Source organism: Sporolactobacillus sp. CQH2019 (genome assembly GCF_028765345.1).
In the GTDB taxonomy this organism is placed as follows: domain Bacteria; phylum Bacillota; class Bacilli; order Bacillales; family Sporolactobacillaceae; genus Sporolactobacillus.
The window spans coordinates 287198-344049 of the sequence record NZ_JARAJZ010000005.1 but is presented as its reverse complement, the minus strand read 5'-3'; the positions used below and the strand labels follow the sequence as shown (position 1 = coordinate 344049).

Below are 56852 nucleotides of genomic sequence, written 5' to 3'. Positions count from 1 at the left end.
GTCCTTTTCATTATATAAAAAGAGGCGATTTTTTTCTGTGATCTTTCAAGGATGAGCGAAAAACGAGAGGGAAAAAATGTCCCTCTCGTTTTTCACTACAGACTGACCTTTTGAGACAGCCTCTTTTATTATGCCCGAATTTAAGCTCAATTTCCCCGATTTTTATTTATTAATGAACGGATGACGGAGGAAGCTGCAGATTGAAACACTAGAAAATCGAGAAGTGGTTTTCTTTGTTTTTGACCAGATCCAGACACCATCATCTCTAATATTGTCTGAAAATTGATGACCTGACCGGCCAAGTTCCCTTTTCGCAGGATCAGCCGGCTCTCTCAATGGCGTTCCATTAATAAAGTGTGCCTCCGTAAGGTTTTGAAGCAGTATATAATCCTTCGTTAAACAAATATTTTTCAGTTAAAAAAAGACACGGAGTATATTTTAAAAAAGAATAATGATTATGTTTGAAATAATGAAACTGCACGGTGTGGACAATAGTCTGCAGAAATGATTGATGAGGAGTGTTAAAGACAGTGACTTGATCGAGATTATTAAAGAAAGGCCAACATGATCACATGTATTGTTGCAAATGCAACGGAATTAAACTATATTTAATATATGCCTTTTTGATGCATTTGCAATAAAAATAATGGAAGACATTTCTTCATGGAATCGGCAACGGCAAGGGAATTGTTATTCTGCAGAATTTAAAGTTTACTGACCGGCACTATAGTATCTTGAACGAATTTTAAAGTCGAGGAGGCATTTTTAAATGAAAAAGTTTGTTATCGAAGATCAATTCTGGAGTACATTTCCGGATGCAAGAATTGGTACTGTTATTTGCAACGGCATTGATAACTCTATAAAGGATAAAAATAAATATCAGGATATCATCTATAATTCGGAAAGGGAAGCCTTGCACTATCTGGAGCATGCGGAAGAATTCAGCAGTATTGAAGCAGTTAAAGTATGGAGAGAGGCATTTCGAAAGTTTAAAACCAAAAAAGGTGCAAGATCCTCTGTTGAGGCACTATTAAAACGAGTGTATAAAGGGAAACATTTGGGAACGATTAATCCATTGGTCGATATATATAATTCTATTTCTTTGAGATATGCGTTGCCTTGCGGCGGTGAAGATATAGATACCTTTGCGGGTAATATCAGATTGACTAAAGCAGCGGGAAATGAAAACTTTGTTACATTAGGAACGGATAAAAACGAACCGCCCTATGAGGGTGAGATCGTATACAAAGATGATGGCGGAGCCATTTGCAGGTGCTGGAATTGGCGCGAATCCGTGAGAACGATGCTTACGGAAAAGACAGAGAATGCTTTTTTGTGTATTGAGTTAGTTGATGAAAGAAGATTGAATACGTTGGAAAATGCTTTAAAAGACCTGGCGGCATCGGTTCAGGATAATTTAGGGGGAACATGCGTCATTTCAATTCTTGATATTAACAATAAAGAAGTATCAATTGAGGCGAAGCGATGAGAACCGGCGCCTTCCACTGAGTATAAGTCTCTGAACGGAATCATAACGAGATCCGTTTAGAGGCGGACTATTTTTATTATGCTTACGTGTTTTGCCGCTTTTTGGCAAACAGCACCAGGTCGTCTGTTTTATGAATGATGCGATGAAGGTATTGGATCTTGCTTAGATAATGATATGCAGCAACTATCCTTACTTTTCTTGTTCCGATTTCATCGTTCTTTTACCCCTTTTGGATTAAGTCATCATGAATGATGACTCCCTATAACCTGGATCAATTTTTGCCGCGAATGCAAACATCATAGTTAAAGTAATCTTTATTTGCAACTAAAATGATGTTAAGGAGTTCATTATGAAGGAAATTCTTCGTGAAATCGGAATGATAGCCAGGGCGTTAGATTCCATAAGCAATATAGAATTTAAAGAATATGATCTTACAAAAGGGCAGTATTTGTACCTTGTGCGGATATGTGAAAACCCGGGGATCATTCAGGAAAAGTTAGCAGGGATGATAAAAGTGGACCGGACAACAGCGGCTCATGCTGTAAAAAAACTTGAATTGAATGATTTTATTGAAAAGAAGGACGATAAGCATAACAAGAAGATAAAAAAACTCTTTGCGACAGAGAAGGGGCAAAAGATTTATCCTTTTATAAAACGAGAAAATGACTATTCTAATCTCGTTGCATTGGCCGGATTTTCCGAAAAAGAAGCAGAAGCTATTTCCAATCTTCTTCAGAGGGTAAGAAAAAATGTTGAAAAGGATTGGGAATTTGTCAAGAAGGGGAACAAAAGAAATTATTGAGAATATAGAAGGGTCGCGGAAATGGCTGTAAAAATAAAGAAATGCACATTTGAAGACTTACTCATACTTCAAAGAATGAGTCATGAAACATTTAATGAAACATTTGTGCATCAGAATTCACCCGAAAACATAAATGCCTATTTGGAGAAGGCGTTTAACTTAAAACGCTTGGGAAAAGAGTTATCCGATATTTCCTCGCAATTCTTTTTTGTTTATTTGGATAATGAAATTGCCGGGTATTTAAAAGTCAACATCAATAATGCCCAGTCTGAAGAAATGGGTGATGAAGCACTTGAAATCGTGAGAATCTATATAAAAAATGAATTTCAAAAACATGGACTTGGCAGATATCTGTTAAATGAGGCTGTAAAGTTTGCGATGGAACGCAATAAAAAGAAAATCTGGCTGGGCGTATGGGAAAAAAATGAAAAGGCTCTTGCCTTTTATCAGAAAATGGGGTTTATTCAAACGGGAGCCCACTTTTTTTATATGGGCGATGAAGAACAAAAGGATTTTATAATGACCCGAATACTCCTATGACTTTTTTGAGAGGCGGATTATAATGTATATTCCAAAATGTTTTAAGGTCACAAATGTTGATGAAATCTGGAATTTTGTTCAAAAAAACTCCTTTGGCACGATTATCACAACGGAACAGGGGAAGCCGATAGCGACACATATGCCCTTTGGGTTCACTAAAAAAGGCGATGACTTCTATATTAGCGGTCATATGGCTTATGGAAATCCTCAGTGGAGAACATTTGAAGCGTGTAATGATGTGCTTGTGATGTTTCAGGGACCGGACGCTTACATCTCTTCTTCATGGTATGGGCATGAAGAAGTTCCGACATGGAATTACCAGGCCGTCCATGTATATGGCAAAGCAAGCATTTTAGAGAAAAATGAATTAATCGAAGAATTAACAAAAATGATGGAACATTATGAGCAAAATCGGGAACATCCTGTTCTATGGGATAAACTTTCTCCTGAACTCTTAGAAAGTGAACTGAAAGGAATCGTTGGATTTAAAATTAAAGTAAAAGAGATTCAGGCCGCTTATAAATTAAGCCAGAACCGAAGTGAGACGGATTATATTAATATCATTGAAAAACTGCAAAATGAAGGGAGTCCAAATTCAAAACAAATAGCGGAGCTGATGAATAAGGAATTAAAAAATCGCATATAAACCCGCTTTATTCAGCCCTCGGGCATACTGAAAACTATACTTAAACATTGTAAAAGATTGTGCTTAAAGTATTATTGAAGACTTTAAGCAAAAATGATTAAAAACTGAACACCAATCTGTTTAATCTGTTAAAGACGCATTTATTTAGGAACAATTTCTTTCAAAACGTCTGATCTTTATCGTAAAATGCTATTTATGAAAGCGTTCTTGAACAAACTTTCGTTGAAAGCAATGTTTGAAAACTCTCTAAAAAGTATAAGTCGATGTCCCTGCCGCGATTCTTATGACATCTGTCTGCCCTCCGGCGTCAAGCTCTGAAAGTGCCAGATAATCCGGACGGGTGGCGCCGGGCATCAGAAAGGCGGAAATCTCGGCGCCTCTTCTTCGATATTTGTTCAGTTCCGCAATGATCTGTTCGGCGGGAAGAATGCCGATGCCGTGGCCGAAGTAGAGATGGTTCGACAGATCGACCGCATTCTCGCCCTGCCACTGCGGTGTCTGGGGATTGACCTCGGGATTTTTAAAGTAACGAATGTCTCCGGGAATTCCGGATCCGACGTGATTTATGTTTCTCAAAGGGAAAAAAGGATGATTCTGCCAATCCCAAAGATAGAGATGCTGAAAGACGGCATTGAAGCGCTCTTCCCGTACAGTCTCAATCAGCGCTTTATAAAAGACAATCATCATGGCAGTCGCGCATTCAAAGGCGTAGGCGTCTCCGTTTCTAAAAATGTCGCGTATAGCTTCCGAAGGCTGCCGTCCGGGTCTCAGTTCGAAACCTCCTTCACCGGTCAGAGACCAGAAAAGCTCATTGCATGCCGAGTAGTAAAAGGTTGCGAATGCTGCCCGGCTGTTCTGAAGCGCGCGCGCCGCGGCAATCGTTTCAGAACGGAATTTGATTTCAAAAGTCAGTTCGCGGCGGGATGGGTAAACAAACATTTCTGATGAATCGCTCATGGCCTGAAAAATTTTCGAGGCATTTGCTCCGATCGCACTGAAGCTCCCCGCTGCATCTGCCGTAAGCGTCTGACCTTCCACAATAATCATGCGCCTTCCTCCCCGTAACGGCGTTCCTTGAGAGTGCCGATCTGCTGATTCAGAGGCTGTGCGATCCAGAATCGCCAATTTCCCGGCTGCTGCTTCCGCAGTTGGCCGGAAAAGCGGGAAAGGGCGATTTGTGTTTTGCGGGGCAATTTTAAAAAAGCCAGGTAATTTCTTTTTTCTTCCGGCAAAAGTGTCTGCATAGGCTCTCCGGTCCGGGGAATGACCGCTTTTCCAAGATACTTAGCACTGTAATGGATCCGGTAAGGCCTGGCGCCGGGGGCGGCGTCGTTCGTCTCTCCCGTATACACCAGATAGTGCCCGTTTTCTTCGTACCAGGCTTCAAAGACAAAAAAAGCGGCCCGGCAATCCAGTGCGTGACGCACTTCCGGAATGAAAGAGAGCATGCGCCGGGCGTAATCGCTTTCCACAGTCTGCTCCGAGAGAAGATAATTGGCAAGATAAACGAGACAAACAGGGTTTGCGGTTTCCAGCAAGGCGCTGATTAAATAATGGCGCTGGCTTTTATTTTTATAACGGTAGAAAATCAGATCGATCATTTCTTTTATCCAATCATGATGGTACGTGTGCAGAATATGAATCGCCGTCTGATCGATCACCTGGGTATAATCGGTAGAAAGGATATTCTTCCATCCGGTGCGAAGAACCCAGAGGAGCGATCCGACGACAAGATCATGTTGATCCGGGAAGGGGGCATTCAGGTCAATCCCAAGATCGGCACCCTGAAGTACATTGCGGATGTGGGCGAGGACAATGCGATTGCGTGCACTCAGACCCTCTCCGCGCTTCTCTAAATGTTCTCTCAGGGTAAACAAAGCCGGAAATTCAAGCTTCGGATCGTTAATCAGCTTAAGTGCGCTTTTCATGTCTGTCTGACAGAGCTGTGTCCATTCTTCCTGCAAGGCGCCGGGATGCTCGCGGCGCAGACGATTCAGAGGATTGCCCTGCTGCGTGTCGGCATTCATAGCTTTCTCCTCCCATTTAGCGGTGCTTGTAACATGACTATGCATGGCTGCGGATGATTATGATTTTGTTAACGCGGTTCCGGCAGATATGTCGGGCCCGGTCGGATTATGATACTATAGAGAGCAGAGAGACACGAGGGGTGATGGAATCATGAAACAGTATTTGGATTTGTGCCGAAAGGTTCTGGAAGAAGGCCACCGGAAATCGGACCGGACCGGGACCGGAACGATCAGCCTCTTCGGCTATCAGATGCGCTTCGATCTTCAAAAGGGTTTTCCGCTGCTGACGACAAAGAAACTGCACTATAAATCAATTATTTATGAACTGCTTTGGTTCCTGAAGGGCGATACCAATGTAAAATATCTTCAGGATCACGGCGTCCGTATCTGGAACGAATGGGCGGATGAGAACGGGAATCTCGGTCCGGTCTACGGCCGCCAGTGGCGCTCATGGCCCGGCAAAAACGGCGGAACCGTTGATCAGATTTCAAATGTGATAGACCAGATTATACACCACCCGGACTCCCGCCGCCTGGTTGTTACTGCATGGAATCCGGCGGATATTCCGGACATGGCGCTGCCTCCGTGCCACTGCCTGTTTCAGTTTTATGTCAACGACGGCAGGCTGAGCTGCCAGCTTTATCAGCGCAGCGCCGATATTTTTCTCGGGGTGCCGTTTAATATTGCTTCCTATGCACTGCTGACGGAAATGATCGCTCATGTAACCGGGCTGGAACCGGGAGAGTTTATACATACACTGGGCGATGCTCATATTTACCTGAATCACATTAGTCAGGTCAAAGAACAATTATCGCGGACGCCCCGCCCGCTGCCGGAGCTGAAAATTTTGCGCGACGTGCCGTCTGTTTTCGACTTTGATTATGACGATTTCAGCATCGAGGGCTATCATCCTTATCCGCACATCAAAGGTGAGGTGTCCGTATGATTTCATTTCTTGTGGCGATGGACCGAAACCGGCTGATCGGCCGCGGCAATGATTTGCCGTGGCATCTGCCGGCCGATCTCCGCTATTTTAAAAAAATAACGACCGGCCATCCGGTCATTATGGGCAGGAAAACGTTCGAGTCGATCGGGAAACCGCTTCCGGGAAGAAAGAATATAGTACTGACGCGTGATTCGGAGTTTCGATATGAAAATGTTGCTGTCTTCCATTCTGCAGAAGATTTCCTGAAGAGCGGGATTTCTTTTGGCAAAGAATGTTTTGTTATCGGCGGCGCCCAGATTTTTGAGACATTCATCGCTTATGCCGACCGCCTGTATATCACTTGTATTGATGCTGAATTTGAAGGAGATACCTATTTCACAGCTTTTGATGAAGAAAAGTGGCGGCCTGTCTCTGAAATACAAGGGACGCTTGATCGAAAGAATGTTTTCCCGCACACTTTTTTTGTCTATGAACGGGCGTGAACGTGCCATTACAGGTTTTTGACGGTTCGCAAAGCCGGCGTTTTGTCTTCTCTGTTTCACCCCTTTACGGCCGCTGCATAAACTGTTAAAAAGGGTGACGGAGTTGATATGAATGATAATATACGCTCTGCAGCTTCTCCTCTGTTATGGAATAATCGGATTGATAACGGGATGGATGCTGGGTGTGCTGCCGTTTTGGCAAATGTGGAAAAAAAGGCACGTTGCCGCTTTTTTCTTTCTGATCATCGCCTGGCTGCCGGTCGCTATCCTGGCCATCTTCGCGGCTCCGTTTGTTAATTTGACACAAATTGAACAGGAAACCGAACTTTAAAAAGGAGCTCTGATCCATGAGCCCCTTTACTTTTTCGCCGGCACTGCCGCCTGCCAGTACAGAGATGAGGCGGCAGCGGGCGAAGCGTGATAAAGCCGGATTCCGCAAAGAGGAAGATACATAGGCCGGGAGCGGATCAATCATTGTTTCGATCGGCTGAATAGGTTGACCGGAGACGGTTACAGGGCATTTTCGCACGGATGATGATTGGCCGTCATTCGTTCACTCCCGGCCGGCTGCAGAAGGACCGGCGGGAAGAAAATCTTCAGGGGGAGCACTGTTCGGTTGGGCAGATCCTTTTGGGGTAGCCGCGTCGGGAATATTATTCTTCTTGGACGGACTAGCTGCCGTTTTATTAAATGAATATTCGGAACATTATTATAAAATAAATTATGTATTGTGATTTGAATCACAATGAAATTATATTTCTTTACAATACTGTGAATTTGCTTTAAACCAGGATGCTAAAAGGGTAAGATTTATTCGAATTAAATTTTTTTGTTAATGTTTATCTATTTCCATCAAAGCATAACGGTGGATAAAAATAAATTTTCATGTAATAATGCGTATGATGATATTGAACTATTTTTCTAAAATTTTTAAATGAAGAGAAAATAATTGTCAATGCGCAGATTCGAATTGGCAAATAAAGGAGAAATGAAAGGGTATGGCTTCAAATGTTTCAGAGTTGACCACCTACAAGGCTTATTTAGGCGGAAAATGGGAAGAGAGTTCTTCCGGTCAGACGATCGCCATAAAGTCTCCTTATCTTCGTGAAACGATTGGTTTTGTCCAGGCGGTGACACAGGAAGAAGTGGATGCGGCTATTCGTGCAGCCCATCAGGCCCAGAAAAAATGGGCGGCGCTGTCATTGAACGAACGCGGTGCCGTTCTGGATCGCTGGGCCGATGAACTTATTAAAAATGAAAAAGAAATCGCCGGAACGGTGATGCACGAAGTCGGCAAGGGCGATCGCGATTCAAGGAAAGAAGTGGTGAGGACCGCCGATCTGATCAGATACACTGTCCAGGAGGCGCTGCACATGCACGGTGAAAGCCTGAGGGGCGACGGCTTCCCGGGGGGATCGCAGAAAAAACTGGGCATTGTTGAGAGAGAGCCGCTAGGTGTCGTGCTGGCGATTTCGCCGTTTAATTATCCGGTTAATCTAGCCGCTTCCAAGATTGCTCCGGCGCTGATGGCAGGAAACGGAGTCATTTTTAAACCGGCGACTCAAGGGTCGATCAGCGGGATTAAGATGATTGAGGCGCTGGATAAGGCCGGCCTTCCCAAAGGGGTGCTCAGTCTGACGACCGGACGCGGCTCGGTGATCGGCGACTATCTGGTTGAGCACAAGGGAATCAACATGATCAGTTTTACCGGCGGGACGAATACCGGCCGCCGCTTGTCAAAACAATCGACGATGATTCCGCTCGTCCTTGAACTTGGCGGAAAAGATCCGGCGCTTGTCTGTGAAGACGCCGATCTGGATGTTACGGTCAAGAGCATCATAAACGGGGCGTTCTCTTATTCCGGTCAGCGCTGCACGGCAATCAAGCGTGTGATCGTCAATGAAAAGATTGCAGACAGACTGGTTGCAAGGCTTAAAAACGAGGTTGAAAACTTGTCCGTCGGATCCCCGGAAGAGGACAGCACGATTGTGCCGCTGATCGACGATCCATCGGCAGACTTCGTCCAGAGGCTGATCGACGATGCACTTGCCCGAAATGCGACGCTCATTGCCGGCAACCGGCGCAGGGATAATCTTATTTATCCGACACTGCTTGACAATGTGACGAAAGATATGGATGTTGCCTGGATTGAACCGTTCGGACCCGTCCTTCCTGTTATCCGGGTAAAATCGGATCGGGAAGCCGTTGAAATAGCCAACCAGTCGGAATTTGGCCTGCAGGCCAGCATCTTTACTCAGGATATTGACCGGGCACTTGCCGTTGCCAGACAGGTTGAGGCCGGTACGGTGCAGATTAACGGACGTACGGAGCGCGGGCCGGATCATTTCCCGTTTCTCGGCGTCAAAGCGTCCGGAATGGGCGTTCAGGGAATACACAACAGTCTGCTCTCGATGTCCCGCCAGAAAGTGACCGTTTTGAATTTGAAATAATCATAAAGAGAGGAACGAAAAGGAGGCCGCTGAAAAACACATGCTTTTCAGCGGCCTCGCGGAAAGTTTCTCTTTTTTTTTGACTTTTTCTGGCCGGGGCTTAGAAAACGAAGGAGCATTCACAGGCATTCCTGTGTTGGTCGACCGGCACGGGACCCGATTCCCTTCCATCCCGTTGATTAGTAATAGTAAGGTCCCGGTCCATAGTATCCGCCATAAGGTCCGTAATAAGGCCCCGGTCCGTACGGAGAGACCGGGCCGCCGTAAGGGTAAGGCCTGACGCCGATGACCGAGCCGAGGCCAACACCGAGCAGCCCTCCCGCAAAGCCTCCTAAAAAGGGAAGGCCAAAGAAAAAGACTCCGGGATTGCGGCTCTCCGACTCGGGAACAGATGTGTCAAACGGCTTCAGGTACACCTTCTCCTGATCGACGGAATCGATGATGCCGTAGTGGACGGTGCCGTCATCGCATTTAATTTCAACGGGCTGGTTAATAAAAGCGCGGCATTTTTCGTAATATTCGTTAGACGACATGAACATTTACCTCCCTGATGCCGGAATTTTGCAACTTCATTGGGTTCCGGCTGTTTAAACAGAATTCCATGTTGGCCTATTCTTAATCTATGTCGGGAAAGGGAGAAAGAGCGGGCGTCTGTCCGTAGGTATCAGCGGATTTAAAATCGAGACACGTCCGGCTCCTTTTTGTTTCCGAATGGATTGTCCGGATATTCGGCCGACAGATTCAAGAATTAATACTCAATGATTCAAAGCTGCCGCCCCTATAGGTTTAAACTGAAATCGGAAGGAAAACTGTGTGTTATGCTATCTATGAAACGATCTGCCAAAAGGATTGTTGAGGGGGACGTTCAAAATGGAGAAGGGAAAGCAGCTTCAGGACAAACGGACGGAATTTTCTGTACGGCCGATCATTAAGGAAGATCAGCAGCAGATTAGGATGCTGGCGCTGCAGCATTGGGGCGAAACAGCAATGGTCGTGCATGGGGAAAAGTATAACATGACCGAACTGCCCGGATATCTTGCTTTTGACACAATGAGGGTACTCGGTTTTGTCACGTTTACAATTACCGACGGAGCGATGGAAATCATCTCGTTGGACAGCTTCGCAGAAAACCGCGGAGTCGGTTCGAAACTGCTGACCGCGGTCATTCACCTGGCTGTAAAAAGAAAATTGCAGCGGCTGCATCTGACAACAACCAATGATAATATCAGGGCTCTTGAATTTTATCAGAAGAGGGGCTTTTCGCTGGCACAGCTCTGTGTCGGCGCAGTAAATGATGCACGAAAACTAAAACCGTCCATACCCGTTTACAGCCCGGACGGCATTCGGATCGAACATGAGCTTGTGCTTGATTATCGCCGTCTTCTTTAATAAAGGGCGGCCGGTCCATCAGACTGATTTCATTCATTTCTGGAGGGGAGAGAGCCCGCCCTAGATACAGAGGCAGGCACTTTGTGCCAAAATGGAAGGCAAAACCGGCATTCGAGCCGGTTTCAGCAGGCGAAGTTAGACCGATTGCTTTATGCCTGGTGAAATTCTGATTTTCAATCGTTATCCGGATATTTCATAAAAAAAGCCGAAAAAGATCCGGGAAAAGCAAGACACTTTTCCCGGAAACCGGATGTTAAAGAGCTGGACCCATTCTTTGTCTTTTTTTTGCTTTGTGTCATGGCTGCCGATTAAACAGCCTGTTTTTCAAAATAATTGTAGTTTCTCGGCGGCCTTTTTTCTTCGAAATCAGTAATGACCGTGACACCCTTTCCTGAGAATGTTGTCATGTCGTGGAACGCATCATCTATGCTTTCCAGTGAGATGGTTTTGGTCACCAGTTTTCCAGGCTGAAGACGTTTCTTTTCGACCATCTGCAGCATCCCCGCATATTCTGAAATCGGCATGCCGAATGAACCGCTGAAACGGATCTCCTTATCGACGATATCGTTGATTGGCAGCTTCAGCATGCCTTCTTTTCCGAATGATGTCATGCCGATCTGAACATGTCTGCCGCGTTTATTAAGGCTGAGGACCGAGTTAAGCATCGTTTCCTGAATGCCGAGCGCATCAATTGATACGTTCGCTCCGCCCCTGGTGATCTCGCGGATGGCTTCAGGTGCATTCTCTTTCTTGCTGTTCACTGTAGCAACCGCACCTACCTTTTTGGCAAAATCCAGTTTATCATCTGAGATGTCGACGGCAATGACATTTGCTCCAATTGCAGTGGCGATCTGAGTAGCCGATAAGCCGACGCCGCCGGCACCGTATACGGCAACCCATTCACCGGGCCTGATTTTGCCGACACTTGTGACTCCATGAAAAGCAGTCATGAACCGACAGCCCATCGCGCTGGCATCGAGATAATGGACGCCGTCGGGCAGGCGTTTCAGATTATGATCGGCTTTCGGAATCTGCATAAACTGAGCAAACCCGCCGTTATATGTGAAACCGGGCATAACCTGATGATCACAGACATTCGAGTGGCCGGCAAGGCAATGGGGACACGTTCCGTCGCCCTGGGTGAAAGGCACAATGACCCGGTCTCCTTTTTTAAAGTTTCTTACGTTTTTACCTGCTGCGACAACTTCTCCACTCGTTTCGTGACCCAGAATATGCGGCAATGGAGCTAAAAAGCCTTGCCATTGTCCCATCCATCCGTGCCAGTCGCTTCTGCATACACCGCATGCTTTAATTTCAATGATGACGCCATCCGGCGATAAATCCGGATCGTGAACGGTTTCGATCGTCAGCGGCTTTTTAAAATCTTCAAGCACAGCTGCCTTCATTACTGAGCATCTCCTCATAGATGTGAAATTTGTATTTATGAACTGTGATGTTTGTCACATCAAAAGGCATTATATCACTAATTATTCATAATGAAAACGGTTACGTATATTGACAAAATAATAAATTTGTGATAAATATTGCCGTTTCATGATTGAATCCTTCGGAGACCATACGCTTGCAGATGGTCAGCGGATAAACGTGTCCCGTGCCCGGATTATCATGGTCGTGCGTTCATCAGAAGAGAAAAAAATAATGTTCGATCGTCTAAAATACAGGGTGATGAAATGCGGGTCACTTTCCCATTTAAGTTTCTCATTCACTGCCCTTGGTTCATCGCTGTGATGTCCGGCCGTTGCTTATTTCCAACGTTTGTCGGCAGACCGCGGATCCGGTCAGTACGGACTTTCTTCCAACGTTGTCAGCATGGGATCAGTCACCCCGCCATTTGCTGCTATGGAACAGGTGCTTGTGCCCTTTTTAAAAGATTTAATCCAATCATCGATTTTTTTCCTCCGTATGACTGGGCTGCTGCAGCCGACAGGACTTATTCCGACGTTTCGAAGCTGCGCCATTTGATTCCCTGTCACTTATAGCGTACACTGAACTTATCTTTTATCCATTGAAAAGGAAGTGGAAACCCCATGTATGTATCCGCTATTCTTGCACTCAAACTGGCCTGAGACAGGTGAAGTCTGCCTTCTTAATCGGTGCATTTTGCGGCCGGCCGGGTGCGGTAACGGATAAGGGGTCCTGCTTCGTTTGCGGATTGTCCGCGAACAGGAAGGGGGACGGAGCGCTTTAACTCTGCCCTCTTTTACTGTGGATTTCAGAGGGACCTTTCTGTTTTATCGGCGCGGAGGCCGGAATGAAAGGGGAACAGAAAATTGTTATTGATTGAAGCGAAAGACTTGTCTTTTTCATACGGAGACAAGCTGATCTATAAGCAAATAAACTTTCGATTGATGGAGGGCGAACATATCGCGCTTGTCGGGAAAAACGGAGCCGGGAAATCGACCTTTTTAAAGCTGCTTACCGGCAAGCTTTTACCTGACAGCGGGACCATTGAGAGGAGAAAAGATCTGCACGTCGGAGTCATCGAGCAGCACCTGCATTTTGATAAAAATAAAACCATTTTTACATTTCTGCAGAGCGCTTTTCAGGAGCTGCTGGATGCGGAGAAGAAAATGAACGAACTGACAAAAAAGATGCAGAGTCCCGATATTTGCGACGGAGTCATCGAGGAATACGGCCGGCTTCAGGATTGGCTGACGGCACATGACTTCTACTCGATCGATGCGCGGATTCATGAAATGGCGGACGGTCTCGGACTGACGGCAATCGGTCTCGACACGAACATCGACCGGATGAGCGGAGGCCAGCTGACAAAGCTGTGCCTCGCCAGGCTTCTGCTTGAAGCCCCTGAAATGCTGCTGCTCGATGAACCGACAAACTATCTAGACGTGCCGCATATCCGCTGGCTGACCGATTACTTGAGAAACTATCCGCATGCTTTTATTGTCGTGTCTCATGACGCGGCGTTTCTGGATCTGATCTCCGATTTCGTCTATCATCTTGAGAATCACGAACTGGCCCGCTACGTGGGCGGCTATCAATCGTTTCTTAAGCAGCATGAGGCGCGTATCGAGCAGCACGAGATTGCCTTTCGCCGGCAGCAGAGAGAAATCAGGAAACTGGAAACTTATATTCAGAAAAACAAAGTGCGTGCCGCTACCGCCAAACAGGCAAAAAGCCGTGAGAAAAAACTCAGTAAAATGGAACGGATGACCCCTCCGGCTTCCGTTCGGAAACCAAGGTTTCACTTCAAGAGCGACGTGTCGCCGGTGCGGCTGATTTTTTCGGCGGAAAAAGTCGGTATTGGCTACGGCCGGCCGATTCTGCCTCCGATCAGCCTGAAAATCACCCGGGGAGAAAAGGTAGCGGTTATCGGCCGCAATGGGATCGGCAAAACGACTTTTTTAAAAACACTGCTTGGTGAAATGGCGCCGCTGTCCGGAAAAATCACGATTGGCGACCGGGTCGCCCCCGGCTATCTTGCCCAGTTATCTTCCCCGGCCGCTCTGGATCCGCTTCAGTGGCTGATGGAACAGTTCCCGCAGCTGTCCGAAAAAGTGCTGCGTCAGCACCTGGCCCAGTGCGGGGTATTTGCGGAACATATGCGCCAGCCGATGAATACGTTAAGCGGCGGTGAGGAAACGAAAGTAAGGATTGCCCGGCTGATGCTGCAGAAGAACAATGTGCTGATTCTTGACGAACCGACCAATCATCTCGATGCGGACGCAAAGGAAGCACTGAGCGATGCGCTTGAGAAATATGACGGGACTCTCGTCGTTGTCAGCCACGAGCGCAGCTTTTATAAAAGCTGGGTGACGAGAACGTGGGATATTGAAGACTGGTCGGCGCATGCAGGGGCAGCCGCTGCCCGTTGACAATTTAATTCATTTTCTGCTAATTTTAAGGGGACTGAGAAACGACGGCATTTAAAGGGTGAGTCAAGTGACCGAAAGAAAAAAAGCGGAACTGGATGAAGACACGTTGTTTACGGTCTCAAGGATTTTTAAAGCTGTGTCGGATCCGACGCGGATTCGGATCCTGTATCTTTTATCGCAGCAGGAATGCTCGGTAAGCGAGATTGCAGGCAGCCTTGATCTGCAGCAGTCCGCAGTATCGCATCAGCTGCGTTTTTTGAAAAATCTGCGGCTTGTCAAGTCGCGCCGCAGCGGCAAAACGATTTACTATTCTGAAGAAGACGAACACGTCATGAACCTGCTGGCGCAGACGATCGATCACGCCCGCCACGGGTACGCCGGCAGGATCGGCTGACTTTTTCCTTTTTCCATACGGTGACAAGCGCCGCTTCGCTGTTCTTTCTGACGCATATTATGGAAACTATCCAGCGTGCGAGGAGGAAAAAGCTTGTTATATGACGACATCTGTTCAAAATGCCACAAGCTGATTGATCAGCCTGTCATGATCCGCTGCCATAATGGTTCCGTACATCGAGGGGTACTGACAAAAGTTGACGGGCAATATGCATACATCCGGCCGATGGACGGCGCAGGAGCCGACGGTCCCGGATTATTCGTCTGGGGCTGGGGCTGGGGATTTCCGGTTGCTCTGGCGTCAATCGTTGCCATAGCGGCCATCGCTCTTTTTTGGTAAAAGCGGCCGCAGAGAATCAGAGACCGGTAAAACGGCGAAAAAGAAACATTTATGGACGAGAGTTTCTCTGGAATGAGGACTCTTTTTTTACATCTAAGAAATAGAAAATTTCAGCGGATGAGCGGATGATGGATTATATAAGAGATGAGTTTAACGAATCGGCTGTTTCGTCAAAAGCGTTCATATAGAGCCTTCAACGAAATCGCTGTTGAGCTCTTTAACGGCAATGAGGCGGGACATTTGTCGGGTGACCATGCTGCATGACTTTTGAATCATTTCAGCGGGAGTTCGTCAGAACTTCGGTGCAGACGAAGCCAGGTTTTGTAATAAGCCTGCGAAAACTATAGCAGCTGCCGGCGATAGTCGCTGAAAAAGAGAGCATTGGTTATTTAGAAAACATTTGATATTATAAATAATAAGCATGTTTTTCTGTTGCTTTCCGATAAAACTTGTTATGCTAGGAATAAGATTAATATGTCCTGCTGATCGGAATAAAAGAGGCGGAAATCGATTGAATAAAAATGAAGCGTTGATTCTTCTCAGGGCCAAGGGCTTTAAGCATACGGACAAACGTGAAGATATACTGGAACTTTTTGAGGAGAGCGGCGGCTATTTATCTGCGAAAGAGATTCAGACCGCATTAAAGGATGCCTATCCGGGTATAAGTTTTGATACAATCTACAGAAATCTTTCTCTGTTCAAGAAGCTGCTGATTCTCGAGGAGACCGAGCTCGACGGGGAAAAGGTGTTCCAGTTTCACTGCACCGAACACCACCATCATCATCTCATTTGCCTGCGCTGCGGGAAGACCAAGACAATCGAGGTGTGCCCGATGCAGGATCTGTCAAAACTCGATCCCGATTTTAAAGTGACCGGACACAAATTTGAGATCTACGGCTATTGCAAAGACTGTCAGGAGGAACTTCGGCGCAGCCATGTAAAAACGGAAAGAGCGGGTGTCCATTAATCAAACAGCGGTGCTGCCGCCGGACCGATTTTCCATAGCGGCTGTTCCGCTTTTTTTCTGCTGCATCGTCAGATCGCTTCAGTTGAATGGCGGCTTCATGGAGCCGGGGACGATAAAAGAACGGCGAGAGCGGAACGGAAGGGCCGGCCGCCAAGCGATCTGGGGGCTCTATGAGCGTCGGATCATTTTAGAATGTGCCTCTTTCCCGGTTGGGTAAAATGTGTCAGTTATTAGAAATATAATCAATAAGCGATATTTTTCATTTGATAAATATTCACAAGTTGGTATAATAATGTTCTTAAGGTATTGGAATGATGTATAAGAAGTAATCAATTCTTGTGATTTTGAAAGTTTTCTTTCCATCGTTTTTTTATTGCTTGTGATAAATTTCTCAATATTATTCTCGGAGACCTTTATGGACACTGTTAATTTCTGTGGTTATTCGAAACGAAGTCCCAACGATTCAATTGCTCATGATAAAATCCGCCGGCCGATCAAGACTATACACGGAGAGCGGGTTACTTGAGACAAATTTGCTGATAATAGGGCGAGTCCTGATATAACCGGGAACAGGTTCAAATTCATTATTTGGGGGCAGGTACGATGAAACAGACCGAATTATGTCCTAAGTTTGAAAAGGGAATGTCTATATTAAGTAAACGCTGGACAGGCCTGATCCTTTTTCAGCTTCTTAAAGGAAGACAGCGCTTTTGCGAGATTCAGGATTCGATTCCTGTCAGCGGACGGCTTCTTTCCGAAAGGCTGAAAGAGTTGGAGAAGGAAGGGATTGTCGAGAGGGATGTTTTCCCGGAGGTGCCGATACGCGTGGAATATTCTCTTACTGAAAAAGGGGAGGCTGTGGCACCGATTATTGAGGCTATTCAGACATGGGCCGAGGCGTGGATCAAGGTTGACTGACACATAAAGAGAAATACGGTTTGAACAAAATAGCCACCTCTTTGAATGGCGGATGTCGATAGAAACCGGGAAATCGGTCTTCAGTCTGTATCCTGTTATTTGGGAAGGACCGGCGTTTTTTAATGTTCACGGCCGTCATGTTATGGTACAGTGAATAAGTGACAGCGCGGACCGGCATTGCCCGTGTCCGGCGTCTGCCGGCTCCTTTGTCCCGGAAGGAGTGATGGCCGAAAAAAGGAACTTCATCAGTAAGACAGGCAGTAGAGAAAGCAGGGAGGCGAATTATGAAACAACCGAAGTCCTCGGAATCCCGGAAAACCTTTTCGTTCGTCCTGGCGGGACTCATGCTCGGCATCTTCATTTCATCGATGGATCAGACGGTGGTCTCGACGGCGATGGGGACCATTGTTGCAGATCTTGGGGGGCTGAATCAGTTTGTCTGGGTCACTTCTGCTTATCTGGTTACCGAGATGGCCGGCATGCCGATTTTCGGCAAACTTTCCGACATGTACGGCAGAAAACGCTTTTTTGTCTTTGGACTGTGCATGTTCCTGTTCGGTTCCATTCTTTGCGGGACCGCTTCGTCCATGACTCAGCTCAGTATCTACCGGGCGCTGCAGGGAATCGGCGGAGGGTCCCTGATGCCGATCGCCTTTGCGGTTATTTTTGATATCATTCCGCTTGAAGAGCGGGGAAAGATGAGCGGTCTGTTCGGTGCCGTTTTCGGACTTTCCAGTGTTTTAGGGCCGCTTCTCGGCGCTTTCATTACCGACCATCTGAACTGGCACTGGATCTTCTACATTAATGTGCCGCTCGGCATCCTTGCGGTGATTCTTATTGCTTTCTTTTATAAAGAGTCGCGGACGCACGAGCGGGCGGCCATTGACTGGGCGGGCGCCGCCACGTTGGTCCTGTCGACTGTCAGCCTGATGTTTGCGATCGAGCTGGGCGGAAACACGTACGGATGGGCTTCACCGGTCATTATAGGCCTTTTTGCTGCCTTTTCCGTCTTTTTCATTCTTTTTCTGGCAGTCGAAACAAGGGTACAAGAACCGATTATCTCTTTTAAAATGTTTCATAAAAGATTGTATGCGGTCAGCAATCTTGTCGGTATTGTTTATGGTATACCTTTTATGGTGGCCATTGTCATGCTGCCGATCTACATTCAGGGTGTTTTCGGCGGTACGGCAACAGACGCGGGACTGATGCTGCTGCCGATGATGGTCGGCGTCACGGCAGCAAGTGCTGCGGGCGGAATTATAGCGCAGCGGATGAGCTACAGATCCATCATGCTGCTGCACGGCACAATTTTAATCATCGGATTGCTGCTCGCAGGAACGATGGCGGCCGACACTTCTTTTTTATTTGTTCTTTTCTATATGGTGATTATCGGTTATGGCGTCGGCGCTTCTTTTTCTGTTCTGGGAATGGCGGCGATTCACGGATTTAAGCCGTCGGAATACGGATCGGCCAGCTCGACACTGGCGTTTCTGCGCGAGTTCGGCATGACAGTCGGAATAACCGTATTCGGCACGATTCAAAGCCACATTCTTTCTTTAAAACTTAAAAATATGTTCGGTACAACGGATCACAGCGGATTTTTGAATCAGTTAAGCAATCCGCGGGCGCTGCTTTCACCGGAAACACGGTCGCACATTCCGAAAGAGGTGCTGAATCCATTGAAAGACATCCTTGCTTCTTCAATTACCGCGACTTTTCTTTGGGCGATGATTCCCGCCGTTCTGGCTTTTCTTCTGATTATTTTTATGCCCGGGGACCGGTTGTTGTCGGCCGGGCGGCCGGGCAGATCCTGAGCCGTGATTGCCGGGAGGCTGTCCGCGAGGTGCCGCCGGGCAATCGGGCGGATGTCTTTATTGTGATCGATGGTTGTAAAATGAAAAAGCAGGTGTCTCATCGCCGGAAAATCGGCGGATGGGACGTTTTTTCTGGGCTTTTTTAATATAAAATACCGGATAAATCTGAAAATTCGGCTCCCGGCAGTTTCTTCAGCATCGGAGCGCCGTGACCGCGGTTAAAGCATGCACCCGCTCTCTGCAGCCGGATCAAAATTTCCTAAGATTCGGATTATAGGATGTTTTTACGTCGTCAGGTCATAGAAATCGGTATGCGTCCACCATCAATTATTTCTTTTAATTATGTAAAAAAACAATTTTTTAAATATTGACATATATTGATTTCGACTTTATACTTACTTTATTCCTTTAAAATGTTTTCACGGTTCAGGTTTCTGCAACGACCCATTGACAGCCCCTTGAATCATCTGAAAGATACATTTGGAAAGGAATTTTGAAAGATGCATTATAACGATGATACCATTTTCATTATCGGTGACTCGAAATCTTCGCAGAAGAATCCGATTACGATCCAGTTTCATCAGTTTTTTCTCGGGCTGGTCGTTGATCGGACGGACGGAAGAATTATCGATGCGGAATGTTCGGCGACGATAGAGCTGACCGTGCGTTTTGTCCGCTCTCTGCTTGTCGGGCGGTTTATAAACGATTCGTCTATTATCGATGAAATCCGCCTGCGCTATTTCGGTTCCTCGCAAAGGGCGCTCATTGTCGCTTTTAATGATGCGCTTAAGAAATATAATCAGGTCGTAGCCGCTTTGTCTACATAAACCTAGGCAAAATCCAGCCCGTGTTTTTCAGGGCTGGATTTTGTCGTTCAGGAAAACGTATCAGGCGTTTGGCAAGACTTCGTGGTATGTATCACCAATTATTTGAATATTGTGTTATCAGGCTATTTTACGAAGGGAGGCCGCCTTTTTGGCAAAGTTCATGATGAAAAGATTTATAGCGATGATTCTGACACTTTGGGTTATCACAACGCTGACCTTTATTCTGATGCACGCGATCCCCGGTTCCCCGTTCAACAGCAGCAGCGGGAAAACAATCAGCGGTGCCGCTTTGCAGAATATGGAGGCGCATTATCATATGGATCAGCCGCTTCCCGTTCAGTATTTGATCTATCTGAAGTCGGTTGCGACCTTCAATTTCGGCCCGTCGATCAAACAGCCCGACCAGACCGTCAACGATTTACTGGGCCGCGGTTTTCCGGTATCGTTCGAGCTCGGTATGTGGACGCTGATTGTCGCCGTCCTTTCAGGAATGCTGCTTGGCATCCTCGCGGCGTTAGAACATAACGGAATGGTTGATTATGCGGCGATGACGATCGCTGTCCTCGGCATTTCAATTCCGGATTTTGTGCTTGCCACTCTGCTGATTCAGGAATTTGCCGTCAATCTCCAGCTGCTTCCGGCCGGGACCTGGCAGGGGATCCGTTATATGATTCTGCCTATTATTGCGCTGGCAACGGGGCCGATGGCGATCATTGCCCGTCTGATCCGCTCCAGTATGCTGGAAGTTCTGACCCGCGATTATATTAGAACCGCACAGGCAAAAGGGCTTTCTCCGGCCCTGATTGTGTTCAAACATGCATTGAAGAATGCCCTTCTTCCCGTTGTCACGGTTCTCGGTACACTGGCGGCGGCCATTCTGACCGGGACCTTTGTTATTGAGAAAATCTTCGCTATTCCCGGTATGGGAAAATATTTTGTCGACAGCATTAATTCGCGCGATTATCCGGTCATCATGGGAACCACCGTTTTTTACAGCGCCATTCTGATTGTGATGCTTTTTCTGGTGGATATCGCTTACGGATGGCTCGATCCGAGAATAAAGATGGGCAGGGAGGCAAAATGATGGCAGCGGTGAAAGAAAAGTTTCAGCCGTCTCCGGAAAGGGTACCCGATACCTGGTTCCGGCCATTGAAGCGGAATCGGGCACAGCAGCGCGAGATGGTTCGTCCGAGCATTTCCTATTGGCAGGATGTCTGGTACCGGCTGCGAAAAAACAGGCTGGCGCTCGGAGGATTGACTTTTCTTGCTTTGCTTGTCTGTATGGCCGTATTCGGTCCGATGTTTTCGTCCCATTCTGTCACGGCACAGAATCTGGCCATGCAGAATCTTGAACCGTCCGCCGGCCACTGGTTCGGGACGGACAATCTTGGCCGGGATGTTTTTGCAAGGACATGGTACGGGGCACGGATTTCTTTATTTGTCGGGCTGGTTGCGGCACTGGTCGATCTGCTGATCGGAGTGGCATACGGCGGCCTCTCCGGCTACATCGGCGGCAGAACGGATCTTGTGATGATGCGGATCATTGAGATTTTGTACGGCCTGCCCTATCTGCTTGTCGTGATTCTTCTGATGGTCGTCATGGGGCCGAGTCTCCTGACAATCATCGTTGCTCTGACAGTGACAGGCTGGACGGGAATGGCGAGAATTGTCCGCGGCCAGGTTCTCCAGCTGAAAAATGATGAATTTGTTACCGCTTCGCAGTCATTCGGCAGCAAAGCATGGCGGATCATCCGCAAAGATCTGATCCCGAACACCATGGGCCCGATCATCGTTCAGGTGACCCTGACTGTGCCGTCGGCTATTTTTTCGGAAGCTTTCCTCAGTTTTCTCGGGCTGGGCGTTCAGGCGCCTTACGCCAGCTGGGGCGTCATGGCCAGCGACGGACTGACTCCGTTTCTTGAGGGACTTTGGTGGCAGCTGTTCTTCCCGGCGCTGTTTATCTCGCTGACTATGTTCGCATTCAATATTCTCGGCGACGGACTTCAGGATGCGATGGATCCGAAATTGAGGAGTTGAGGACAGTGGAACAGAATTTACTTGAAGTTGAGAATCTTCATGTCTCCTTTAAGACACGCGCAGGAGCCGTCCGCGCCGTCCGCGGTGTCAGTTTTTCATTAAAAAAGGGGGAAACGCTGGCGATTGTCGGCGAGTCCGGCTGCGGCAAAAGCACAGTGTCGCTGGCAGTCATGGGACTGATCCCGGAACCGTCCGGCACAATTACGGAAGGGGCTGTCGTCTTCAAGGGGCAGGATATGGTCAAAATGAGCCCGAAACAAAAACGCCGGATTCAAGGCGTGGATCTGTCGATGATTTTTCAGGATCCGATGACCGCCCTGAATCCGACGCTGACCATCGGCTCGCAGCTCACGGAGGGCATTGTGCATCAGAAAAGGGCAACAAGAGCGCAGGCCGGAATCCAGGCGATGAAAATGCTTGAGCGGGTCGGCATTTCCAATCCCGAAGAACGGATGAAACAGTATCCGCACCAGTTCAGCGGCGGCATGCGGCAGAGAATCGTGATTGCCATGGCCTTAATCTGCGGCCCCGACCTGATGATTGCCGATGAGCCGACCACCGCGCTTGACGTGACCATTCAGGCACAGATTCTTGAATTATTCGATAAAATCCAGAAAGAGACCGGTGTGGCGATGATCATGATCACCCATGATCTGGGGGTAGTCGCCAAAGTGGCCGATCGGATTGCCGTGATGTATGCAGGTAAAATCGTCGAACTGGGCGATAAACGCGATATTTTCTACCGGTCCCGGCATCCTTACACTCAGGCCCTGCTGCACTCCGTCGTCCGGCTTGATCTTCCTTCAGACTCGCTCAGGCCGATTGAAGGTGCGCCGCCGGATCTCTTTGCGCCTCCCCCGGGCTGTGCTTTCAGTCAGCGCTGCCCGTTCGCGATGGAAGTGTGCGAGCACGTGCAACCGCCGGCAACAACGCTTGATGCGCATCATGCCGTTGATTGCTGGCTTTTAGATAAAAGAGCCGATCAAAACCGGCAATGGGTTAAAAATCTATCGAATCAGGGGGAATCATTTTGAAAAAACGGCTGAGTATGACATTGCTGCTTGGGGCAGCAGTCCTTTTGATTTTGGCTTTCGGCGGCTGTACGGCCAGGCCGAACGCATCAAGCAGCGGCGGAAAAGCAATATTGAAACTGAACAACGGATCTGAGCCGACATCTCTCGATCCGCCTATGGGCTATGATCAGGTTTCATGGGATCCGCTGAACAATCTGATGGAAGGGCTGACGCGCCTTGGGAAGAACAATGAGCCGCAGCCGGCGATCGCACAGAAATGGGATGTTTCCGCGGACGGCAGGACGTACACGTTCCATATTCGTAAAAATGCGAAGTGGGACAATGGCGACGATCTGACGGCCGGCGATTTTGTCTACGCCTGGAAGCAGATGCTCGATCCGAAAAAGGCCGCTCCCGCCGCATTTCTTGCCTATCTGATCGCGGGCGGGGAAGCGTACAATACCGGAAAGGGTTCGGCCGGCGATGTACAGGTGAAAGCCGTCGATTCCAAAACATTCCGGGTCACTCTGACCTCGCCGCAGTCTTATTTTATCAGCATGGTTTCCAATCCGGCCTTCTTCCCGATCGATCAGAAAGTGGCCGAAAAAAATCCTAAATGGTATGCCGACGCGAGCACATTCGTCGGTGACGGACCGTTCAAACTGGCGTCCTGGAAACACGATTCCGAGATGGTGTTTAAAAAGAGCAGCACATACTGGGACAAAAACACTGTCAAGCTTGATGAAGTCGACTGGGCAATGGTCAGCGATTCGAATACTGAGTATCAGATGTATAAAACGGGCCAGCTTGATATGGCCGGCGTTCCGACGGACCTCTCCAACCAATTTTTCAAACAGGGAAAAGTTCACGTCGTGCCGCAGGCAGGAACCTACTTTTTCAGTATGAATGTCACTATGAAACCTTTCAATAACATCAATATTCGCCGCGCTTTTGCCATGGCCGTCGACAACCGGCAGATCACGGACTATGTGGTCAAACAGAAAAACGTTCCGGCGTACGGCTTTGTCTCGCCCGGATTTAAAGATCCGGGCGGTCAGGACTTCCGTACACATAACGGCAGCCTCTATGGCTACGATCCCGTACAGGCAAGAAAGCTTCTTGCCCAGGGAATGAAAGAGGAAGGATGGAAAACGCTCCCGCCAGTCGTTCTGACATATAATACGAGTGATAACAACAAGGCGATCGCAGAGGCGATTCAGGCGATGTACCAAAAAAATCTGGGCATCACGATCAAGCTGGCCAATATGGAATGGAACGTATACCAGTCGCAGCAAAAAGCGGGAAAATTCCAGTTTTCGCGCGGTTCATTCCTTGCCGATTACGGCGATCCGATCAACTTTCTCGAAAATTTCCAGACCGGAATGCCGATAAACAGCATGCAGTGGAACAACAGCGAATATGATAGTCTGATCCGGCAGGCGAAGAATGAAAAAGACGACAGTAAACGCTACGCATTGATGTACAAAGCGGAAAAGCTGCTGTTTCAGCAAATGCCGCTCTTTACGACCTATTTTTATAATCAGACGTTCCTGCTGAACAGCCAGGTTCACGGACTCGTCTTCCATCCGGCCGCTTACATCGACTTGAAATGGGCGTCGAAAAACAATTAACTCAAAAGCGGCACAGATGGATGAAAAGATCCTGGCTGACATGTATTGCCACCCGTTTTCGGATATCGGGAAGCGGCTTTCGGCTAAATCAAGTCATCAGAAAGAGGGGGCGGCTATGATCATTCCGGAACGATTGCGCAAGGGCGATACAATCGGCGTGATCAGCCCTGCCGGACCGCCCGATCCGCAGAATCTGGAACGTGCCGTCGACTGGCTGAAACAGCTCGGCTTCCGGGTCAGGATCGGAAAATATGTGCAGAAAGCGAATGGATATCTGGCCGGCTCGGATCAAGAACGTCTGAGCGACTTTCACGAGATGTTTGCGGATGATACGATCCGCGCGGTTATTTGCTCCAGAGGCGGATATGGGAGCGCGCGCTTTGCCGATCGGATCAACTTCGATCTGATCCGCCGCCATCCGAAAATTTTCTGGGGATACAGCGACATCACTTACCTTCACACAGCCATCCGTCAGATAACGGGACTGGTGACCTTTCACGGACCGATGCTTGCCTCCGACTGGGGGGCGGAAGATGTGCCTTTGCTTTCCAGACAGCTATTTTTACAGCTTCTTCAGCCGGGCTGGCTGAGATATGACGAACAGGTATCCGATCTCAGTGTGCTTGCGGATGGAATTGCGGAAGGAACGCTTGTCGGCGGCAACCTCTCACTGCTGGTCAGTACACTGGGCACGCCGTTTGAAATCGATACAAAAAATAAACTGCTGCTGATTGAAGATGTCGATGAGGATCCCTACCGGGTGGACAGCATGCTGAATCAGCTGCGCCTTGCCGGGAAACTGAGCCGGGCTTCCGGTTTTGTGATCGGAGATTTCCGTCTGAATCGGCCGAGGGAGCAGAATGACGTTCCGTCTTTTAGTGAAGTTTTCAAAACATATTTTGGTTCTTTGGGGAAACCGGCCGTGAGCGGCTTCCTGATCGGGCACTGCCGGCCGAATTTTTCCGTACCGCTTGGGACGGCGGCGCTTCTGGATGCGGGAAGAAAACGGTTGTGGATTCAGCCAGGAGTTTTCTAGAGAGCGGGAGAGAAGACAACCTATGAAAATCGTTGATGTTAAAACAAGGAGGCTTTCAATTCCCCTGAAAAAACCGTTCAGAACGGCGCTCCGAACGGTGAAGGAGGCAGAAAGCATCGTCGTCTATCTCTGCTGCGACGACGGAACCGTCGGTATTGGAGCAGCCCCGCCGACCCATGTCATAACCGGCGACAGTCTTGAAAGTATTAACTATGCCGTCATACACATTATCCGGCCGTCGATCATCGGGCTGGCTGTGGAGCAGAGAGAGAGAATCGAGGCGATTCTTGAAAAAACGCTTTTGAACAATTCCAGTGCAAAAGCCGCTGTCGACATTGCTGTTTACGATTGCCTCGGCAAGAAGGCGAACCTTCCTCTCTATCAGCTGCTGGGAGGCAACACGGACCGGCTGGAAACGGACTATACGGTCAGTGTAAGCCGGGCCGAAGAGATGATTGCTGATAGCAAGTCGCTTGTTGCAATGGGTTTCGACACATTGAAAATTAAAGTCGGCAATTCAACAATCGGAGAAGATATTGAACGTATTGCCGGCATTCGCCGGGCTGTCGGCAATCATGTGAAACTAAGGGTAGATGCCAATCAGGGGTGGGGTGTCAAGGAAGCTATTGCCGTGATTCATCGCTTGGAAAATATGGATCTCGGGATTGAACTCGTTGAGCAGCCGGTTCCGGCGTGGGATATTGAAGGAATGAAACGGGTAACGGAACATACAGAGATTCCGATCATGGCCGACGAGAGCGTCTTCAGTCCCCGTGATGCCGCACGCCTTCTGGCGATTCATGGCTGCGACCTGATCAACATCAAACTAATGAAAGCAGGCGGCATTTCAGGTGCGGAAAAAATTAATGCTCTGGCCGAGGCCTACGGCGTGGAGTGTATGGTCGGCTGTATGATTGAATCGAAAATTTCCGTGACCGCTGCCTGTCATTTTGCGGCGGGCAAGAAAAACGTCACGCGCTGCGATTTCGATGCGCCGCTCATGTTTGCCTCCGATCCGGTGATCGGCGGTGTGCGCTTTCACAAGAATCAAATTTTTCTCCCCAAGGACCCGGGCCTTGGAATAAAAAAACTGCTGATGGACGATCGATCATTGAAGGGAGAATGAGTTATTGTGGACTTGAGAAGGGCGGCCGTTCCCGTAGCAACCGTTTGGACAGATCCGTCATCGGCCCGTCCCGTCGATGCCGCGGCGGTGTCTGAAGCAGCGGATATTGCCGAGTGGCTGACGGCAATGACCCGTGAAGAAAATATTGCCTTGTGTGAAGAGAAGAGGCTGCAGACTCAGGTCTTGTTCGGAGACGCAGTCATCATCGACGACATACAGGGCGGCTGGGCCAAAGTCGCGGTCCCGTCTCAGAAGTCGGCAAAGGACGCACGCGGTTACCCGGGCTGGATGCCGCTCGGCCAGCTTGCGGAAGGAGCGGCCGATCATCCCGTCGAAAAGGTAATGGTGCAAAGCAAAACCGCTCCGTTTATCCGAAGTGACGGACAACCGTCATTTGATCTGAGTTTTGCCACTTTTCTCCCGCTTGTCGATGAGGATGAATCGACGGTCAAAGTGGACAGTCCGGTCGGATTGGGACTGCTCAGCAGAAAAGCCGTCGTGTTCCCATCGCGGAGCCGACGTGCTTCGGGTGAACGGATCGTCCGAAATGCGCAGCGTTTTATCGGGCTTCCCTATCTCTGGTCGGGCATGAGCGCCTACGGCTATGATTGTTCAGGGTTCAGTTTTTCAATGCTGCGGGCCGGAGGGTATCTGATTCCCCGCGACGCGGACGATCAATCGGCCGGCGGCAGAAAAATCGACCCGCAGTCCATGGAACCCGGCGATTTGCTTTTTTTCGCCTACAATGAAGGGAAAGGCTATATTCACCATGTCGGCATCTATGCGGGCGGCGGAAAGATGATTCATTCCCCGACGCCCGGTAAAAGAGTTGATCTCACTGTGCTGGCCGGAACGGTTTATGAGAAGGAACTTTGCGCGGTCAGACGTTACTGGAAGGGGTGAGAAGGATGGCAGAACATCCGCTCCTTAAAATTAAACATGTCAAAAAGTATTTCGAAATTGAACACCATCGGTTTCTGAAAGCGGTCGATGACGTCAGTCTGACGATCCTTCCCGGGGAGACATTGGGTATTGTCGGGGAATCCGGATGCGGAAAGTCGACACTCGCACGCACGATCATCGGCCTTTATAAAAAAACAGAAGGCGAAATTTTCTTTAATGGGGACAATGTCGATCAGATGGATCGCGATCAGCGTTTCCGATTTCACCGCAGGATGCAGATGATTTTTCAGGATCCTTATGCGTCATTGAATCCCCGTTCGACCGTTCTCGATCTGATTGCCGAACCGATGGATATTCACCGAACCTGCAGCAACAGCCGTGAGCGCAGGGAAAGAGTAGAAGGGCTGCTGGAAGAAGTCGGCCTGAGTAAAAGCTGCCTGAGCCGCTATCCTCACGAGTTCAGCGGCGGTCAGCGTCAGCGTATCGGCATCGCCAGAGCGCTCGCGCTCAATCCGGATTTCATCATTGCCGATGAGCCGATCTCCGCGCTTGATGTTTCCGTACAGGCCCAGGTCGTTGTTCTGCTAAAAAAACTTCAGGAAGAAAAGAGGCTGACGATGATGTTTATCGCGCACGATCTGTCGATGGTTAAATACATCAGCGACCGGGTCGGTGTGATGTATCTCGGCCATCTGATCGAATTAACTTCAAGCGAAGCACTTTATCGACGTCCGCTTCATCCTTACACTGAGGCGCTGCTTTCGGCGATCCCGATTCCCGACCCGGATGTGGAAGAGAGCCGTCAACGGATATTACTGAAAGGGGAACTGCCGAGTCCGATCGATCCGCCGAGCGGATGTGTCTTTCGGACGCGCTGTCCTTTTGCAATGGAGATCTGCGCAAAAGAAACGCCCCTTTTTCGGGAAATAGAGCGGGGGCACTTTGCGGCCTGCCATCTGCACCGGCCGAAAACGGCAGGCCCGGAAGTACATATCGGAAACAGAGGCGAGGCCGGGTGCCGGAATTAAATGAAAAACTGTCGAAAAAGATCGACGCTCTTTCCGCGCCGTTCAGAAGCCGGATCGGAATTAAGGCCGAGGGATCGGACGGTTTCTCTTTCTCTCTGAACGCATCTGTTCCAATGGCGGCGGCGAGTCTGATCAAGCTGCCGATCCTGCTGTACGTCTGCGACCGAGCTTTTTCAGACCCGTCGATTCTTAACCGGACAGTCTGGCTCGGGGACCGTGAAATCGTCGGCGGTTCGGGCGTCCTGCAAGTATTAAGCAGCCGTGCGTGGCCGATCCGCGATCTTCTGGCATTGATGATCAATGTCTCCGATAATACGGCGACCAATCTGCTTATTGACACATTCGGCATCGGCCGTATTCAGAAGTGGATCGGCGATCGGGGTTACGCCGAAACGCTGCTTGGACGTAAGCTGATGGATCAGGCAGCAAAATCGGCCGGGCTCGAGAACCTGATCAGCGCACGCGATGCCTGTCGAAGCATTCGCCGGATTTTCAGCGGTAAATCGCCTTATCCGGCGGAAGTCAAAAGATGGTTTTTATGCCAGCAGTTCCGCTATAAATTGCCGGGACTTTTTGATGAAATGCCGAATCCTGTTTCTGTGTATAACAAGACCGGAGAGATGGAGAAAATCGATCATGATGCTGCCTTTTTCTCATACCGCCGCCATGACGTATCGATAGCCGTTCTGACCCGCGATTTTGCCGACAGACAGAAAGCATTGGCTGTGATTCAGAACATTGGAAAAAGCATTTCGGACTATCTGATCGCTCGCGCAGCATTCGATCATTAAAATCAGACACTTCATGAGCCTGTCGTTTCAAATCGCCGTTTATAAAGCCGTATCGCTGCTCAGCCCGACAGGATCGTATTTGCACGGACAGTTCCCCCTTTGCGAAGGGATCCGTGCCGTTGACAAACAAAATGGCCCGCTTTAGAATGAACATAATTAATGGTTCTGTTTCCAAGCGGTTTATCCGTCTGTCATCTTCAAAAAACGCGTTCGCGCCTCTCTGGGAATGGGGAGGCTTTTTTTGCGGAGGCTGCGAAGAGGAGACGTGAGGACATTCTATAAAAAGAGAGAGATGAAATTCTTTCCGATATCGCTATGAAAAGGGGTTTCGCCATGCCATCCAATCATTTCATCAGAGTTGCGGCGGCTTGTCCGGTGACGCATGTAGGCGACATCGACTTCAATGTACTTCATATCAAGGCGTGTATTGACCGCGCTATCAGGGAAAAGGCAAAATTCATTGTATTTCCTGAACTCTGCATCACGTCTTATACTTGCGGCGATCTTTTTTTGCAGCAGCTGCTTCTTGATCAGGCCGAACGGGGGTTGCAGGAAATCTGCACTTATTCGGCTGACAAAGATACATTGATCGCGGTCGGCGCGCCGCTCAATCTGCATACCGCTGTTTATAATTGTGCCTATCTCGTTTTTAACGGCCGTATTCTCGGCATTGTTCCGAAAAGCTATATTCCCAACTATGAGGAGTATTATGAACGGCGCTGGTTTACGCCGGGCAGAGCAATCGTTGATCGGACGGTCGATCTGTCTTTCCAGAAAGCTGTCCCGTTCGGAGTCGACCTGCTGTTTGGAGACGGCCTGTTTCAGTTCGGGCTTGAAATCTGCGAGGATCTATGGAGTGTCGTGCCTCCGAGCAGTTATCTGAGCCTCGGAGGGGCCAACATTATCGGCAACCTGTCTGCCTCGAACGAGGTGGTCAGTAAGTCGGATTATCGGAAACAGCTCGTTGTTTCCCAAAGTGCTAAGTGTATGTCTTCCTATATCTATGCAGGGGCAGGGATTTACGAATCTTCGACGGATGTTGTTTTTGGCGGAGAACTGCTTATTTCCGAGAATGGCAACATGCTGCGGACGAATGCCCGTTTTCAGCGTGAAGATGAAGTGGTCACGTCGATTGTTGATGTTGACCGGCTCAATTTACAAAGGGTGAAAAATATCAGTTTTCGCGAGGCAGCCCCGCTCGTTCCGTGGACGGTAAGGCAGATTGCTTTCTCGTTCAATGATACGGATTTCGGCCGCTTCGACCGGAATGTGGACAAACATCCGTTTGTTCCCGCCGATGAAAAACAGAGGCAGCAAAGATGCCGGGAAATATTCGCTATTCAGACAGCGGCCCTGGCGAAACGTGTTGAGCACACCGGCCTTAAGCGGGTGGTGGTCGGTATATCGGGAGGGCTGGATTCAACGCTGGCGCTGCTTGTTGCTGTAAAAACATTTGATCTGCTTGAACTGCCCCGCAAGAATATCGTCACCGTGACTCTGCCGGGGTTCGGCACGACGGATCGGACGTATCATAATGCAGTCGAACTTTGCCATCGGCTGGAGACCGATTTTCGTGAAATCAATATTGTTGCTGCATGTCTGCAGCATTTCAAGGATATCGGCCATGATCCCGCCGTTCACGACGTCACTTATGAGAATGTGCAGGCCCGGGAACGGACGCAGATTCTCATGGATATTGCCAACAAAGAAGCGGGTCTTGTGGTCGGCACGGGCGACTTGTCCGAGCTTGCCCTTGGCTGGAGTACGTATAACGGCGATCATATGTCGATGTATGCAGTTAACTGTTCGGTTCCGAAAACATTGGTCCGCTATTTGGTCGATTATGTTGCCCATGAACAGGCAACGTCAGAAATCGCCGAGATCCTGATCGACATTCTTGATACGCCGGTCACTCCGGAACTGCTCCCGAAAAGCAGCGAGGGACAGATCACACAGAAGACCGAAGAGATTGTCGGTCCTTATGAACTTCACGATTTCTTCCTTTATTATTTTGTCAGAAGCGAATTTGCTCCGGATCGGATCCTGTTTCTTGCGAAAATGGCCTTTGCGGACAGCTACAAGGAGGAAACGATCCGGAAATGGCTGAAAATTTTTGTCAAACGCTTTTTTACTCAGCAATTCAAACGTTCCGCGATTCCCGACGGTCCGAAGGTGGGGACGGTCAGCCTGTCGCCGCGCGGAGACTGGCGGATGCCTTCGGACGCAAGTTACAATCTTTGGCTGAATCAGCTGTAAGAGAATCAAAGCGTATGGTACTGATTGTTTTTTGAAGGGAAGCATTGACGCTGACTGGAAAAAACCGTTCTGTGTGAAAAGGACAAATGCTGCATAGTATCGAATCGTCTGTCGGACGAACTTCGCCCTGTCGAAAATGTATCGGTTCCAAAAATCTCAGCCATGTCCATTCGGACACGGCTGAGTACAAGAAAGCAGATTTTTTTATTAAACAGGCTGGATGCAGACAGACCTGCACCGCCACTTTGCCAACGGCCGGCCGTTCTTACCGAGCCGGCTCTGTTACAGGCCTATCATGAAATCCGTTCCGTGTTAATGAGCCGTTCCCGCTGAAGACAATTGAGGCTGTGCCTGGGCGGGTGCATACAGGTTGAGCATTTGCTGCATATCCTGCTGAGCGAGCTGAGGGACTTGATAATACTGATGTTTGTTCTGGTACAGCGAAAGCTCGTAGGCCATTTCGATACAGTTTGGAACGGATGCCGCAAGCACGCGGCGGACAACCGGATTGGTCGATTCGAGCGCCGCCATCGTTTTTGCCGATGCGGCGGATTTTGCGGCGCCGAGCAGGGAACCGGCAATGAACTCATCGGAAATTTCCGACGGGGATTGCCAGGGCTTTTTGGGCTGAGACGCTTTCAGACCGTATGTGAACTGGTTGTCCTGTTTCATCATATAAGGTTCCGTCCGTTTCGATGGTTTCTGCCCCGTCTTAAAACATTCGCAAGTCAGATTGTATTCATCAAGAATAAATCGATAGTGGCGGTCCATCATATCCTGCAGTTCCGGATCTTTTACATGCTGACGCAGCAGCATGTATAAATTCAATGTGCCGATCGTTCCCGACAGCACTTCATGAACATCGAAAACCTCATGTCCGCCGTGGTTCATCTGTTCGGTGCTTGGATTCGGATTGACTGATGTGCCCTGCATTATTTTCAATGCCTCCTGATTGTTGATAATTGGGTTTTAAACATATATTATTATGGATTAAGGAAAATGAATGATGCATGATCGCCGATAATTTGTCTGTAATTTTAGGACGCTTTTCGATGAGCGGATCCGCAAAAAAAGGGATCGGCGGGCTTGCCCGAACCTTCTCCTTGCATTCGGTCTGCCGAATCGCGTACACTAAGACTGTCCGGTGATTAGAGAAGGATAGACACCAAACGTATTTTTAATGGACAACAAGGGTAACGGGCTTGCGCCTTTACTGAGAGAGGAACGTGACAAAATGTCAAAACAGCAAATAGGCATAGTTGGACTTGCGGTCATGGGCAAAAATCTGGCTCTGAATATTGAGAGCCGCGGTTATTCCGTAGCGGTATTTAACCGAACGGCGAAACGCACGGACGATTTTATGGAAAATGAGGCGAAAGGAAAGAAAATCACGGCTGCGTACAGCCTGCGGGAGCTTGTCGATTCACTGGAATCACCGAAGAAGATCTGGCTGATGGTGAAAGCGGGCGACCCGACCGATGCAACGATTGCTCAGCTTAAACCGCTGCTGAAAAAGGGCGACATATTGATTGACGGCGGCAATACGTTTTTTAAAGATACGATCCGCCGCAATAAAGAGCTGAGCGAGGCGGGCATTCATTTTATCGGAACGGGGGTTTCCGGCGGCGAAGAGGGCGCGCTCAAGGGGCCGGCTATTATGCCCGGCGGCCAGAAAGAAGCCTACGATCTGGTTGAACCGATTCTGACGGCCATTTCAGCCAAAGTAAACGGTGAGCCGTGCTGTACATACATTGGTGAAAACGGCGCGGGCCATTATGTTAAAATGGTGCACAACGGTATTGAATACGGCGATATGCAGCTGATTTCCGAAGCCTACTTTATTTTGAAACATGTCCTGAACCTCGATGCCGGAGAGCTGCATCGCGTATTCTCCGAGTGGAACAAAGGGGAACTGGACAGTTATCTGATCGATATTACAAAAGACATTTTTACGAAGATAGATGAAAAAACCGGCAAGCCGCTTGTCGATATGATTCTTGATACAGCGGGTCAAAAGGGGACGGGAAAATGGACAAGCGAAAACGCGCTTGATCTCGGCGTGCCGCTGCCTCTGATTACCGAGTCGGTTTTCGCGCGTTTTATATCGGCGATGAAAGAAGAACGCGTGCAGGCCAGCCAAGTGCTGAAGGGACCCGAACTGAATCCGTTTGACGGAGATAAAGAGGCATATATTGAAAACGTCCGTCAGGCGCTCTATTTAAGCAAAATCATTTCATACGCACAGGGATTTGCCCAAATGCGCGTTGCATCGCGGGAGTACGGATGGGATCTCCAATACGGAAAGATCGCCGGCATTTTCCGCGGCGGCTGCATTATCCGCGCTCAGTTCCTCCAGAAAATTACCGATGCTTATGAAAGAAACAGCGAACTGACGAATCTGCTGCTGGATCCGTACTTCCGCCGGATTGCCGATCAGTATCAGCATGCGCTCCGCCGCGTGGTTTCGATTGCCGTGACAGACGGTATTCCGGTTCCGGCATTTTCTTCCGCGATTGCTTATTATGACAGCTATCGCCGTGCACAGCTGCCGGCAAACCTGATTCAGGCCCAGCGCGATTATTTCGGCGCTCACACGTATCAGCGTGTCGATGAAGACGGTATTTTCCACACGGAGTGGCTTGAAAAATAAAGAAGAACGGTTATTGAGGACGAGCCAAAGAAAAACACTGCTGTTTGAACAACAGCAGTGTTTTTCTTTGGCACTGAAGCGGCGGTTCTCGATTTCAGGCGCGGCTGACGCTTGCCAGCAAGTCTTTTGCATCTTTATAGGCCAATCCGTGTGCTTCCGCGACGGCTTTAAAAGTGACATAGCCGTCCAAAGTGTTTAAGCCCTTCAAAAGCGCCTCATCTTCCAGGCAGGCTTTGACATAGCCTTTGGCCGCGATCTTGGCGGCGTACGGAATAGTGACATTGGTCAGGGCCAGAGTCGACGTTCTCGGGACGGCTCCGGGCATGTTCGCAACGGCGTAATGGACGACGCCGTGCCGGATAAAGGTCGGATCGTCGTGCGTGGTGCTGTGATCCGAGGTTTCAACGATCCCGCCCTGATCGATAGCGACATCAACAATCACCGAGTTTTCAGGCATGGAGGCAACCATTTCTTCGGTGATCAGTTTCGGAGCTTTGGCACCGGGGATCAGCACACAGCCGACAACGAGATCGGCGTCTTTAACTGCTTCAGCGATGTTGTACGGATTCGACATCATTGTGTTCAGTGAGGTGCCGAAGATGTCGTCCAGATCACGAAGCCGGTCGGCACTGATGTCAAGAATTGTTACATCAGCGCCGAGACCGACGGCAATTTTTGCGGCGTTGGTTCCGACGATGCCGCCGCCGACAATCGTCACCTTGCCTCTTGAAACTCCGGGTACACCGCCGAGCAGGATGCCCTTGCCCGCCCCGTCGCTGAATTTTTCAAGATATTGGGCACCGATCTGCACGGCCATCCTTCCGGCCACTTCACTCATCGGCTGCAGCAGGGGCAGTACGCGGTCTGCACGCTGAACGGTTTCATAGGCGATCGACACCACTTTGTTCTGAACAAGCGCCCGGGTCAATTCGGCACTGGCCGCCGGTGCCAGATGAAGATAGGTAAAAAGAATTAAACCTTCGCGGAAAAAATGATATTCCTCGGGTTCCGGTTCTTTGACTTTAATAACCATTTCCGCCGACCATGCCTTTTCGGCAGAAGTGATTACTGCCCCCGCTTCCGCATATTCCTTATCTGTAAATCCTGCGCCTGCACCGGCCAGCGTTTCAACGTACACCTGATGGCCTTCACGGACCAGGTGGTACGTTCCGGCCGGGGTAATCGCCACACGACGCTCGTTGTTTTTCAGTTCTTTTGGAATACCGATAATCATTCTCCATTCCTCCCGAAATTTTATAAATTCCCAAATCAGCCGAATAATCACACACCCGAGATTATTTCTGTCCGGATCCAATGCCGTCCTTCACGAATAAATTCTGCTTTTCGGAATGCCTGCAGGATCCATATCGTCCTATTGTTGTGCAGTGTATGTTATTCTTTATTAAGAATAGTACAAATAAAGCGTCATTATTTCATCATACGTTTTGTCTACTCTTTTTGACAGTTTACTTGACAAAAGCATTGAATGTAATATGATATTACATCATGAGGAATATTATATACATTATCGGGGTGGCTGCTATGGTCGAAGAAATGTCATTTTGTATTAAAGATGTTCTAAAAAGGCCGCTTTTTCATCGTGCGGCATTGATTGCCGGAGAAAAAGGAATCTATCGCGAAGTCCGCTGGGTTCACATATTGGAAATCACTCATGCCGCTCCTTATGTCAGCAAAAACGATCTGATTCTGACCACCGGCCTCTGGCTGAAACGGTCGGTTGAATCAGGGCTCGACTATATGCTCCAGATCATCGACCATGAGACCGCGGGCCTGTGCATTGAGTTCGGGACCACCATTGATCAAATTCCTGAAAAAATTATTGAACTTTGCAATAAATATGATTTTCCGCTGATTCTTTTCAGACAGCCGGTGCGTTTTGAAGAGATCACGCAGGACATTCATTCTTTTTTAATCAACCGGCATTTTGAAGTCATGAAAAACCTTGAGCGCTTTTCCCGGAAGCAGCAGCAGATTATTCTGCAGAGCACGGATATCCCGGCAGTTCTCCGCCTGCTGCACACATACACGTCCAGTCAGGTTGTTTATCTTTCCTCAACCGAGATGAACAAATTCTATCCTGAAGTCGATAAAAAGTCTGCTGAACAGTTCAGTGCCTTTTACAAAGAGAAAAAGAACGATCTGATTTCCTTGCGGGAAGCGAGCGTATTGAAAATGGACGATTGCCGCTTTTTCCTGATTCAGCCTGTTGTCTGCTTCGGGCAGGTTTTTTCTCATGTCGGCATCATTCTTCCTCAGAGCCACCCGACGGAATACATGATGCTGCTGAGCGATTATACTGCCAAAGCCGTGGCGACGCTTTTGCTTCGCACGCAGTTTCTGGAAGAAAAAATATTGAGAAACCAGAATGAGCTGATACAGGATATTTTAAGTCGAAGAATAGAAAGCGAAGAGCAGGCGCAAATGCGTATGGGGCTTCCGGAACTTAATGGAGAAAACTATCTGTTTATCGGAGGAATCATTGAATTCGAACATGACGTGACCGAGGCGGGACCGGAGCAGATGGAGGCGATGAATCAGGATATTCTCGTTCTGATTCGCTCTCTTCTGAAAAAATACCGGATGTACCATCTGATCATGATGAAAAGCAATCAGATCTATCTCTTATGTGCGAAAGAAACATTAAACGGTGAATCCGCCATTTTATTAAAAGACAACATTCGGGCGCTTATTGAGGGATTGAAAAAATATATTGAGCAGGTCTTGGGCAGGCTGGCCTTTCACGCCGGCTTTGGAAAAACGAGTCAGAAACTCCTTGAAACATGGAGAAGTTTTAACGAAGCCTGTCAGGTGATTGAGCTGTCGAAAACGGTGCCGTCGATGAAACACTGCTGTTTTTACGATGATTTAGGGATCTATCAGTTGCTGAAAGCCGTGCCGCAGCCGTTTTTAATCACATTTATCAGCGATCAATTAGGCAGTCTGATCGCCTATGACGGCAAACATCATCTGAATCTGATCAAAACGCTGGATGTTTACTTCAGAAACATGGGTTCAAAAGGAGAAACAGCCAGGCAGCTGTTTATACACAGACAAACCTTGTATAATCGTTTAGAAAAACTGGCCGATCTGCTTGGAGACAATTTTTTTGAACCGCAGAGGCGTTATTGTCTTGAGATGGCGTTGCTCGGCTATGAGATGTTAGGTTCCGGTCATTCGGAAAAAATAACATGATCATACGCTGAAATAATTTTAAGTCTATGCTGTTTATAATAATGAAAGATACGCGTAGTGCCTGCGCAGATGATCGCGAGGTATCCTTTATGTTTATCGATCGGGAGGAACAATGAATATTGATCGTCTTTATTTTCAGCTTCATTATTGCAAAGAATGGAAACGCACGAGCATGCGCAAAAAAAGCGGGGGAGTCAGCCGTATCCTGACCCACCATGAATTTATTTTTTTCGTGCGCGGGGAAGGCAGCTTCGCCATTGATCGGAAAAGCTATCCTGTCCATCATGAAACACTTCTCTATGTACCCGCTCATACCCTGCAGTCGTTCAGAATAAACGGACCGGTCGACTGTATCACCGTTCATTTCAGCTATGCTGTTATTTCAACCTGCGACAATCAATGGGAGATTCACAAAGAGGACGGTCCCCTGCCTTTCCCGCCGGTTCAGCAGATGGCAAATTCCCGGCACGTTGAGCGTCATTTTCGGCGATTGTTTGACTGCTGGACTAAAAAGATGCCCCAGTTCGAATGCCAATCGCTGATTTATTTTCAGCAATTACTCCTCGATCTTTACCAAACGCCTGATCAACAGAGCATGAATCAAAGATTAAAGATTAAAAGCGCGATTCATTATATGCACCAAAAGATCGATCAAAAAATAACTCTGGGAGAGCTGGCCCAATTCGTCCATACTTCTCCTGCTTATTTATCGCGGATATTTAAACGAATGACCGGATATACAGTCATTGCTTTTTTTAATCAGATAAAAATCAATAAGGCGAAAGAAATGCTCATTGAAGAAGACAAAAAGATTAAAGAAATTGCACTGGATCTTGGTTTCGTCGATGAATTTTATTTTAGTCGGGTCTTTAAACAGCTTGAAGGCGTAAGTCCGACTGAATATAAAGACAAAAATGTCCATGATCTATAATTCTATTCATGTTAGATAGACGCTTTCTATGATACGATGACGTTATAATCGTTCATCATTTCAGAAAGAGGGATTGCTTTTGTCTGTCTGGGAAAGAAATGATTCGCGGTCGGTCCGGCATGTTTATGAACGGAATCCTTATAAGTCGGGCTGCACCGGCATTTTTAAACCTTGTGAGGCATCCCTGTACGGATCCGTCCGGAGAGATTTTTCAATCATCCGGCCTTATTTTTGGTGCTGCCTTTATTGGATCCGCTGTTACGGGAATTCTTTTCATTCCCCGGGTTTTGTGCGTGCGACGCAGCCATCCGGTTCGGTTTAACTGCTGTACGGTTTATCTCCTCCGCAATGACGCCCATGAAGAAAATCATGTCTTTTTCCGCTGCTGGAAAAGTTCTCTGCACCGGGCATGCTTGCTGTTTATTCAGCGGACCGGCTGCTGCATGGCCGGAAACCGGCAAGGTATATCCCGGGGCAAGCCGCTTGCTGCCGGCCGGCGGAGTTCGCGTCTGTGTTAAGGTCTGTCAAAAAATGAAACAGATGCATAGGGATCATTGCCCGTTACAAAAATAGAAATGGAATTGTGAGGAGGGCACGGATGAACTATTTGAAAACATACTGGAAGAAATACCGCTTGAAATTTGTGATTGCCATTGTTTTTTTGGCAGGCGAAGCGCTGGCGGATCTGATGCAGCCCGCCTTGATGGCTCAGATTGTAGACAAAGGAGTTGCCCGCTCGGATACTTCGTTGATTATTCATTTCGGGCTGCTGATGCTTCTGATTACATTTCTGGGCGCAATCTGTGCCAGCGTACGAAATGTTCTTTCAGTCGATGTTTCGCAGAAATTCGCGCTGGATCTGAGACAGGATTTGTATATAAAGATTCAGGGATTTTCTCAGAGGAATATCGACCGCTTCACCAGCGGTACGCTGATCACCCGGCTGACGAACGATGTCACCCGGGTACAGACCTTTGCCAACGGATTGATGCGGGTGATGATGAAAGCGCCGATCGTCGGCATCGGCAGCCTGCTGATGGCGATCCGTCTCAATCCGCGGCTTTCCGTCACTCTTGCCGCGATCGTCCCGATCATTGCCCTTTTGATCTATCTGAATATGAAAATCAGCTATCCTTTTTATCGGAACGTGCAGTCCGCGCTGGATCATGTCAACATGTCGATGCAGGAGTATCTCTCCGGCGTCCGCGTCGTCAAAGTGTTCAGCCGTTTTTCATATGAAGAGAAACGTTTCCGGGAAAACAGCCGCAGCCTTGGCAATCTGTCGACCTCGGCGGCCAAAGTCGGCAGCCTTTTCGGACCGCTCGTCAACCTGACCGTGAACTTGGGAATTATTGCCATTATCTGGTTCGGAGGCATCGGCGTGAACAACGGAACGATGCAGGTCGGTTCAATCATTGCCTTTATTAACTACATGATGCAGATCCTGTTTGCGATTATGGTCGTCAACAACGCTTTTAACATGTTTGTCAGAGCAAGGGCTTCGGCCGAGCGGATCGGCGAGGTGATGCGGGAGAAAAACGGGATGCGTTTTCCCGACTCGGTTTCTGAAGGCCGGAGCGAATCAGCCGTAGATGCGCAGAGAGGCCGGCTGGTCTTCCGCCATGTCTCTTTTTCATATGTGAAAAATGCAGAACGGCCGCAAGCGTTTCTTAAAGATATCAGTTTTACCGTCAATCCCGGGGAGACCGTGGGCATCATCGGACCGATCGCTTCCGGAAAAACAACACTTGTGAATCTGCTCCTGCGTTTCTACGACCCGGATAGGGGAGAGATCCTGCTGGACGGGAGGAATATTAAAACGTACAGCGAGGATCGCCTGAGAAGAAAACTGGCCGTCGTTCCGCAAAAGTCGCTGCTCTTTTCCGGGTCCGTGCGCGAAAACATACGCTGGGGCGATGAAAGGGCCAGTGACGAAGCAATTCTCGAAGCAGCGGTTGCCGCGGAAGCGGACGGCTTTATCCGTCATACGCCGCGCGGATATGACGCGATCATCGGTCAGGGAGGCGTTAATTTTTCCGGCGGCCAGAAGCAGCGGATTGCGATTGCACGGGCGTTAATCCGGCGGCCTGAGATACTGATTCTTGACGATGCGACCAGCGCGGTGGACGCACGCACGGACAGAAAGATCAGGACAAAACTGAAAAGCCTTGCCGATCGGCCGGCCTGTATTATTATCTCCCAGAGAATTGCTTCGCTGATCGATGCCGATAAAATCATCGTGATTGACAACGGGAAGATCGAAGCGATCGGCACCCATGAACGTCTTCTAAAAACATCTGCTCTTTACCGGGAAATCTACGGAACGCAGTTTGAGGAAGAAGGCAATGAAAATGGCTGACAGACAACGGGATATGCCGAATTTCGGCCGGACATTGTCGGGAAGAAACCGGGGAAGGCGGGGGCCGGCGCGTTTTGCTCCCGTCGAAAAACCGAAGAATATGAAAAAAACTTTGAGCAGGCTCCGGACCTATTTTGCCGCTGAAAAAAAGACGCTGCTCTTTGTGTTTATGCTGATCGTTGTGGATACGGCGGTTACGCTGCTCACCCCGTACGTTATCGGTTTGGCCGTCAACCAGATCGGGCTGCACAGCCATAGCGTTCATTTTACCCTGTTGATCATGTTTCTGCTGATCCTGGGGTTATCCTATTTTCTGGACGGCCTGCTGACATTTTTTCAAGGATGGATCATGGCTGCCGCGGGCCAGAAGATTGTCATCAGCCTGCGAAACGGTTTATTTCATAAACTGCAAAAATTGCCGATCGCCTTTTTTGATCGCCATCATCACGGTGAGATCATGAGCCGGCTGACCAATGATATTGAAAATGTGGACGTCACGATTTCACAGTCGACCGTCCAGCTGATGAACGATGCCATATCGATTGCCGGTTCATTTATCCTGATGATCTGGATCAGTCCCATCCTGACATTGGCCAGCATGATTTCGGTGCCTCTCGTCTTTCTTCTGACGCGGACGATCGCGTCGAGGACCTCCCGGCTGTTTGTGGAGCAGCAGAAGGAGCTGGGAACATTGAACGGCCACATTGAGGAATCGATTTCGGGATTGAGCGTTGTTAAAGCGTTCAGCCATGAAAAAAAGGAAATTCAAAAATTTACGGAGATTAATCGGCGGTTGACGGACGTCGGCACGAAAGCACAAGTCTGGTCGGGTTTTCTGATGCCGATGATGAATGTGATCAATAACCTGAGCTTTACTGCGGTTGCTTCCGTAGGCGGTTTTCTGGCAGTCAAAGGCATGATTACGGTCGGCATGATTGCCAGTTTTCTCACGTATTCCAGACAATTTTCCAGACCGCTTAACGATGTGGCCAGCATCTTCAACACGCTGCAATCCGCGGTTGCGGGAGCGGAACGCGTATTCGATATTATGGATGAGGAAGAGGAAAAGCCGGATCGCAAAGATGCGAGAAAAGTCGGGAATTTCAAGGGAGATATCGTTTTTGACGATGTTTCTTTTCATTATGAGCAGGGGCACCCGATTCTGAAACATGTCGATTTTCACGCCCGTCCCGGTGAGACGATAGCGCTCGTCGGGCCGACCGGTGCAGGAAAAACGACGATTATCAATTTGCTGACCCGCTTTTATGATGTCAGTGAGGGCGCCGTACGGATCGACGGCGTGGATATCCGCGATTACAAACGGTCGGAATTCCGCCGGCTGTTCGGCATTGTTCTTCAGGATACCTATCTGTTCAGAGGCAGCATTCTTGAAAATCTGCGCTACGGGAAACCCGGCGCGACGGACGAAGAGGTCAGACAGGCGGCACGGGCGGCCAATGCGGACGGTTTTATCATGAAAATGGAAGAGGGTTATGAAACCCTTCTCCAGGAAAACGGTGAGGAACTGAGCGAAGGGCAGAAACAATTGCTGACGGTGGCACGGGCGATTCTGACTGATCCCGCCATACTGGTGATGGATGAAGCGACGAGCCACGTCGATACGCAGACCGAGAGACGGATTCAGGCGGCGATGTCGCGGCTGATGCAGGGGCGGACCAGTTTCATTATTGCCCACAGGCTGTCGACGATCCGCAGCGCCGATAGAATTCTTGTCGTCGAAAACGGGCAGATTGCAGAACAGGGGACCCATCGCGAACTTTTGAGAGAAAAGGGACTTTATTACACATTATACATGGATCAATTCCCTTTGGCAGAAAGATAATCGGAATAACATGCTGAGGCAGGTCGTCTTAAAAAGGCCTGCCGTTCTCCCGGCAAAGGAAAAACACCCGCCGGATTCAGACCGCCGCCTAATTTAGGAGGCGGTCTTTTCCATGGATGTTTTTTAGATGCCCGCTGAATACCCGCCTTTTTCCCTGAGCCTCCTAAAGCCGATTTCAGGCGAAGCGGGCCGTGCCCCGTCTATCGCCGTTTACATTGTCTGTCCGCTGCGCTGGCGGGACAAGGTATTAGGGACGTCAGTCGACGGTGCCGATGTGAGCGGAAGGACAATTCCGGCAGGGGACGGACAGAGCTGCCGGCCGAAGTCCCGTTTATTCTTTTCTCTTCAAGAAATCGCTGACCTGTCTGACAAATTCAGTGCGATCGTAATCACGGTAAAGCGCACTCGCGAGCCGGATCGGATCTCCGAAAAAGAAGCGCTCATACAGGGTCTGCCTTCCGGCAAATGCGCTTAATGACAAATCCCAGGCGAGCCGGAACAGTTTGACCTTTTCATATCCGTCACGGTCGGACGACTGCAGATAGTTCCTTATGTCGGCTCCCGACTCCGATTGGAAATCTTTTTCCGTCGGAATAGAAACGAGCCCGCTTGCACCGATCAGCTGCATGATCTCGACAAAGCGCGGATAGATGCGCGGATACAGGTTCATGGCGGCCATTAACGGGTGGCGGTCCGGCGTCATCGTTCCCCACTGATCGATCGACGCGTGGACTTCCGAAGCCGTCAGCAGCGCCTTGAGTGTCTCAAGCCCAAGGATGACCTCTGCGACTTTTTCCTGAATGTGCTGATATTCTTCGATATTGATGGCATCAATCAGGGACTGCAGGACGCCGAGTACAAACTCGGTTTTGACGATGTTCTTGGCTGTCACCTGGTGCACCTGCTGAGGCATAAATCCGCTTTCTGTATAGAGTTTACTCGCAACTTCCGTGTTTCCGTGCAGAAAGACCCTGTCCCACGGAACCGTGACGTGATCAAAAATAACGATGGAGTCGATCTCTTCGAATCGTGCGCTTAACGGATGGTCGAATACATTTTCTCTGTCATTGAAAGACTCGCGGCAGAGGAACTTCAGGCCCGGTGTATTGGAAGGGATGGAAAAAGCATAGGCATAAGCGTCGTCAAAGTGAAAGGCGCCGGTGGGGAAGACAAGAATCTCGTCGGTCATGCCGCCCTGTGTCGCGAGCAGCCGGGCGCCGTGAATGACAATTCCCCGATCATTTTCGGCAATCATCCGCGCGGCAATCGCATCGGACGGATTTTCAAAGTAGAGGGACGACCGGTTCACCTGAGGCTGAATGAACGTATGAGTCAGCGAAATATCGTTCTCCCGGCAGTATTCATAGAAACGGCGCATATTCCGGCTGCATCGTTCGTCGGCGAAAAGATCGGCGCAGGCGGCAAAGGTCATGACGACGGTATTCATATAATCGGGGGAACGGCCCATCATCCCGGCATTTTGCCGGGCCCACAGCTGGACAGCTTTTCTTCTTTTTGCCAGATCTCTTTTCGTTTTGGGCTCGAGATAAGTCGCTCCGACTTTCTGTCCGCTGCTTGGCGATCGATATGTCAGTATATTGGTGCAGGCCTTCTCGTACTGCATATCGTATAATTTCGCCTGGCTTTTCATGGCCCCTTTAAATGCCGGATGTTCGGATATTTTCCCGGTTATTTTCGAACCGTCGATTCTGACATCCGATTGCAGCCCGTCGATTCGGTCGAGATACGTTTTCCCGTCGATACAAGGCATGAACAACACCCCATTCTGTGAAAATTATTCTGTTTTACAAAATATGAGAGGGCTGCCCGGGTCATGCCAAGATAAATTGACGGCGGGAGCTGTCCCGTTTCCATCTTCACTGATATTTTTTCCAGACCGGGCTTTCCTCAGCATTGCCGATGAGACTCGAAAGCGGATTTCTAATGTAAAAAGGAGAAAATTGTGTGTATTCCGCGGGCCTGATTGGAGCATCTTATACACGAGTCTTTGCAAGCGGAAATAAACGGGGGGAGACGCCGTGCCGTATATAGAAACGCCTAAAGGAATTAAGCTTTATTATGAAACGTTCGGGCAGGGACGTCCGATCGTTTTTATCCATCCGCCGTTAACGGGACATGTTATTTTCAAATATCAAGAAAAGCTGGATAAATCCTTTCAGGTTGTCCTTTATGATCTGAGGGGACACGGAAGAAGCGGTTATCTGCCTTCACAGTCGCAGGAGCACGTATTTCCGGATCACCTAGGCGACTTAAAAGCGCTGATCGACGGCCTGAAGCTTGAAAATCCGGTCGTTGCCGGCTATTCCGCCGGCGGACAGCTTGCCCTCTCCTATGCACTCGCCTATACGGAAAGAGTCGGCGGCCTTGTTTTATCCGGGGGCTATCCGACGATCGACTCACTGCTCCTGGCCTGGGAATATCAGATTGGTCGGATGCTGATCCGTGCGAAGAAGAAAAACGTATTAAGCAGCATTTTGGCAAACAGCCATAAAGTGACGGAAGCTGACAAAAAAATGCTGTACACATATGCCATGAAATCGAACGATAAGGCGGTTCTCGATCTTTACATTTCCGGGAAACGCTTTAATGAGGTTGAACGGCTGCCGCGGCTGAACCGATTGCCGGCGCTGATCCTTTACGGAACCCGGGACCGGTTCATCAGCAGGCACAAGAAGTATTTTGAACCCCTGTCCCGGACGAAAATCGTTTTTATCGACCGGGCTTCTCATCAGATTCTCACACATCAGCATGAAATATTCAATCAGGCGCTCACCCGGTTTTTAAATGAGAACCTGTAGGAGAGCAAATCGTGAATAATGCAAGGGAGATTGACCCGCCGTCTCTCTTTTTCTCATGTTAAAAAAGTTTTTTTTAATCGCCGCCTTGTAGGGAGCGGCTCAAAATGACAACCTGTCGCATCTGCTTTTTATGCTTTTTTCAGCAATTTTTGCCGAAAATCAGCGGCCTTAAATGGAGCAAATGGGAAATCGTGACAATGACAACGAAGTCTGCAACGATTATATTATTTATAGAGCATGCAAACTGCCCGCTATACATAGACACGGAACCGGCAACAGAATTCTGCAAAAGCTGTAAAATCAGGAATGGCATTTATGTGCCGCAGAGCGGCGCTTGAAATGTTTTTTGAAAGTCAGATAATTTGGGCACGCAGGCCGTGCGTGCTCTGGATCTTGAAAAATAAATGTATCGGGATTTCCTGACAGGGAAAAGGATTTTCACGCACCTTTTCCTATTGTTTTTTGCGTTCATTAAAGAAATCAAATTCTCGTGCATGAGAAGGGTACGGTAGGCACATGAAGCAGAATTTTGCTGAATCGGCAGCAAGCAGCAGTCCGAATACATACGAAGTTGAAACAAGCATAAAAAGCAAAGGGCCGGCGCCGATGAGCCGGTCGACGGCCCTGAATGAAAGACGCCTTCACCGACGCTATATGCCGGGGCTTGACGGCCTGAGGGCTATCGCTGTTATGGCTGTAATTTTCTATCATCTGGGCATTTCCTGGGTCAGCGGAGGCCTGCTCGGCGTCAGTGTTTTTTTTGTTCTCTCAGGATATCTGATTACCGATCTGCTTGTCTCCGAGTGGGAGAGATCGCAGACGATCCATCTTAAGCATTTCTGGCTGAGACGGGCGAAACGCCTGCTGCCGGGCATGATTTCGACCGTCGTTCTGCTGCTTGTCTGGACGTCGCTGTTCAGGCCGCAGCTCCTGGGCACGTTGAAAGGGGACGCTGTCGCTGCCCTTTTCTATGTCAGCAACTGGTGGTACATTTTCCATCAGCTTTCCTATTTCCAAAGCTATGCCAATCCATCGCTTCTGATCCATTTCTGGTCGCTCGCCGTCGAGGAACAATTCTATCTGATCTGGCCGTTATTCCTCTTTTTCGCCATCAGATTCACAGGCATCCGCAAACATTTATTTTTCATTGCGCTGGCCGGTGCCGCCCTTTCGGCCCTGCTGATGGCCGCACTCTATCATCCTGATATGGATCCGAGCAGAGTTTACTATGGTACAGATACCCGTGCATTCTCCATTTTGCTCGGTGCCGCGCTCGCCTTTATATGGCCGAGTCAGAAACTCTCAACCAGCCTCTCGAGATGGTCACGAATCTTCCTCGATCTAATGGGAACCCTTGCCATGGTGATGATCTTCATTATGATTACGATGGCCGACGAGTATGATCCGTTCCTTTACCGGGGCGGACTTTTCGTGCTCTCCGCAGCGACCGTTATTGTGATCGCCGCGGTAGCCCACCCGTCGACATGGCTGGGGAAATGTCTGGGCCTGGCTCCGCTTCGCTGGATCGGTGCACGGTCTTACGGAATATATCTCTGGCAGTATCCGGTTATTATATTGATGGGCAACAACTTCGACTCGGGCGGCATGCAGATTGTGCGCGGCATCGCGGAAGTTGCCCTGATCTTCCTGATCTCGTCGCTGTCGTTCCGGTATATTGAAAATCCGATCAGACACGGTTCGTTCGCGCAGTTCCGAGAGAAAATACATAGTGTAAGCAAACCGGAATCGCGGCGGAAAATTATCGGAGGCGGAGTGCTGGGTATCGTCTTATGCCTGGCGGCTATTGCCGCCTTCGCCGCTCTGAACGAGTCGAATGCAAGCGAGCGGACGGCGGTCACCCAGCATACAGCCGGCGTTCGGCAGGCGGAGAAAGTACCGGCCGCCAGCAGCGGCGGAGCTCAGTCCTCGGTGGAAACGGCTCGTGCCGTACGTTCACATCAGCCGGCGCAGGCAGCGCCTGTCAAAGGTGAACCGGCCGCGAAAGCTGCGGCTGTCAGCGAACAGCCTGTCACAGCTATCGGCGATTCGGTCATGGCCGACGTTAAACCGTTCCTGATGAATGAATTTCCAAAAGCAACTGTGGACGCAAAGGTTGGACGGCAATTTTATGAGGCCATGGGCATTATTCAGCAGCTTAAAAACCAGGGAAAACTGGCTGACGCGGTCGTCATTGAACTGGGTACCAACGGTCCGTTTTCGATGGATCAGCTGACCTCAATGATCCGGGAGATCGGTGCTGCCCGGCATGTGATTTTAGTCAATACGCGAGTGCCCAGGCCCTGGCAGGCCACGGTCAACCAGTCGCTGCAAAAAGCGGTATCCATGTATCCCAATGTACGTCTTGTAAACTGGTATGCAGCGAGCGCGGGCCACGCCGATTATTTCGAACCGGATGCCGTGCATCTGAACACGGCCGGTTCGAAAGTCTATGCGGATTTGCTGGCACAGTCGATTACAGCTGCGAAAAAATGAATCCAATAACCGGCCGGGCCGGCTGACTCTTGATGCCGTCCGTTAAAAATTGAACGTCAAACCCCTGCTAAAGCCTCTTCCGGCGGTATCCGTAAAAATCCGGATTTCACAGCGGCCGATTACAGGGCGCGGCTTATGATGAATTTGATAACGATTCCGCAAACGACGCCGATAAACATTGAGGCAAGGGTGCCCAATAGAAAATATTCCGCAAAGTCACGGTCGTCCATCTGTTTGAAGCGTGCGATCGACTTGGCCGCTGCAATGAAAGCGATGCCTGAATAGGCTCCGCTGGCCATCAGGACAATGACCAGCAGCCTCTCAAAATAACCGATAGTCACGCCTCGCGTGCGATCGCTCTTTTTATTGATTAAATAAGTGTATTTTTCCTGTAGAGAAGATGTGTTCCGGGACGCGTCCGATCCCGTCTCCTGGTTTGTCAGTACATATTTTCCTTCAGACAGGGATAAACGGTCGGGAATCATGCCGACAAGAAATCTGATGAAATGACCGCTGACTGTTGTTGCGACGATCAGCATGATCGCCAGAAGCAGAAGGACACTGACCGGCGCTGCCTGAAGGGGGAGTCCCTTCTTAATGACTGCGGACAGCCGATCGAAATAAGCCGGAAAATTCACGTTCAGAAAAAACGCACAGACGAACATGATTGAAGCAACGTGCAGAAACTGGTCGATCACAAACAGATAAAGCGGATATAAAGGAGAACCGTGTTTTTTTGAAACAATTATTTTTCCCTGATCGATGCCATAATGGAAGAGAACAATCATGAGCGATGCGCAGGCGATCTGAAAGAATGAAAGATGGAGCCGCTGGTTTGCGAGCGCCAGAAGCGTCAAAACGAAAAGGGTGAGAATCAGGTGATGCACTAAATGCCTGATCAGATATTGGGATTTATGCGCGGCCATTGTACGGGTCTGCAGATAAAAATCACCCACTAAATGGGCCAGAATCAGGCTTAGAAAAATCATCCATTTTCCCTTCTTAGTCTATTCTTTATTAAAAAAAAGAAGCGAAGACATTGATTTTTTCAATTGTCCGCGGATAGCGTCATTCAAGTCGTGAATCAGCAGCAGAATTCGATTAAAATCCTGTACTCCGGCTCCTTCTTCCAGGCCGAGCAGTTTCTGAATCTGAAAAAAATTTTTCTGCAAAAGTTCGCTTCGTCCTCTTGTAAAATGCGAAGATATCGTGGACGGCGTCTTGTTAAGGAGTCGGGCAATTATTTTCTGTTCATTGAAAATGGAGTAGAGGGCATAAACCAGCCTTTGATTTTCCGATTGTCCCTGCTGCAGAACGAGCTGATTTTCGATCAACAGATTCAGGACGTCCGCGTTCGAGATCAGGTTGTGCAAATCGGATTCATCGGCAAAGCGCATCGTTATTTTCCGGTCCCTGTCCCGTTTAATCTTTTCATTCTGGGACCGGGCCTGTTTGATCAGCGGATGATTCCAGATCTCGATATCGAGCCGGTCAATGTCCTCCGACACGGCACCGTGCGACAGCCCGAAATAAGGCCTCTGTTTCGCAAACTTCCAAAACAGGTTCATGTAATGAGCAATCGTGTAAGCGGAAAAGCAGTGTTCGCCGACAAACAGGATTTCGTCCCCGCGCCGATGCGACACCTTGGCCGTCATAATATTGCTGCACCAGCCGTCGATCACGTGCTCCCATTCCTGCAGATAATCGGTGATCCGGTTCCAATTGTCCTTGGAAGACGAGCTGCTGATATCCATAATAAAAACTGAAATATATCGTTTCATTTGCTGCCTCCATTTTATCATTAAAAACATTTGTTCGCATCTGTTTTTCAGCTTTTTGATAATATTGATAAAATCGGTACACTTATTATAGATGTATTCGACAAAATAGTCTAATTGATCTTCGATTAGATATATTCGTCGAATTTATAACAAATTCGATCAATTCGTCTACATCCGTTGAAAGATATAGGCAGCGCCTTTGATTGACAGTGCTCCGGCTGAAGCAGTATCTTATAGGGTAGTTAATTCGTACATTATATTGAATTTAGGGTGATTGTATTGGCTGTCTCTTATGAAACAGAAGAATATGACGGACTGCTGGCCGCCGTTCAGAGAGCCGGCAGGCTGGGTCGGAAGGTTCTATTCAGCCTGACGGAAAGAACCGGCGCTGTCGACCCGTTGTCGTTCTCTTACAGGGGCCGGTCCCGATTTTCCGAAGGACGTTTTTTTTGGCGAAACGGGACGGGCAATGAGATCATTGCCGGATTGGGACAAGCAGTTAAGATAGAAGCAGATAAAGAAGTTTCACGTGTTAAAAATGTCAGAGACACATGGTCGGAAATTCTGGATCAAGCCGTTCTGTCCGGAATTACCGGCCGGGAAGGCACCGGTCCGCTCCTTCTCGGCGCTTTCTCTTTTGATCCGAAGACGAAACCTTCCCGGCTCTGGCGCCGCTTCGGGACCGGTTTGTTTTCTATTCCGGCCGTATCGCTGACCGATTTTCACGGACAGGCTTATCTGACGCTGAATTTAGCCTGCGCGGCCGGAGACGATCCCAAAAAGCTGATGGGCCGCCTGCAAGAAATGAAAAAGAATGCAGCAGGGGAGTTCCCTGCAGTCCCGGATTTCAGGGGCCGGCTGATGGAAAAGGAAGAAAAAAAGCCGGATGAATGGAAAAGGACCGTCCGAAAGGCTGTCGATCAAATCAAAACGTCCGGCCTTAACAAAATAGTATTGGCGAGGGCCCTGGAATTGGCTTTTGATGATCCGATCAATCCCGAAACCGTTTTAAACAGGCTGCAGGAGCAGCAGAAAGGCAATTTTATTTTCAGCCTGGAATCCGCCGGCGACTGTTTTCTCGGAGCGACCCCCGAACGCCTTGTCCGGAAAAAAGGCAGTGAGTTATTTTCGGCATGTCTTGCGGGTTCGATGGTCCGGGGAAAAGACGAAGAAAGCGACGAACGGCTGGGAGAAGCATTATTAAACGATCCCAAAAACCGGCTTGAACATCAGTACGTCGTTTCGACGATTAAAAAAGCGCTCGGCGGGCTGTGCCAAAGCTTAAATGTGCCCGTTGAACCGGTTCTGATGAAGAACAAACATATTCAGCATTTATATACTCCCGTACAGGGCCTGTGCAATCCGGAGTTTTCCGTTTTCGATGTGATCGACCGGCTTCATCCGACGCCGGCGCTCGGAGGCGTTCCTACGGAACAGGCGGTAGACTGGATCCGCGAAAATGAAAATCTGGAACGCGGATTATATGCTTCTCCGATCGGCTGGTCGGACGCATTTGGCAACGGCGAGTTCGCGGTCGGGATCCGTTCGGCGCTGATCCGGGGAAAGCAGGCAACGCTTTTTGCCGGGTGCGGCGTGATTGAGGGCTCAATAGCGGAAAAAGAATATGAAGAAACAGCGGTCAAATTCCGTCCGATGCTGAGCGCATTTGAGGTGAAATGATGAATCATAGTGAACTGCTTACGGCTTACTTATCTTCTTTTGTTGATGAACTTTCGATTAACGGGGTCCGCGATGTCGTCATAAGCCCTGGCTCCAGATCCACACCGCTTGCCCTGCTTTTTGCGGAAAATCCGGAAATCCGGGTTTATCTTGATATTGACGAGCGTTCTGCCGCTTTCCTGGCACTTGGTCTGGCTAAAGCAAAGAAAAAACCGGTCGCGCTGCTTTGCACGTCGGGAACGGCAACGGCCAATTATTATCCGGCCGTCGTCGAGGCATTCTGCGCCCGGGTTCCGCTTCTTGTACTGACGGCAGACCGGCCTTACGAGCTTCAGAATGTCGGCGCGCCGCAGACGATCGGCCAGTCGGAATTGTACGGCAGCCATGTGAAACAGTTTATCGAAATGGAGGTACCGGAAAACGGCCTTTCCCTGCTCCGGCACACGCGGACCGTCTGCGCCCGGGCCGTTTCGCTGGCTCTTACCCGTCCTTTCGGCCCGGTGCATCTTAATTTTCCGTTAAGAGAACCGCTTCTGCCGGACATGAAGACGGCCGCCGGCTATCGCCGGCAGGAGGAAAAAGCTGTCCGCATACACGGCGGTCTACTCGCCCTGTCCGTTTCAGACAATCGTTTGATTGCTGAAACGATCCGAACAGCCCAAAAAGGGATCATTATCTGCGGGCAGCTGGAATCCTCAGGGACAGAAGAGGCCGTAACGGCTTTTGCGGAGCATCTCGGTTTTCCGATTCTTGCCGATCCGCTTTCGCAGCTCAGACGCGGACCGCATGCTTTTTCAAACATCATCGAGTGCTACGATGCTTTTTTGCGGGATGATCGGACGGCTTCGCTTCTTCAGCCGGATTTGATCATCCGTTTCGGGCCGATGCCTGTTTCCAAAGCCCTGACGCTTTGGCTGAAAAAGCAGCGGACGCCTCACTTTGTGGTTGACGGCGGCCGGGGCTGGCGCGATCCTTCAGCGGCGGCAACGGAAATGATTTACTGCGATGAAGAACGGTTTTGCCGTGATCTGACCGGACTTCTTCCGCAGAGCGGGCGCCGGGACTGGCCGCTCCTTTGGAAAAAAATCAATCAGGCTGCCAAAACGGCACTGCTCAGTGTCCGTGATGAACAAAAGCTGAGTGAGGAAAAAGCCATGGTTCAGATCGGCGATTTGCTGCCCGATCAATCCTGCCTGTTTGTCGGAAACAGCATGCCGATCCGGGAGCTGGATACGTTTCTCTTTACAGACACCCGGGATGCGGCGGTCTATGCCAATCGGGGCGCAAACGGAATCGACGGTGTCGTTTCGACTGCCGTCGGCGTCAGCCTTGCCGGCAAGCCCACAGTACTCGTGATCGGCGATCTCAGCTTTTTTCACGATATGAACGGTCTCCTGGCGGCCAAACAGCAGCGGACCGATCTGACCATCGTTCTGATCAATAACAACGGGGGCGGAATCTTTTCGTTCCTCCCCCAGGCTGCGGAAAAGGATTATTTTGAAACACTGTTCGGCACGCCCCACGGGCTGGATTTTGCCAATGCGGCACGGCTCTATGGAGCAGATTATCAGAATGTCCGCAGCTGGAGCGAATTTACAGCGGCCTTCACCCGTTCGTTTTCAAAACCGGGATTGAAAATCATTGAGATCCGGACAAACCGTGAAGAAAACGTCCGCAGACGGGGGCGGCTAAGGCTCCTTGTCAATGAACAAATATCGGCGGTTTTAGGAAGGGACGGACAATGATCGTCACACTTCGCGGCATCGCCTATCATATTGAAATGTCCGGACAGGGCGAAACGGTGCTGCTTCTTCATGGATTCACAGGAAGTCTCGCGACTTGGCAGTTTCTCGATCAGGCGCTCGGAGACCGGTTCAGGCTGGTCAAAATCGATTTAATGGGACACGGACAGACGGCCTGTCCGGCAGATCCGCGGCGATATGCAATGGATGAAGCCGTCAATGACCTGGCAGCCCTGATTGACAGGCTGGGGCTTGAGAAAGTACATATTCTGGGCTATTCGATGGGCGGAAGGCTCGCACTCGGTTTTGCCTGTACCTGCCCGGACCGGGTTCGCAGCCTGATACTCGAAAGCGCCTCACCCGGACTGGCGGATGAAGACAGCCGGAAAGCACGCAGGCTCCACGATCGAAAACTCGCCGATTTTATCAGGCATTCGGGAATCAGGCGGTTTGTTGATTATTGGGAGAACATCCCCCTTTTTGAATCGCAGAAGCAGATGGCGGCGGAAAAACGGGAAAAATTAAGAAGGGAACGGCTGGCGTGCAGTGAAAACGGACTGGCGGGCAGCCTGCTCGGCATGGGCACCGGTTCCCAGCCGTCGTGGTGGGATGATCTTGATTCGCTCTCTTTTCCGGTTTTGTTGCTGACGGGCCGGCTTGACCGGAAATTTTGCCGCATTGCGGATCAGATGGGCAAACGTTTAAAAAAAGCGGACCGGCAAGTGATTGGTTCGGCCGGCCATGCGGTTCATCTCGAAAAGGAGTCGGTTTTTTCGCAAAAAGCCCTCAAGTTTCTGATCGACCGTACCGGACGCAAATAGACTGTCTGTCCGGCCGAAAATTTTGGCTCGACTGAAGTGGGAGTGATGAGATGGAGATTGATTCAATCACCCTTCGACTAATTTCATCGCCGCTGAAAACACCTTTCATCACTCACCTGGAAACCGTCACAAAGCGTGAAGCGATTATCATTGAAGCCAGGGATCGGGAGGGAAGAACAGGCTATGGGGAAGCCGATCCTTTTTCCAGCCCGTGGTATACGGAGGAAACAATCGCTACCTGCTGGCTGATGCTGCGTGACTATTTAATTCCCCTGATGCGGCATCGGGAAATTTCCGGTCCCCGGGTGCTGGATGCCCTATGGTCCGGCATTCGGAGAAACAGGATGGCCAAATCGGGCTTAAGCCAGGCAATATGGGATCTGTATGCCAAGGAAAAAGGCCTGTATCTCGGCCGGTTAGTCGGATCGGTGAGAAAAAAAGTGGCGGCTGGCGCCGTGATTGCAGCGGGAAATAATGAAGAGGCGGTCCGGCAGATTGAACATTATTCGGCATCCGGTTATCAGCGCTACAAAATAAAGATTTCCCGTTCGACGGATGTAGCCCTGCTTTCTCTAATCAGAGACCGGTTTCCGGATATAGCTTTGACGGCCGATGCCAACTCGGCCTATTCGTTACGGGATCTGGAGCATCTGAAGCAGCTCGATGCCTTTAAACTGCAAATGATCGAGCAGCCGTTTGCGTACAACGATCTCGTTGAACATGCGGCCCTGCAGCATCAGATAAAAACGCCGGTCTGTCTGGATGAAAGTATTTGCTCGCTTGATGATGCACGTTCTGCTTTGAAGCTCGGCAGCTGCCGGGTCGTCAATCTGAAAATGGCCCGCGTCGGCGGCTGGGCCGAGGCTCTGAAAATTCACGGACTTTGTCTGAAAGAAGGCATTCCGCTCTGGTGCGGGGGAATGATTGAATTCGGCGTAGCTAAAGCACACAATATTGCTCTGGCGGCGCTTGAAGGCTTCACACTTCCGGGAGATCTGTTTGCTTCTTCACGCTATTGGCCGCGCGACATTATTGAACCTGAGATAAAAGTTGAAAATGGTTATATCCGTGTCCCGGACGGTAAAGGAATCGGATTCGGAATCAATCAAAAACAGCTTGAAGCGCTGACAAAAAATTGCATGGTGTTCAAAATGTAAGACTTGTTTTCCAAATTTATTTTTCTCCCACAAAAGCCATGAGGTCAATCTCATGGCCTTTGTCATAATATGGAATCTTTTTGCCCGTTTTCCGCTGCCGGGTGCCGAATCCCGCCGCTGTTGAAATCGATTTCATCGCCGCACTTTTATTATCCGTCGCGGGTCAGCGGCTGTTACAAGCTGCTTTATCAGTTGCCGTTCAGACATGCATCGATTAATCGCTCCGAGACGCTGACAGATGCTAAGATACGGAAGCATTATCCCCGAATGCGAAGCATGCCGCCCTATCTTTTTTAGAAACAACATCTGCTGTCCGGTGTTCAGGCTCAGGCAGCCGGCCTTCTCCACTGCGCGTTTCAGCCATCCGCTTTTTTCCTTAAACTCTTTCTCATTCAGACCTGCCGCTGACGGATTCAGTTCGGCCGATGAAACGCTGCCGCAGCGAAAGACCGGATATTCTCTCCAAGCAAAACCGGCCGGTTCGCGATTCATATGGCGGACAGGCAAAGAGCCCGGCGAAAATGGCGGGCAGAGACCTGCTGCGTAAAATTTCTGTGAGACAAACGTCCTCCGCTAATAATCCTTTCAATAAATAGGTGCCAGTACAATCAAAAATGCCTAAAGATTAATAACGTATAGAGTAATTGAATTATGAGGTGTTGCGCTAATGAAAAAAGCCATAATTACCGGCATTACGGGACAGGACGGATCTTATTTAGCCGAGCTTCTTCTTAAGAAGGGCTATGAGGTGCACGGTATTGTCAGGCGGCACAGTTCCCCGAACACAGAAAGAATCGATCATTTATTGAAAAATCAAACAAAAGATCGGCAGAGATTGTTTCTCCACTACGGAGATTTAAGCGATTCAAATAGTTTAAGCAAATTAATCTATACGATTCAGCCGGCTGAATTTTATAATCTGGGCGCTCAGAGCCATGTCAGTGTTTCATTTGATATTCCGGAATTCACATCGGATGTAAATGCATTGGGGACCTTGCGTATCCTGGAGTGTATTAAGGAAGTCAACCCAAACATTAGATTCTACCAAGCTTCCTCAAGTGAACTGTACGGTCTGGTCAGAGAGATTCCCCAGAATGAAAATACGCCCTTTTATCCGAGGAGCCCTTATGCGGCTGCAAAGCTCTATGCTTACTGGATTACAGTCAATTACAGAGAAGCATACGGTCTGTTTGCCTGCAACGGCATCCTTTTTAATCATGAATCGCCGAGAAGAGGAAAAAACTTTGTGACTCGAAAAATTACAACCGGTATCGCCGACATATTGAACGGAAAACGGGAAAAACTCGTTTTAGGAAATTTAAATGCAAAAAGGGACTGGGGTTTTGCAGGCGATTATGTCGAAGCGATGTGGCTGATGCTGCAGCAGGATCACCCCGACGACTATGTGATCGCAACCGGAGAAACGCATACCGTGAGGGAATTCTGCGAGCTGGCCTTTAGAATCGCCGGCATTCAATTGACCTGGACCGGTGAAGGGTTAAATGAGAAGGGGATCGATGCGGACACCGGCAAAGAATTAATTTCCGTCAGCAGCGAGAACTTCAGGCCGAGCGAGGTTCATCTGCTGCTGGGGGATCCGTCTAAGGCCAAAAGCAAACTTGGATGGAAAACGAATGTGACCTTTGAACAGCTTGTTA

Annotated in this window: 47 protein-coding genes (1 of these 47 cut by a window edge); 38 read left to right on the top strand and 9 right to left on the bottom strand. The window is 49.2% G+C overall.

Translation table 11 applies throughout. From position 1 onward, the window contains the following. The first annotated feature begins 769 nt into the window (after positions 1-769). The 4 genes from OYT88_RS09725 to OYT88_RS09710 all read left to right on the top strand — a co-directional run bounded on the left by OYT88_RS09725 (position 770) and on the right by OYT88_RS09710 (position 3477). Positions 770-1489: a B3/B4 domain-containing protein gene (locus OYT88_RS09725; RefSeq protein WP_274399624.1), complete on the top strand. Its 720-nt coding sequence runs from the start codon at positions 770-772 to the stop codon at positions 1487-1489. A gap of 349 nt (positions 1490-1838) precedes the next feature. After that, the gene (locus tag OYT88_RS09720; protein WP_274399623.1) at positions 1839-2291 is read left to right on the top strand and encodes a MarR family winged helix-turn-helix transcriptional regulator; all 453 of its coding nucleotides are present in this window, start codon (positions 1839-1841) and stop codon (positions 2289-2291) included. 21 nt (positions 2292-2312) lie between these two features. Next, complete coding sequence (paiA, locus tag OYT88_RS09715; RefSeq protein WP_274399621.1) at positions 2313-2831, top strand: spermidine/spermine N(1)-acetyltransferase; 519 nt, start codon at positions 2313-2315, stop codon at positions 2829-2831. A gap of 22 nt (positions 2832-2853) precedes the next feature. Next, positions 2854-3477, top strand: a complete 624-nt coding sequence (locus OYT88_RS09710) for an FMN-binding negative transcriptional regulator (protein ID WP_274399620.1) — start codon at positions 2854-2856, stop codon at positions 3475-3477. A gap of 246 nt (positions 3478-3723) precedes the next feature. Here OYT88_RS09710 and tgl read toward each other — a convergent pair whose 3' ends face one another. Together tgl and OYT88_RS09700 are read right to left on the bottom strand one after the other, a co-directional pair. Then, positions 3724-4524, bottom strand: a complete 801-nt coding sequence (gene tgl / locus OYT88_RS09705) for a spore coat transglutaminase TGL (RefSeq protein WP_274399618.1) — start codon at positions 4522-4524, stop codon at positions 3724-3726. After that, positions 4521-5504, bottom strand: a complete 984-nt coding sequence (locus OYT88_RS09700; RefSeq protein ID WP_274399616.1) for a hypothetical protein — start codon at positions 5502-5504, stop codon at positions 4521-4523. Before OYT88_RS09700 ends, tgl begins: the two co-directional genes overlap by 4 nt. Before the next feature lie 151 nt (positions 5505-5655). Here OYT88_RS09700 and OYT88_RS09695 point away from each other — a divergent pair, with 151 nt between their 5' ends. From OYT88_RS09695 to OYT88_RS09680, 4 genes are all read left to right on the top strand, one after another. Then, positions 5656-6450, top strand: a complete 795-nt coding sequence (locus tag OYT88_RS09695; RefSeq protein WP_274399615.1) for a thymidylate synthase — start codon at positions 5656-5658, stop codon at positions 6448-6450. Beyond that, positions 6447-6932, top strand: a complete 486-nt coding sequence (locus tag OYT88_RS09690; RefSeq protein WP_274399614.1) for a dihydrofolate reductase — start codon at positions 6447-6449, stop codon at positions 6930-6932. Before OYT88_RS09695 ends, OYT88_RS09690 begins: the two co-directional genes overlap by 4 nt. A gap of 112 nt (positions 6933-7044) precedes the next feature. Then, complete coding sequence (locus OYT88_RS09685; protein WP_274399613.1) at positions 7045-7263, top strand: hypothetical protein; 219 nt, start codon at positions 7045-7047, stop codon at positions 7261-7263. A gap of 667 nt (positions 7264-7930) precedes the next feature. Further along, positions 7931-9382: an NADP-dependent glyceraldehyde-3-phosphate dehydrogenase gene (locus OYT88_RS09680; RefSeq protein ID WP_274399611.1), complete on the top strand. Its 1452-nt coding sequence runs from the start codon at positions 7931-7933 to the stop codon at positions 9380-9382. A 179-nt stretch (positions 9383-9561) separates the two neighbouring features. Here the strand turns inward: OYT88_RS09680 and OYT88_RS09675 are convergent, their stop codons facing one another. Continuing rightward, positions 9562-9915, bottom strand: coding sequence for a hypothetical protein (locus OYT88_RS09675; protein ID WP_274399609.1), 354 nt, complete (start codon positions 9913-9915; stop codon positions 9562-9564). Positions 9916-10252: 337 nt separating this feature from the next. On the opposite strand from OYT88_RS09675, the gene OYT88_RS09670 reads away from it, so the two are divergent. Next, positions 10253-10771, top strand: coding sequence for a GNAT family N-acetyltransferase (locus OYT88_RS09670; protein WP_274399608.1), 519 nt, complete (start codon positions 10253-10255; stop codon positions 10769-10771). A 308-nt stretch (positions 10772-11079) separates the two neighbouring features. On the opposite strand, the gene OYT88_RS09665 is transcribed toward OYT88_RS09670, so the two are convergent. After that, on the bottom strand, positions 11080-12177 hold the full coding sequence (locus OYT88_RS09665) for a zinc-dependent alcohol dehydrogenase family protein (protein ID WP_274399606.1): 1098 nt from the start codon (positions 12175-12177) through the stop codon (positions 11080-11082). Positions 12178-13062: 885 nt separating this feature from the next. Here OYT88_RS09665 and OYT88_RS09660 point away from each other — a divergent pair. The 17 genes from OYT88_RS09660 (at position 13063) to OYT88_RS09580 (ending at position 31705) form a co-directional block, all read left to right on the top strand. Further along, complete coding sequence (locus OYT88_RS09660) at positions 13063-14625, top strand: ABC-F family ATP-binding cassette domain-containing protein (RefSeq protein ID WP_274399605.1); 1563 nt, start codon at positions 13063-13065, stop codon at positions 14623-14625. Positions 14626-14692: 67 nt separating this feature from the next. Next, entirely contained in the window at positions 14693-15019 is a 327-nt protein-coding gene (locus tag OYT88_RS09655) for an ArsR/SmtB family transcription factor (RefSeq protein WP_274399602.1), read from the top strand. 93 nt (positions 15020-15112) lie between these two features. Continuing rightward, positions 15113-15358: an LSm family protein gene (locus OYT88_RS09650; RefSeq protein WP_274399601.1), complete on the top strand. Its 246-nt coding sequence runs from the start codon at positions 15113-15115 to the stop codon at positions 15356-15358. Positions 15359-15869: 511 nt separating this feature from the next. Further along, on the top strand, positions 15870-16325 hold the full coding sequence (locus OYT88_RS09645) for a Fur family transcriptional regulator (protein WP_274399600.1): 456 nt from the start codon (positions 15870-15872) through the stop codon (positions 16323-16325). Positions 16326-16928: 603 nt separating this feature from the next. Beyond that, complete coding sequence (locus tag OYT88_RS09640) at positions 16929-17243, top strand: winged helix-turn-helix transcriptional regulator (RefSeq protein WP_274399599.1); 315 nt, start codon at positions 16929-16931, stop codon at positions 17241-17243. Between the two features lie 284 nt (positions 17244-17527). Beyond that, entirely contained in the window at positions 17528-19057 is a 1530-nt protein-coding gene (locus OYT88_RS09635) for an MDR family MFS transporter (RefSeq protein WP_274399597.1), read from the top strand. A gap of 500 nt (positions 19058-19557) precedes the next feature. Beyond that, entirely contained in the window at positions 19558-19884 is a 327-nt protein-coding gene (locus tag OYT88_RS09630) for a DUF3870 domain-containing protein (RefSeq protein ID WP_274399595.1), read from the top strand. Positions 19885-20044: 160 nt separating this feature from the next. After that, the gene (locus tag OYT88_RS09625; RefSeq protein WP_443217501.1) at positions 20045-20968 is read left to right on the top strand and encodes an ABC transporter permease; all 924 of its coding nucleotides are present in this window, start codon (positions 20045-20047) and stop codon (positions 20966-20968) included. Continuing rightward, the gene (locus OYT88_RS09620; RefSeq protein ID WP_443029734.1) at positions 20968-21921 is read left to right on the top strand and encodes an ABC transporter permease; all 954 of its coding nucleotides are present in this window, start codon (positions 20968-20970) and stop codon (positions 21919-21921) included. Before OYT88_RS09625 ends, OYT88_RS09620 begins: the two co-directional genes overlap by 1 nt. Positions 21922-21926: 5 nt before the next feature. Beyond that, positions 21927-22955: an ABC transporter ATP-binding protein gene (locus OYT88_RS09615; protein ID WP_274399590.1), complete on the top strand. Its 1029-nt coding sequence runs from the start codon at positions 21927-21929 to the stop codon at positions 22953-22955. Next, positions 22952-24565 carry a peptide ABC transporter substrate-binding protein gene (locus OYT88_RS09610; protein ID WP_443217500.1) on the top strand — a complete coding sequence of 538 codons (1614 nt, stop codon included), beginning with the start codon at positions 22952-22954 and terminating at the stop codon, positions 24563-24565. Before OYT88_RS09615 ends, OYT88_RS09610 begins: the two co-directional genes overlap by 4 nt. 115 nt (positions 24566-24680) lie before the next feature. Further along, entirely contained in the window at positions 24681-25601 is a 921-nt protein-coding gene (locus OYT88_RS09605) for a S66 peptidase family protein (RefSeq protein ID WP_274399652.1), read from the top strand. Between the two features lie 22 nt (positions 25602-25623). After that, positions 25624-26727 (top strand): mandelate racemase/muconate lactonizing enzyme family protein, encoded by a 1104-nt coding sequence (locus OYT88_RS09600; RefSeq protein ID WP_274399589.1) that lies wholly within the window; start codon positions 25624-25626, stop codon positions 26725-26727. A gap of 6 nt (positions 26728-26733) precedes the next feature. Then, on the top strand, positions 26734-27630 hold the full coding sequence (locus tag OYT88_RS09595; RefSeq protein ID WP_274399588.1) for a C40 family peptidase: 897 nt from the start codon (positions 26734-26736) through the stop codon (positions 27628-27630). 5 nt (positions 27631-27635) lie between these two features. Continuing rightward, on the top strand, positions 27636-28658 hold the full coding sequence (locus OYT88_RS09590) for an ABC transporter ATP-binding protein (protein ID WP_274399587.1): 1023 nt from the start codon (positions 27636-27638) through the stop codon (positions 28656-28658). Then, positions 28646-29449, top strand: coding sequence for a serine hydrolase (locus tag OYT88_RS09585; protein ID WP_274399586.1), 804 nt, complete (start codon positions 28646-28648; stop codon positions 29447-29449). The genes OYT88_RS09590 and OYT88_RS09585 overlap by 13 nt, the downstream gene beginning before the upstream one ends. 333 nt (positions 29450-29782) lie before the next feature. Continuing rightward, positions 29783-31705: an NAD(+) synthase gene (locus OYT88_RS09580; protein WP_274399584.1), complete on the top strand. Its 1923-nt coding sequence runs from the start codon at positions 29783-29785 to the stop codon at positions 31703-31705. Positions 31706-32017: 312 nt separating this feature from the next. Here OYT88_RS09580 and OYT88_RS09575 read toward each other — a convergent pair whose 3' ends face one another. Next, entirely contained in the window at positions 32018-32638 is a 621-nt protein-coding gene (locus tag OYT88_RS09575) for a spore coat protein (RefSeq protein ID WP_274399582.1), read from the bottom strand. 301 nt (positions 32639-32939) lie between these two features. Between OYT88_RS09575 and gnd the strand changes: the two genes are divergently transcribed. Next, entirely contained in the window at positions 32940-34355 is a 1416-nt protein-coding gene (gnd, locus tag OYT88_RS09570) for an NADP-dependent phosphogluconate dehydrogenase (protein WP_274399581.1), read from the top strand. A gap of 94 nt (positions 34356-34449) precedes the next feature. On the opposite strand, the gene ald is transcribed toward gnd, so the two are convergent. Further along, positions 34450-35589, bottom strand: coding sequence for an alanine dehydrogenase (gene ald / locus OYT88_RS09565; RefSeq protein WP_274399580.1), 1140 nt, complete (start codon positions 35587-35589; stop codon positions 34450-34452). A gap of 308 nt (positions 35590-35897) precedes the next feature. Between ald and OYT88_RS09560 the strand changes: the two genes are divergently transcribed. The 4 genes from OYT88_RS09560 to OYT88_RS09545 all read left to right on the top strand — a co-directional run bounded on the left by OYT88_RS09560 (position 35898) and on the right by OYT88_RS09545 (position 42701). Then, on the top strand, positions 35898-37568 hold the full coding sequence (locus OYT88_RS09560) for a PucR family transcriptional regulator (RefSeq protein ID WP_274399579.1): 1671 nt from the start codon (positions 35898-35900) through the stop codon (positions 37566-37568). 112 nt (positions 37569-37680) lie between these two features. Next, the gene (locus tag OYT88_RS09555; RefSeq protein WP_274399578.1) at positions 37681-38499 is read left to right on the top strand and encodes a helix-turn-helix domain-containing protein; all 819 of its coding nucleotides are present in this window, start codon (positions 37681-37683) and stop codon (positions 38497-38499) included. 598 nt (positions 38500-39097) lie between these two features. Further along, positions 39098-40858, top strand: a complete 1761-nt coding sequence (locus OYT88_RS09550; protein ID WP_274399577.1) for an ABC transporter ATP-binding protein — start codon at positions 39098-39100, stop codon at positions 40856-40858. Next, complete coding sequence (locus tag OYT88_RS09545) at positions 40851-42701, top strand: ABC transporter ATP-binding protein (RefSeq protein WP_274399576.1); 1851 nt, start codon at positions 40851-40853, stop codon at positions 42699-42701. The genes OYT88_RS09550 and OYT88_RS09545 overlap by 8 nt, the downstream gene beginning before the upstream one ends. A gap of 331 nt (positions 42702-43032) precedes the next feature. Here OYT88_RS09545 and hpaB read toward each other — a convergent pair whose 3' ends face one another. After that, positions 43033-44472, bottom strand: a complete 1440-nt coding sequence (hpaB, locus tag OYT88_RS09540) for a 4-hydroxyphenylacetate 3-monooxygenase, oxygenase component (protein WP_274399575.1) — start codon at positions 44470-44472, stop codon at positions 43033-43035. 268 nt (positions 44473-44740) lie between these two features. On the opposite strand from hpaB, the gene OYT88_RS09535 reads away from it, so the two are divergent. After that, positions 44741-45520 (top strand): alpha/beta fold hydrolase, encoded by a 780-nt coding sequence (locus tag OYT88_RS09535; RefSeq protein ID WP_274399573.1) that lies wholly within the window; start codon positions 44741-44743, stop codon positions 45518-45520. A 516-nt stretch (positions 45521-46036) separates the two neighbouring features. Beyond that, positions 46037-48013 carry an acyltransferase family protein gene (locus OYT88_RS09530; RefSeq protein WP_274399572.1) on the top strand — a complete coding sequence of 659 codons (1977 nt, stop codon included), beginning with the start codon at positions 46037-46039 and terminating at the stop codon, positions 48011-48013. A 119-nt stretch (positions 48014-48132) separates the two neighbouring features. Here the strand turns inward: OYT88_RS09530 and OYT88_RS09525 are convergent, their stop codons facing one another. Both OYT88_RS09525 and OYT88_RS09520 read right to left on the bottom strand, forming a co-directional pair. Then, on the bottom strand, positions 48133-49002 hold the full coding sequence (locus OYT88_RS09525) for a DUF3307 domain-containing protein (RefSeq protein ID WP_274399571.1): 870 nt from the start codon (positions 49000-49002) through the stop codon (positions 48133-48135). A gap of 18 nt (positions 49003-49020) precedes the next feature. Beyond that, complete coding sequence (locus tag OYT88_RS09520; protein ID WP_274399570.1) at positions 49021-49794, bottom strand: hypothetical protein; 774 nt, start codon at positions 49792-49794, stop codon at positions 49021-49023. 279 nt (positions 49795-50073) lie between these two features. Here OYT88_RS09520 and OYT88_RS09515 point away from each other — a divergent pair, with 279 nt between their 5' ends. The 5 genes from OYT88_RS09515 to gmd all read left to right on the top strand — a co-directional run. Continuing rightward, complete coding sequence (locus tag OYT88_RS09515; RefSeq protein WP_274399569.1) at positions 50074-51474, top strand: isochorismate synthase; 1401 nt, start codon at positions 50074-50076, stop codon at positions 51472-51474. After that, positions 51474-53219: a 2-succinyl-5-enolpyruvyl-6-hydroxy-3-cyclohexene-1-carboxylic-acid synthase gene (gene menD / locus OYT88_RS09510; protein ID WP_274399567.1), complete on the top strand. Its 1746-nt coding sequence runs from the start codon at positions 51474-51476 to the stop codon at positions 53217-53219. Before OYT88_RS09515 ends, menD begins: the two co-directional genes overlap by 1 nt. Continuing rightward, entirely contained in the window at positions 53216-54037 is an 822-nt protein-coding gene (menH, locus tag OYT88_RS09505) for a 2-succinyl-6-hydroxy-2,4-cyclohexadiene-1-carboxylate synthase (protein WP_274399566.1), read from the top strand. The genes menD and menH overlap by 4 nt, the downstream gene beginning before the upstream one ends. 50 nt (positions 54038-54087) lie before the next feature. Further along, entirely contained in the window at positions 54088-55194 is a 1107-nt protein-coding gene (gene menC / locus OYT88_RS09500; protein ID WP_274399565.1) for an o-succinylbenzoate synthase, read from the top strand. 667 nt (positions 55195-55861) lie between these two features. Next, positions 55862-56852, top strand: the 5' portion of a protein-coding gene (gene gmd, locus OYT88_RS09495) for a GDP-mannose 4,6-dehydratase (protein WP_274399564.1). Its footprint extends 32 nt past the window's final position; 991 of the gene's 1023 nt are visible here — the first part of the coding sequence; its start codon is at positions 55862-55864; its stop codon lies off the right edge, out of view.

Coding starts and splice junctions, on each gene's coding strand:
- ald (WP_274399580.1), bottom strand. CDS start 35,589: ATGATTATCGGTATTCCAAAAGAACTGAAAAACAACGAGCGTCGTGTG.
- OYT88_RS09590 (WP_274399587.1), top strand. CDS start 27,636: ATGGCAGAACATCCGCTCCTTAAAATTAAACATGTCAAAAAGTATTTC.
- menD (WP_274399567.1), top strand. CDS start 51,474: ATGAATCATAGTGAACTGCTTACGGCTTACTTATCTTCTTTTGTTGAT.
- OYT88_RS09550 (WP_274399577.1), top strand. CDS start 39,098: ATGAACTATTTGAAAACATACTGGAAGAAATACCGCTTGAAATTTGTG.
- hpaB (WP_274399575.1), bottom strand. CDS start 44,472: ATGCCTTGTATCGACGGGAAAACGTATCTCGACCGAATCGACGGGCTG.
- OYT88_RS09520 (WP_274399570.1), bottom strand. CDS start 49,794: ATGAAACGATATATTTCAGTTTTTATTATGGATATCAGCAGCTCGTCT.
- menH (WP_274399566.1), top strand. CDS start 53,216: ATGATCGTCACACTTCGCGGCATCGCCTATCATATTGAAATGTCCGGA.
- OYT88_RS09675 (WP_274399609.1), bottom strand. CDS start 9,915: ATGTCGTCTAACGAATATTACGAAAAATGCCGCGCTTTTATTAACCAG.
- OYT88_RS09720 (WP_274399623.1), top strand. CDS start 1,839: ATGAAGGAAATTCTTCGTGAAATCGGAATGATAGCCAGGGCGTTAGAT.
- OYT88_RS09685 (WP_274399613.1), top strand. CDS start 7,045: ATGATAATATACGCTCTGCAGCTTCTCCTCTGTTATGGAATAATCGGA.
- paiA (WP_274399621.1), top strand. CDS start 2,313: ATGGCTGTAAAAATAAAGAAATGCACATTTGAAGACTTACTCATACTT.
- OYT88_RS09560 (WP_274399579.1), top strand. CDS start 35,898: ATGGTCGAAGAAATGTCATTTTGTATTAAAGATGTTCTAAAAAGGCCG.
- OYT88_RS09575 (WP_274399582.1), bottom strand. CDS start 32,638: ATGCAGGGCACATCAGTCAATCCGAATCCAAGCACCGAACAGATGAAC.
- OYT88_RS09600 (WP_274399589.1), top strand. CDS start 25,624: ATGAAAATCGTTGATGTTAAAACAAGGAGGCTTTCAATTCCCCTGAAA.
- OYT88_RS09630 (WP_274399595.1), top strand. CDS start 19,558: ATGCATTATAACGATGATACCATTTTCATTATCGGTGACTCGAAATCT.
- OYT88_RS09525 (WP_274399571.1), bottom strand. CDS start 49,002: ATGATTTTTCTAAGCCTGATTCTGGCCCATTTAGTGGGTGATTTTTAT.
- OYT88_RS09625 (WP_443217501.1), top strand. CDS start 20,045: ATGATGAAAAGATTTATAGCGATGATTCTGACACTTTGGGTTATCACA.
- OYT88_RS09725 (WP_274399624.1), top strand. CDS start 770: ATGAAAAAGTTTGTTATCGAAGATCAATTCTGGAGTACATTTCCGGAT.
- gnd (WP_274399581.1), top strand. CDS start 32,940: ATGTCAAAACAGCAAATAGGCATAGTTGGACTTGCGGTCATGGGCAAA.
- OYT88_RS09620 (WP_443029734.1), top strand. CDS start 20,968: ATGGCAGCGGTGAAAGAAAAGTTTCAGCCGTCTCCGGAAAGGGTACCC.
- OYT88_RS09690 (WP_274399614.1), top strand. CDS start 6,447: ATGATTTCATTTCTTGTGGCGATGGACCGAAACCGGCTGATCGGCCGC.
- OYT88_RS09580 (WP_274399584.1), top strand. CDS start 29,783: ATGCCATCCAATCATTTCATCAGAGTTGCGGCGGCTTGTCCGGTGACG.
- OYT88_RS09680 (WP_274399611.1), top strand. CDS start 7,931: ATGGCTTCAAATGTTTCAGAGTTGACCACCTACAAGGCTTATTTAGGC.
- OYT88_RS09605 (WP_274399652.1), top strand. CDS start 24,681: ATGATCATTCCGGAACGATTGCGCAAGGGCGATACAATCGGCGTGATC.
- OYT88_RS09710 (WP_274399620.1), top strand. CDS start 2,854: ATGTATATTCCAAAATGTTTTAAGGTCACAAATGTTGATGAAATCTGG.
- tgl (WP_274399618.1), bottom strand. CDS start 4,524: ATGATTATTGTGGAAGGTCAGACGCTTACGGCAGATGCAGCGGGGAGC.
- OYT88_RS09700 (WP_274399616.1), bottom strand. CDS start 5,504: ATGAATGCCGACACGCAGCAGGGCAATCCTCTGAATCGTCTGCGCCGC.
- OYT88_RS09695 (WP_274399615.1), top strand. CDS start 5,656: ATGAAACAGTATTTGGATTTGTGCCGAAAGGTTCTGGAAGAAGGCCAC.
- OYT88_RS09670 (WP_274399608.1), top strand. CDS start 10,253: ATGGAGAAGGGAAAGCAGCTTCAGGACAAACGGACGGAATTTTCTGTA.
- OYT88_RS09635 (WP_274399597.1), top strand. CDS start 17,528: ATGAAACAACCGAAGTCCTCGGAATCCCGGAAAACCTTTTCGTTCGTC.
- OYT88_RS09555 (WP_274399578.1), top strand. CDS start 37,681: ATGAATATTGATCGTCTTTATTTTCAGCTTCATTATTGCAAAGAATGG.
- OYT88_RS09665 (WP_274399606.1), bottom strand. CDS start 12,177: ATGAAGGCAGCTGTGCTTGAAGATTTTAAAAAGCCGCTGACGATCGAA.
- menC (WP_274399565.1), top strand. CDS start 54,088: ATGGAGATTGATTCAATCACCCTTCGACTAATTTCATCGCCGCTGAAA.
- OYT88_RS09530 (WP_274399572.1), top strand. CDS start 46,037: ATGAAGCAGAATTTTGCTGAATCGGCAGCAAGCAGCAGTCCGAATACA.
- OYT88_RS09640 (WP_274399599.1), top strand. CDS start 16,929: ATGAAACAGACCGAATTATGTCCTAAGTTTGAAAAGGGAATGTCTATA.
- OYT88_RS09545 (WP_274399576.1), top strand. CDS start 40,851: ATGGCTGACAGACAACGGGATATGCCGAATTTCGGCCGGACATTGTCG.